Source organism: Calditrichota bacterium, from assembly GCA_016867835.1.
Taxonomy (GTDB): Bacteria; Electryoneota; AABM5-125-24; order Hatepunaeales; family Hatepunaeaceae; genus VGIQ01.
Genome location: VGIQ01000004.1, coordinates 1 through 54,344, shown reverse-complemented (window position 1 = coordinate 54,344; position 54,344 = coordinate 1). Strand labels below are relative to the sequence as shown.

Sequence of the window (54,344 nt, the reverse complement as noted above, 5' to 3'; positions counted from 1 at the left end):
ACCCGACGGCACAATGACTAGTTGTGGTGTCAGGTGTCTTCACCTGACACAGACCATCGGGTGAGGACACCCGACGGCACAATAATCTTGGATATTGGATTTTGGATTTGGGATTTTGGAACGCGCTGGCCACCTGGAATGATGGGAAAGGTCTTGCATTGGACATCGATCATTAGTCGCTTGCATCTGCGCCAGCCCGCATGTTGTCATCGGCATTAGCATTAACATTAGTATGCGTTTTTGCCCGAGGCGCCCGGTCGGGAAACATCTTCGGCTCTCCGGCATACTTTCGCGCTTCGGCTGGCGCCACCAGCCCGGCATTCACCAACAACATTAGCGACTGGTCCATTCCGATCATGCCGAGGTGCGTTCCGGTCTGGATCACGGTGCTGATCTGATAGGTCTTGTTTTCGCGGATCAGGTTGTGCACCGCCGGCGTCGAGATAAGCACCTCGAAGGCCGCCACCCGGCCCGGCTGGTCGCCGCGTGGGAGGAGAATTTGCGATATGACCGCCGATAGTGATTCCGCGAGTTGCATCCGAACCTGATTTTGCCGGTCGGCCGGGAACTCGCCGATCACCCGATCGACCGTTTTGGCTGCCGACATTGTGTGGAGCGTTCCGAAGACGAGGTGGCCGGTCTCCGCTGCAGTGATCGCCATCTGTATTGTGTCGAGGTCGCGCATCTCGCCGATCAGAATCACATCGGGGTCTTCCCTCAGCGCTCCGCGCAGCGCCTCCATAAAGTTCGACGCACTCTTGCCGATCTCGCGCTGGTTGATGAGCGACTGCTTGGGGGGATGGACGAACTCCACCGGGTCTTCGATAGTGATGATGTGCTTCGGCGTCTTGCGGTTGATGAAGTCGATCAGCGCCGCAAGTGTCGTTGACTTTCCCGATCCGGTCGGGCCGGTTACGAGCACCAGCCCTTTCGACCGCATGACCACCTGCTGCATCACCGCCGGGACGCCTAACTTCTCAAGTTCGGGGATTTTCGAGGGAACGATCCGAAAGACCGCCGATGCGCCGAAGATATTGCGGAAGAGGTTGGCCCGGCAGCGGTCGCCGGCCGTCAGATTGATCGAAAAGTCAAGTTCCGACGAGGTGCTGAAGTGCCGTTGCAAATCGCTCGACATGATCCCCGCGAGCAGTGTTTCGATATCGGCCGGCGTGAAGTCTTCCCCGAGTCCATCGGCGTAGTCGCTCATCTTCACCAGATCGCCGTGCAGCCTAATCATTAGCGGTGCTCCGGCGCAGAGGTGAATGTCCGAAGCCCCCAACTCGCAGGCGAAGTCGAGGATGCCAACCAGTGGCGATGCCGGCGAAGTGATCTCACCCGGCAAGTGTGCTTTATCCATCAATGAAAGTGGTGTCTCGTTGCCTAATGACTTTTCCTGACAGTCTTTGCCTCTCCTGGATCGAATATACGCCCTGCGGATATGCCGGCCTCAAGCAGCGACCGGATCGAAGCGCCGGTCAGGATCGGCTTAACAGAATCCTCCTCAATGGTGGATAAGCTGTTTCCGGCAAACATCTTTCGGCAGTTGTCGTCCACCACGAGGATCTCGAAGAGGTCGTCGTAACGGTCCGTTCCGTAGCCATTGCATCCTTCGCAAAGGCCTGAGACCGCCTGTCCGCGTCGCGGCGAGATCGTGCCCCCGCAGGTTCCGCAGGCGAGCGCCACGCGGCGGCCCGTCCAGATGACACGCAGCCGGTCGGCCAGCAGCGCACCGCTCCCGACCGACTCACGCAGCGCCTCCAGTGCCAGATGGGTTTGCAGAAAATCAAGCCCGAGCAGGATCAACCGGTCACCGGCGGTTTCGAAGAGCCGCCGCGCCGACGTAACCGATGCCGTTGGCACAATACCGGTGTCAAACGGCTGCTTTAGAAACCATTCCAGACTCTCACCCTCCGGTCCGGCTTCGAGACGCCGGACCAGTTGATGCTCAAAACGGACCCGTGGCTCGATTGCGAGCATATCGAGTTTGCGCGGCGCCAGGAGGCTCACTATCGCGTAGAGCATCCGTTGGCGCTGAAACTCATCGAATGCATTGACGATCACTATTCCAGTCTGTCGGCGGGGGCGAAAGAGCCCCTCCAATGCCTTGCGATGCGATACGGTCAAGGCTTGAAATTCTACCAAAGTCCTTGCGGGCTGATAAGGATAGAGGTCGAGCGCCAGACTCTCGGCACTGTTTTCCCTTAGGAAAGCGAACTCAATCCGGACCCGGACGGACTCGATACGGGCATTGAGCACTGCGCTCTCACGTGTCCCGTTCATTTCAACCGACAAGCCAGCCATTACCCGGAATCGCGTCCAGATCGGCAGGAATTGCTCCTTCGACCAGGCCTTGCGGATGACCCAGCCGCGCTCGAGCCGGAAGGCGGCTTCAGCGCCATCGCCTGAAGGACGGATCAGGATGCGACGCGCGCCAGTCCGGTAAGCCTCGACCAGCAAGGCATAGACCGTCGCCACGCCGGAGGCGTCATGCGACGCAGTCTCCGAGATCAACTGCCGCTCCTCCGGCTCAGGCAGTAATTCGAGCGCGTATTGAATGCGCGCTGCCGGCCCGACCGCCCGCCGGACGTCGCCGGTCGTTACCGCCGCCAGGAGGTCGAACGACTCGTCGTCAAACGGATCAGCCATCACAATCGTCACCCCGCCCATGGCATCGGGCAGCGGTATCGCCTGCGACGACCGGAGCAAATTCGGCGGATAGCGCTGCAGAAGATCCCGATCGACCATCTCCTGCGTGACCAGCACAAACGGGATCCCCAACTCCCGGCTGACCGCCCAGTTGATGTGATCTTCAAGGCAGATGTCGAGCCCTACAAGTGCGCCGCGCAGCGAAATTCCGCGCTTGCGACTCTCGCGCGTTGCCGCTTGAAGGTCGGTTCGGGCCACGACATTCTGCCGAACAAGGATCTCGCCGAGCCGTTTATCCTCTTCATCCATCTTACGACCGAGGTTTGATTGCCAGGGTTTTCCGGACGATGTCGAGCAGACGTTCGTTGTCGAACGGCTTCTCGACGAACGTAATCGCTCCGAGCGACGCCGCCACGTCCCGATAGTCGCGTCCGCTCTGCGCGGTCAGCATTATGGCCGGCGCGCGGAGGCGCGGCTCATCGCCGTAGAGTTTCATTAGGACGCCGAACCCGTCGAGGCGCGGCATCATGAGATCGAGGATCACCAGATCGGGCATGGTCCGGCGCGCGGCTTCGAGGGCTGCGACGCCGTCCGAAGCGCTTATAACCTCGTAGTTTTCGGACTCCAGGAGATGCGTCAGGATGCTGATCAAGGCGGGATCGTCATCCGCGATGAGGATGCGCTGCTTGTTGGTCACTATCAAATCTTGTAGTCTAAACGGTGTGGTCTTGGGTCAACCTCGATGCCGGAAGAGTGATCCGAACGGTCGTCCCCTTCCCGGGCTGGCTGACGATCCCTATCCGGCCGTCGTGTCGGGCGACGATGCCATGCGCAATCGAGAGTCCCAGTCCCATACCGCTGCCGACGTCGCGGGTGGTGAAGAAGGGCTCAAAGACCAGGCCCAGGTTTTCTTCCGGAATGCCGATCCCGTCGTCGGAGACCTCTATCAGGACGAAATCTCCTTCATGCTTCAGCCCGACTTCGATCCGACCCTTGCCCGTGGCGACTGACTTCGGTCGATCGATCACCGCCTGAATAGCGTTAGTGAGCAGATTGAGCGCGGTCTGCCCGATCTGCCCGCTGTTGCAGAGATAGGTCGGCAATGCGGCATAGGACTCCTTTACCTCCGCGACTGGCTCCCAGCGATGGCGCAGGACATTGACCGTCGAGTGGAGGATCGTTGCCAGATCCGAGAGCTGTTCGTCGCCTCGATCTTGCGCCGTAAAGGTCCAGAGATCCTGCACAATCTGGCGCGCCCGGACGACGCCCTCCCGAACATCGGCAATAAGGGACGGGAGGTCCTCTCGAATGAATTCGAGATCGACTTCACCGTAAGTTAAAGCACCCGCTTCGCGTTCTGCATTGTCCTGCGACACGGCTTGGGCGTCGATCAACTTCAGCATCCCACCGTAAGATTCGTCGAGGATTTCGATATTGCCGGCAATGAAATTGAGCGGGTTGTTGATCTCATGCACCAGGCCGGCGAGCATCTGACCGAGCGATGCCATCTTCTCAGACTGCACCAATTGGCTCTGCGCTTCCTTCAACTTAGCCAGAGCATTGGCAAGAGCCTGGTTGCGCTCGCCCAACTGCTTCATCAGGAGCGCGTTCTGGATGACGATTGCCGCGCGGGCAAGGAACTGCTCGTGAAGATAGCGTCCTTCAGACTCAAACTTGAGCGGTGAGGTCGAAGCCATACCGAAGGCGCCGATAGTCTTTCCGTGAGATGCTATCGGCCAGGCCATTCGATATGCGGGATCGCCGTCGGCAAGGCGCGGCGTCCGTTCGTGAGGAAAGATGCGGATGCTCGACGGCTCGCCCGTCAAGCCTGCTTCGCTGACGAGCCACCGGCTAAGGTCGTCCAACACCGCCGAGCCAGCTTCCAGATCGCTGACAAGATAGTGCGCCGGCGCATCGCCGTCCCTAATGCAGACTCCGCCGACGACAAATTCGAAGACGCGCGAGTAAAGTTGCACCACCTGTTGTATCAAGTCTTCGAAGTCGGCGACCTTTGCCCCGAGTCGTTCCAGTTCCCCGGTAACGGTCATAATAAAGAGGCGCTGGTCAAGCATTCGGTTGACGGTGCGGAGGATCTCGCCTTCGCTCACCCGTCGCGGCGGGATAGGCGAGGTCGCAGTTTGCGCCGAAAGTCGATCTCGAATTGTAACCAACAGGTTGTCGTCTTCGAGGTCCTTGACGACGTAGGCGTCCGCTCCGGCCGAGAGCCCCCGAAAACGGTCGCTCTGCATGTCGCGCGAAGTGAGGATCACCACCGGCACCCGTTTCGCTTCGGGATCTTCCTTCAGCAGGCGGCAGACCTGATACCCGTCCATGCGGGGCATCTCGATGTCGAGCACTACCAGGTCCGGTGGCGCTTCGTAGAACCGCAGGACCGCTTCGACACCGTCCGCCGCGGTCGTAACCCGCCAGCCCTGCTCGCTGAAGAGGAAACCGAGGATGCCGGTCACAGTCGGGCTGTCGTCGGCCACCAGAATGAGCGGCCCATCAGAGGTCATAAGGCAATCATTATTAGAGCCTGGGGAGTTGGCATACAAGCCGTCCGGGCGGGATCATCCCGCCCCGGATAAATCAGTTTACGCCGCTGAAGGCACCTGGCCCGTTGCCGTGAGTGCCGCCAGCAACTTTGGCACATTCAAGAGGAGCAGCATCTCATCGTTCCCGAGCGCTGCAGCACCGGCGATCAATTCTGCACCGCGGGCAATCTCCGGCAATGGGTGGACGATCATCTCGGTCTCGGCGATAATCTTATGCACTGCCAGGGTGCCGCTGTTAAGCCCATCGGTGCAGATCAGATGATAGGCTTCGTGTGCCCGCGCCGGCAGCGGGGTGCCTTCGAGCAGCGCAGCAAGCGATACCGGCGGATGGAGCATAAAGGAGGGCCCCGAAGAATCGGCTTCCTCGAGAGCCGCGATACCATGACGGGTCGTCTCACGGACGAGCGCGGTCGGCAGGCCGAAGTAGCGCAAGTCATCTGGTGCATCGCCCAGTCCGCGCAGCGCTACGATGAGCGCGCGCTGGCTCGAGAGCGAAGTCGGCACCTGGAGGACGATGCGTGTTCCGAGTCCGGGCGAACCGTCTATTGACACATCTCCGCGCAGTTCTTTTATCCGACGCCGCACTGCAGCCAGTCCTACACCCCGTCCTGATACATCCGACGCTACCCGCCGTGAGGTGAAGCGCTCGTCGAAGAGAAGCCCGCGAACATCACCCGGCGAAAGCAGAGCATCGCGCGCAGCGATCCCCAGTTCGATGGCTCGCTTTAGAATCTGGTCGAGGTTGAGTCCGCCGCCATCGTCGGCAATCACCAGCCGCGCCCAACCGGCAATCTCGAAGCCGCCTACAGTCAACTGCCCGCGTCGCGGTTTGCCTGCCTTCTCACGTTCGTCGGGCGGCTCGATCCCGTGGTCGAGGGCGTTGCGGACGATGTGCAGGAGCGGTTCGCGCAGCAATTCGACAATCCTCCCGTCGAGCCGCACCGATTCGCCGGTGAACTCGACTTCGACCTCCTTGCCGAGCGCCCGTGCCAGTTCCCGTGCCTGAAGAGGGATCACCTCCAGCAGTTCGCTAAGCGGCCGCATCCTAAGTTCAACCGCGCCGGAATCTATCTGACGCATCGCACGATCGACATCGGCGATTCTCTCGCGCAGGCCGATGGCAATCCTCGACAATTCGTGCGCCAATCGGTCGGGCTGTAGCACCCCTTCGTCCTCGATCCGTCGGCTGAGCCGTTCGATCTGAGATTGAGACTGACGAAGGCCGTCTAGCGACTCGGAGAGTTCCCGACCGTAAAGTAGAATGTCATCGAGGGCGTCGATATCGACCCGCACGGTGCTCTCATCGACGCGACGGGATGAAGTGGCGATGGGGACCGCTGCCTCCGGCGGACGGCCCGGCCCCTCAGGCGCAATTCCTGTGCTGGTGTCATCCGCGCCAGAGGTGAGCGTCTTCCGTTCAGGACCCGAGTTGCCGGCCAACCGTTCAAACAGGACTAAAGTCCAGTCGGGAAGATCTGGGCTCTCCTCAGCGCGCTCGAAGAGGAGCCGGTCGATGGCACTCCGCGACTCGGCGATCAAATCTATCTCGCCCGGCCCGGCACGTCCTTGCTTTCGCAGCGATATGAGGAACTCTTCGAGGCTGTGGGTCAGGCGATTGACCGCCGTGAAGCCGATCATTCTGGCGCCGCCTTTGATAGCGTGGGTGAGGCGCATCAACTCCCGCATTGCCTCGTCGAATGACTCGCCGCCGTCCGAATGGCGTTCAAGGCTTAGCATCGCCTTGTCGAAATCGGTGAGGTTGTCGCGAGTCTCCTGACGGAATCGTCCGGCAAACCGGCTCAGGTCAACCTTGGCCATACTATGCTCTGCCTGCAACAAGCACTAAAGTCTGACTCCAGCCGTCAGGTTGTGCAGGTTTGACGCGAGGGTGCGCATAGAGGAGGCGATGTCGCTGAGCGACTGCAAGCCGTCGCGCAGCGCTGAGGCTTGCTGGTCGATGTCCTGCAAGGCTGCTACCAGTTGCCCGGACGCGCTGTCATGACGATTGATAGCCCCCGATATTTCTTCCACCAGTGCAGTGGTTCGGCCCGAGCCTTCCCGGATGCGGTGCAACACCGAGACCGTATTGAGCGCGGCATCTGCCCCGAGCCGCACCTTCTCCGACTCAACCTGTGATATCTCGTCCAACTTTTCACTCGAGGTCTGGATGTCGAGGATGCGGGAACGGATCTGGCCGGCAGACTCGGCGACATTCTCAGCCAGGCGGCGGATTTCACGCGCCACCACCTCGAACCGGCGTCCCATTTCGCCGGCGCCGGCAGCTTCGATCGAGGCATTGAAGGCGATGAGTTTAGTCTGGTCGGCGATCTGCTCGATGAACTCCATCACCTCTCCGACCTGATAGGCGCGCCGTTTCAAGTCGTCGATCTGACCGGCGCGATCTCGATTGACCGACGAAATCTCGTCCATTCGGGTCCGGCTTTCGTCGGTGGCAGCGACACCTTGCTCGGAGTCGCGACGGGTTTGGGCGGCTATCTGCACGACATGGGTTGACGACCCGGCGATTTCGCGTGTTGAGAGCGCCAGTTCCGACATCGTCCCGGTGAGTCGTGAGACCTCCTCCGATTGCCGGATTGAGAGCGACGCCTGATGCTCGACCGTGTCGAGGATGCCCTTGGCTCGTCCCTCCATTTCACCTGAGACTCGCTGCAAGGCTCGTGTCAGATCGCGCAGGTTGTCGGTCATGGTGTTGAAGGCTGCGGCCAGGACGGATAGTTCGTCGCCGCCCTGTTCGTCGAGCCGCCGTGTCAAGTCGCGCCCGGCGATGGACTGCGCGGCGTCGATAGCCGATCGGATGCGGCTCAAGAGGACACGCCGAAGCACGAGGCTATAGACGAAGGCTCCGACAACAATGGTCGAGAGACCGCTGGCGAGAATGGCAAATGCCACTTGCAGAGTGGAATGTTCGCCATCGGATGTGCGCAGGACGTAGAGCGTGGAGGTTATCGTAACCGCTACCGAGAGGACGAGGATCCCTACGAACGGGATATAGAGTTTGTCGGTCAGGCCGATCCGCAGCCAACGGCTCACGGGTGTTTCCTCCGGCAAGAATAAGGTTATTGTGCCGTCGGGTGCCACACCCGACGGTAGGCGTCAGGTGTGGACACCTGACACCACATCCAATGATTTCCTGTGCCGTCAGGATGGCGGCGTCACAATGTCCCGTTTATTGTGCCGTTGGGTATCCCCACCCGACGGCAGGTGTCAGGTGTGGACACCTGACACCACATCCAATGATTCTATATTCCTTTTCTTCCCATCATAAGCCCTTGCAACAACTGCGTGGACGACAGGAGCAGCGCGGTCGGGGGATGATCCTCAGCCGGATTCGTCACCAGCCTTCCGGCGGTGCCGGGAGGATGCGGCAGGGATGCCAGTTCACCGCCTGCAAAGGGAAGCGCAGCGATATCGAGCAACTCTTGAAGGTCATCGAAGAGCAACACCCCCCTTAGCCCGCTATCTTCGATCAGGACGGCACGCGCTGAGTCGCCGGGCTGAAAACTGCCCTGTCCCCAGAGGCGCCCGGCGTCTATAGCGGCTTCGATGCCGCCGCGAAAATAGATCAGCCCGGGAAGCCAGGGCGGCGATCCCGGCAGCGCGACGATCCGGCCGACCCGCTGCACCGCAACAACTCCCGCGAGCGGCAGAATGACCGCTTCCCCCGCAATGATCCCTTTCAGACTGGGCTGGCCGTCCTTGTCGAAGACTCTATTTATTGTGCCGGTGGGTGTCCCCACCCGACGGTATGTGTCAGGTGAGGACACCTGACACCACTTTAGTGATTCTCTCCAGTCTAATCAGCCTATATTGCGTCATGAGGTTGAGTCCTTGAGCACATTCAAGCCGGCAACTCTATCTCGACTAATGCCCCTCCGCCCTTTGGATTGACGGCCCGGATCGTCCCGTCGTGCGCTTCGACGATCTTCCGGGCAATGGTCATGCCAAGTCCGGTGCCGTTATGTTTGCCGTGAGTTACGAACGGTTCGAAGATCCGGTCGAGGATCTCCTTCGGGAAGCCGGGTCCGGTGTCAAGGAAGCGCAGGAGGAAATTTCTACTGTCGCGCCCGGCGTGGATCGTCAACCGGCCGCCCTCGTGCATAGCGTCGCGGGCATTGAGCGCCAGGTTAAGGAAGACCCTGCGAAGACGGTTGCGGTCGCCGTCGATGACACCTAACTCATCCCAATCGCGCACCAGGGTCAGAGCGGCGTCGTCGAAGTCGCGCCGCAGGTCTTCGGCAATCTCGGCCAGCAGCGCGCCGAGGTCGAATTCCTCGCGAACCAGTGACATCTCGCCGCGCGAAAAGTCGAGGATCTCCCGGGTCATAAGTGTGAGCCGGTCCACTTCGCGCAGAATGATGTCGCTGAACTCCTTGCGCCGCGCCGGTTCGAGGCGGTCTCCCGCCAGGAGCGACGCGCCGGCTCGAATGTTGGTCATCGGCAGTTTCAAATCGTGGATGATGCTCGACGCCATTCGGCCGATGGTCGAAAGGCGCTCTTGTCGAACCAACTCCTCCTGCGCTGCCTTTAACTCCTCAAGCGATGCCCGCAACTGCACCACCAGATCGCGGTTTTCATTTTCGAGACGGTAATGCTGGAATGCCTTGGCGACCGTCACCCGCAGTTCGTCGGGCGACCAGGGCTTAAGAATGTAACGATAGATTCGCCCCTCGTTGATGCTTTCGATAATGTCGCGGACGTCGGAATAGGCGGTCAGGATGATACGAATGGCATAGGGAGAAATCTTTAAACTCTCGACCAGCATCTGCACGCCGGTCATTCCCGGCATACGCTGGTCGCAGATGATCATGTCGATGGGATAGCGTTTCAGAAACTCGATGCCGGCGGGGCCGTTCTCGGCCAGATGGAGGTCGTATTCGCGGTGAAAGGTGCGCCGCAGCAGATTGAGATTGGCGCGTTCGTCATCGACGGCGAGGATGCTGGGGCGAACGGTAGAAGATGCGGACATAGAGGTTCTGATTCGTGTGCCGTCAGGATGGCGGCGTTACAATGTCCCGTTTATTGTGCCGTCGGGTGTCCCCACCCGACGGTATGTGTCAGGTGAGGACACCTGACACCACATCCAGTGCCTTAATATAGAGGTAATTGTGCCGTCGGGTGTCCCCACCCGACGGTATGTGTCAGGTGAGGACACCTGACACCACATCCAATGACTTAATCCGGCTGAAGTGGCTTAGCCGCCAGGACATAGAGGTTCACCGCCAAAACTGGCAGTGCAGTCGTATCGTTTCTAAAGATGGTGCTGCGCAGGATGCGGCGCAAGAGGCCTTTAGGGAGAACGTCGAGTGGAGCCGTGATATAGCCGCTCGCAAGCGGCTCAAGTCCGCTGCTTCGAGCCAGTTCGAGCGCTCGACGCAGCGTATAGATACGAGCCCGGGCAATCCGCTCGTGCAAGTGGCCTGGCAGGTAAGAGACGAACGGTATACGGTTCCAAGGCAGGAAGTTAAGTCCCGGCACCACCGCTCCGTGCGACTCGAATACCCACCATTTGTTAGGCACCGTGAAAAGAAAGAACCCGCCCGGCTTTAGCGTTCGCGCCACCTCCAGCACAGCAGCACGGTCATCGGGCACATGCTCGAGTACCTCGAACGAGACCGCGCCGTCGAGCGCTTCATTGCGCAGCGGCAAATCCCCCGCGCTGCCGCGGACATAGACGAATGCAGATCGGTCGGGAATCTCTTCGAGATCGCCGATCCGGGCGCTGTCGATACCGACAAGGGTGCGTCCGGGTCCGGACAGGAGTCGAGTCTGAGCCCCGTTGCCGCAGCCCAGATCGAGTAAAACCCGCGATGCTGCCCATTCCGGCACCATCTTATCCAAAAGCCGCCTGCGCCGCTCGAGTATCAACTGTCCCGAACGGGCCGGCCTCCCTGCTTCAAGATGCGCCGGAGTGGTGCTCACATCTTGAAGATAACGCATTGCAAAGGTAAGGGCAAGCCATTTGCCGGAGGGTAATTGCGCATTATATTGGATGACTATGCCAGTGTCAGGTTCCAGACATTGTGCCCATCTCCGGGCAAGCGCCCTTGGCCGCGCCTTGAGGCTCATTCTCACCATCCTTCCAGTGTGGGGTTTGCCCATCCTGATCGGCCTCTCTTCCGGCTGCCGCAAGGACGAGCCGGCGGCCTCGGCAGGTGGCGGTGTGGTCCAGTTGCAAGACTACTTTCCACTCGAGCGATCAGGACGCTGGATTTATGAATGGCACAACGCTCGCGGCGACCAATGGAGCGGATCGATGACCGTAACCGGTGAACGATCCGAAGCGAGCCTTTCCATTGTTACTGTTGCCGACACCACCCGGATGTTCGCGCTTACCGAGGCTTCGCGTTCGGCTTATGTCTGGGACGCCGAAGGCTTGAAGCACCTCTATCGCATATCTGCCGGTGGCGACTGCACGGCGTTTGATCCGCCCCGTCTGGTCTTTCCGGCGCGTCTTGAGACGGGCCGGATTGCCCGCAGTTCGTATCGTTTCCGGGTTTATTCGGCAGGTGGTGAGGAGCGTTTTCAGGCTTCGGTCGAGCAGCAGCAGAAACTCCTCGCCTCTGTGGAGATTGCCGTCCCGGGCGGGAGATTCGAAGCGGCTCCGGGCGTGGAAACGATATGGACCGACACCTATTCCGACGGCAGTTCCCAGACCCGCCGGCGGGCCGTTTGGTATGCCCGGGAAGTTGGGCCGGTGCGGATAGTCTCCGGCATCCCGGCAAACTCACCCCGTCTCGAAGGCGACGCCACCGGACTCCTCGACCGCCGGTGATCGATTATCGTGGTTGGAGACCTTTGGCGGCGGCGCTTCTCCTATCCTTTTCGGGATGGCTTGCCTACACCTACGGCAACGGAACCGGCTTGCCGACCGACATCGCCCGCAGATACCTCGACTACGTAACCCGCGAGGAGTATGACCGCGCACTCGCGCTCGCCGACAGTCTTGTCGAAGCCACTCCGGACCACCCCGGCGGCTGGCTCCTTAGGGCTATCATTTATAACAACCGCAGTATAGATTTCGAGGATTCGAGCGAACGGGCTGCCCTCTTCGCCGCTTGCGACAGCGTAACGACGATTGCTCTACGGCGCATCGCGGCCGGTGATTCGGCCGGCTCCAACTGGTTCTACCTCGGCACCGCCGAGGGCTTTCGATTGTTAGTTGCTTTGCGCGGTGGACGCAACATCGATGCCATACTTGCCGGGTCGCGCGCCGCCACGCACCTCGAGACTGCGCTGGCCCGCGATCCATCCTGCGCCGATGCCTGTGTCGGGCTGGGCAATTACTACTACTTTAAGAGCAAATACAGCGGCATCTTACGCTCACTCGGACTGGTAGCCGACCGCCGTCAAGACGGAATAGCAATGCTCGAACGAGGCGCGCGGGAAGGCGTACTGACCGATCTGGCGGCGCAGTCTTCGCTGGCTTGGATTGCCATCGATAAGGGCGATTATCATAGAGCCGATTCCATCGCCGCGAGCCTCCTCGATCGTTATCCCGAAAACCGCGCCTTCCTCTGGGCGCGCGGTGCAGCCCGGCGCAGGATGGAAGACTGGGACTCAACCCTCGCCATTTATAACCGTATCCTCACTTCGGTTCGCCGTCAGGCGCGTAATAACCACTTGAATGAGGTGAGTTGCCTGAATTCCATCGCTACTGCCTATTCGAAGCAGGGCAAGTGGGCTGATGCGCAACGTGCTGCTTCGGAAGCCCTGGCGTTGCCGCTTTCGAAGTCTGTCCGCGACCGCAAGGCGAAGGATTTGAAGAACCTCCGTTCGATACAAGCCGAGGCGGAGGAGCACTTCGAGTGAATCCAATCCGACCGAATAGCCATAACTACTTCACTGATAAATCATCCGACATTGCCTGCGGTTAGTAGTGATGAAGCGGACATTTATAACCGTGCCGCACTGCTGGCGGCTATAGAATCACTTATACCACCCGCCGTGATTGCCTCAGCCCGGGCGCTAAACTGCGAACTCTACCTCGTCGGAGGATCGCTTCGTGACCTGCTGCTGGGGCGTGGCGCGAGCGACCTTGACCTGGCAGTGGTTGGCGACGCGCTTGAACTGGCTCGAAGGGCCGGCAAATCGCACGGAGCCGGCAAGATCGCGCTCTATGCCAGGTTTCAAACCGCGCTCCTGCAGTTGCCGGAGGGTAAGATTGAGTTCGCCTCGGCGCGCCGCGAAAGTTATCAGGCCGACTCCCGCAAGCCGGCTACCGTCAGCAGTGCTACCATCGAGGAAGACCTCGCCCGCCGCGACTTCACGGTCAACGCGCTCGCTTATGGCCTGACCGGACCGCATCAAGGCGAGTTGATAGACCGCTTCGACGGTCTGGGCGACCTTGAGCGGCGCATTTTACGGACGCCGCTCGAGCCGGAGACGACTTTTCGCGACGACCCTCTAAGGATGCTGCGCGCCATTCGCTTTGCCGCTGAACTCGATTTCGGCATTGCACCCGAGACCCTGACCGGTATCAAGCAGTGCGCCGACCGGATCGGCATCGTCGCGTCGGAAAGGATCGGAGACGAGTTCCTGAAGATGCTTGCCGGGCGCGATCCGGTTCGCGCGATGCAACTTATGATCGAGACCGGATTTATGACGCGCCTTGTCCCCGAAGTGATGAAGATGTCGGGGGTGGAGCAGGTAGGGCGGCATCACCATAAGGACGTCCTCATCCACTCGCTCAAAGTGATGCAGAACGTCGTCAACACATCGCCCGACCCGATCGTCCGTCTGGCCGGGCTTCTGCACGACGTCGGCAAGCCGCGCACCAAGCGCTTCGAACCGCAGATCGGCTGGACCTTTCATGGCCATGAAGTCGTCGGGGCGCGGATAGTCGAACAGATCGCGCGACGGCTCTGCATCGGCAATGACGAAAGTTTGCGTCTGACCAAACTGGTGCGGCTCCATATGAGGCCGGTCAACCTGACCGACGAGGGCGTGACCGACAGCGCTATCCGGCGACTGATGGTCGATGCCGCGGATATCCTCGACGAACAACTGGTCCTTTGCCGTGCGGACATTACCACCGCCAATCCGCGGCTCGTCGAACGGTATCTGACTAACTTCAACGAAATGGCTGACCGGATGGGGGATGTTGCTGCGCGCGACCGGATGCGCAACTTTCAGTCGCCGGTGCGCGGAGAGGAGATCATGGTTCTCTGCGATCTCCCGGCCGGACCGTTGATCGGCGTCTTCAAGGGCCGGATCGAGGATGCCATCCTCGATGGTGTGATCCCCTACGAATATGACGCCGCGAAGGAGTATCTATTGAAGATCAAGGATGAGGTGCTGAGGGATAACGCGGAACGTCTCCTCGAAGAGAAACGGCAGCGCGCCCGGGTGCGGCGGTCGATCACTCGCGACTTCGCCTTCCCGAAACCGGAGAATGGCGGTGAGTGATAAATCGACGCGTTTGGAAGAGCCGGAAACGTCTCCCGACGACACATTGGACGAAGCGGGGCTCGAAAACGCGCGCTCCGGTGCCGTATCGCGACTAATAATGGTCTTGATGGCGCCGCAGCGGTTCTTCACCATAAAGGGTTGGCAGGATGGGTTCTGGGTGCCGCTCCTGGTTGTAGCGGTTGCCCTCGCCGGTCTGAAGTTCGTGCAGTTACCGGAACTGCGCACCCGGATTACGAGCCCCGAGTTTCGCACCGGCCTGGCACAGGAGAGAAACATCACGGAGGATGAAGCAGCCCGGATGACCGAGCGAATGGCTGCGACTGCTCCGGTCTATGTGATCGTTGAAGCCCCCATAATGATCGTCGCCGGTGCCGCCGGTCTGGCGCTGGCGCTATCTCTGATCGGAAGGATCGTCTTCAAGCAGCGGGTGCCCTATCCCGAACTTTTTGGGCTCGCTTCGTGGACCGGGCTTGTTGCAGCGATTCCTCTCGCCCTACACATTCCTCTTCAGTTGCTCAATCCCGAGTGGATTCTCCCGACCAATCCGGCGGCTCTGATGCCCGACGCCTGGCAGGCGAACTACTTTGCGCGCGTGGCAATGGCTGTCGATGCGTTTCTAATATGGCAGGTCTGGCTCATCAGTCTCGGCTCCAGTAGAATCTTCGGGGTCACTCTCCATCGGGCGGTCTCGGCAGTGGGGACGCTTTTCGTCTGCTTTGCCGTCCTTAATGCAATGCTCACGGGACCGAAGGGATGACTGTTTCAAGCCCGGCATTAGCCTTGAACAGGCTCTATTTCGGGGACAACCTCCCGGTATTGCGGCGCGAATTTGCCGACCAGTCGATCGACCTGATCTACCTCGATCCGCCCTTTGGGTCGCAGAAGCAGTATCGCACCAGGGAGAGCGCCTCCGGGACCGCCTACTCTGACATCTGGCGCTGGGAAGACGAGGCGAAAAAGGCTTACAAGGAGATTCAGGTCGGAGGGTCGAAGACCCTCGCCGGGATATTGAAGGCGCTGCGCGAAGTCTATGGCGAGTCGGGGTTGCTCGCCTATGCCGTCATGCTGGCGCCGCGGCTGGTCGAACTCCGACGAATTCTGAAGTTAACCGGTTCGCTCTATTTCCACTGCGATCAGCGCGCCTCCGGAATTGCCAGGCTGTTGCTTGATGGACTCTTGGGGGTCGATGCGCACCTCAGCAGCATAGTTTGGTGCTACGGATTGGGCGGCAGTTCAGCCCGGCACTGGCCGCGCAAGCACGACGAGATCTATTGGTATGCGCGTCAGCCGGGGCAGCACTACTTTTCGCCGCCCTTGATGCCTGCATCGTCGCAGCGAATGAAAGGGCAGGTCAAAAAGATCCCCGACTACTGGCTAATTTCAACGCTCAACAATATGGCTCGGGAGCGAACCGGCTATCCGACGCAGAAGCCGCTCGCGCTCCTCGAGCGCATCGTCACCTCGTCATCGCCGCCGGGTGGCGTCGTCCTGGATCCGTTCTGCGGCAGCGGGACCGCGCTGGTGGCTGCTGTCCGGTCTGGACACGCCTTCGCAGGGATAGACCGGAGCCGTCTGGCGATAGCCACCACCCGGCTTCGGCTCGACTCGATGAGTCCGGCAATTGACTATCTATATAAGGAATATGATTAGGCGACCAGCGACCCTGCGCTTCTTTCTAATCTCCCTGATATTGACGGGGATATTGGCATCACGTCCAGCTATTCCATCCCCGCCACGACAGATGACCCTCGAAGAGTGCCTTATGGCTGCCCAGTCTGGCAATCCCGATCTGGCCAAATCGGCTCTCGAGGATCGCCTCTCCGGGCCGGGAGTCCGGGCTGCGCTGGGGCGCTTTCTGCCGACCCTAACGGTCGGTTACACCGCCGACCAGTCACGCTTCTACAGCCCCACCTATCTCAATCCCGACGGCTCGGTTGCTACCTTTCCCCGTATCGACTCGCTCTACAGCACCTATGTCGATAGCGCCGGTTATGTCCGGATGTCGCCTGAGCCTTATATTCGCGTAGTGCCGGTTCCTGAAGGAAGTCGTCGCAGTTCGGGCATCTTCATCCGCGCCGAGGAGATCCTCTTCGACGGCGGACGGAACTTCAACTCCTATCGGAATAGCCTTTATGCCAACGATTTGCGGGAGGCTCAGCAGCATCGGCTGTTGCACCGGGTGCGTCTTCAGACTACGCGCGACTACTGCACTGCGGTAAATGCATCGCAGCGGCTAATTCTGGCCAGACGGACGGTGGAAATGCGGACTCTCCTCCTCGACTTGGCAAGCACCCGGCTTAGCATCGGATCGGTTACGAGGCGGGATGTGCTGCAAGCCGAGGTCGATCTCGGTCGGGCGCGCAGCGACAGTCTCCAAGCCGGTTACGTCTGGCGGCGGGCGCTCGATGACCTGCGATTGACGCTTGGACTGCCTCTCGATCAAGAGATTCAACTTGCCGGACTGCCCTCGCCGACACCCTTCAGCAGGCCGCTTGAAGACCTGGTCTCGAGTGCCCTTGCCGGCCGCGACGACCGCCGGGCGGCTGAGTTACAAATGAAGATAGAAGGCAACGATCTCCGCTCAGCAAAGGGCGATTATCTGCCCCTGGTCGCACTCAACCTGACTCATAACCGCAGCGAGCAGTCGGGCCTCGACGTCGGGTGGCGGCTCACCCCGCGCAACCGGTTCACCTCGGTTGGACTTACTGCTTCATGGCAGATATTCGACCGCTTCACCCGCGGCCTACGGCTGGAGGAGGCGCGCGTCAGACTGCACCAGACCCGCCTCGACATGAGCGAACATGAACGGCGCATTCACCTTGAGGTAACCGCCGCCTTCGAACGCCTTCAAGCGCTCTACGAGCAGTTTCGAGCGGCCGAAGGCAATGTCCGTCTGGCGCGCGAGACGCTCGCTTTCGAGCAGGAACGTTACCGACTCGGGGCTGCGACACTGATCGATGTCAATCTGGCGCAGGTCAGTTACGAGCGCGCAGAAGGGGAGTTGATAGAAACGACCGGCAACTACCACATTGCCCTGGGCGAACTGGAGTTTGCCGTTGGCGAAGCGCTCCGGAGCGCTCCGTGAGCGAACTGCCGCTCATCCGTCTCACCGGCGTAAACAAGCGCTACCTGATGGGCAGTTCGGAAGTCTATGCCTTGCGCGACATCGACCTCTCCATCGAGCGGGGGGAGTTTGTTGCGATTATGGGTCCTTCCGGTTCAGGCAAGACGACGCTAATGAATATCATCGGGCTGCTCGATCATCCGGACGAGGGCCGATTTGAACTGGCAGGTCGGGACGTGAGCGATGCCGACGACGACGAACGGTCGGACCTTCGCAATCGGACCATTGGATTCATTTTTCAAAACTTCAACCTGCTTCCGCGGGCTACCGCACTGCGCAATGTGCGGATGCCCTTCACCTACCGGCGCGGGGCGTTCGGCGATCCCGATCAGGCGGCGCATGACGCGCTGGCCCGGGTCGGCCTCGAAGGCCGCTCGCACCATTATCCCAACCAACTTTCCGGCGGCGAACGGCAGCGCGTAGCCATCGCGCGGGCGCTTACCGGTGAGCCGGCTTTGCTGCTCGCCGACGAACCGACCGGCAACCTCGACCGCGCAACCGGTGAAGAGGTGATGAGCATCCTGCGTGAACTGTCCCGCTCGGGCCGGACGGTCGCAATGGTTACTCACGACCCCTATCTCGCTTCGACAGCCGACCGGATCGTCTCGATGCTCGACGGTCGGATCGTCTCCGCCTGACCTGCCACTTTCCCTAATCCTACACAGAACAACCTCTTAAGTCGGTTTGATCGCGCTTGAAAGGCGCGCTATTTCATTATTATTTTTGAAAAGTGAAACATTATTACATTTTTCTCTTGACAAACCTATTGTGCGCTTGTATTATGTAGCAAAGTTTCACCGGTAAGCACATTAACCGTAGATCATCACAATGTCCAGTATCATCACCCGCATCCGACTTATGGAGCCCAACCTGAAGGGCGCCGATGCCCGTCTCGCGCTTTACATCCGCGAGCGGCCGTCGGAACTGATCTATCGCTCGGTCGCCGATGTGGCTTCCGAAAGCGGGGTCAGCGAAGCGACCGTGGTCCGCTTCGCCCGCAAGTTGGGTCTGATCGGCTTTCAGGACTTGAAACTGCATTTGGCGCGCGAAGTGATCGCGCCCATCCGCAGCATTCACGAGTCTATCGCACCGGAGGATCCTCCGGCGGTTGTGATGCGCAAGGTCTTCGGCGGGCATATCGCAGCGATGAATGACACGCTGCAGGTGCTCGATCCGCTCAGCATTCAGAAGGCGGTCGCAGCGCTTGGCAAAGCGCGGCACATCTATTTTGTCGGCGTCGGCACTTCGGGACCGAACACCCTCGACGCCTATAATAAGTTCCTGCGCCTCGGACTTTCCTGCTCGGCTCATACCGACAGCCACCTGCAGGCGATGGCGGTCGGACTCTCGTCGCCCGAGGATGTAGTTCTGGCGATCACCCATTCGGGCAACACGCGCGACACGGTCTATACCCTTGAACTGGCGCGCAAGCGCGGTGCTACGACGATCGCGGTGACGAACTTCTCGCGCTCGCCGGTTACGCGCACCGCCGACATCGTCCTCTACACGGCTTCATCGGAGACAAAGTTTCGAGCCGAGGCAGTCGCTTCGCGCGTCGCCCAGGTGGCGATCGTCGATACGCTCTGGACCCTGGTCGCGCTGCGCGATCCGAAGCGGACGACCGAACTGCAGAATCAGGTTGAGCGTGCGGTCATCGAAAAACAATTCTGATGCCCGTGCCCGTCGCTCCGCACCGGAGAATACTGGTCGCGGGCACCGGCAGAGGCTCGCTCGTGACGAATCAGACATTCACCATCAACTGGATAGCGTTATGAAAGGGGGAAGTTCCGCCCTCGGGATAATCGAGACCCGCTCCTACGCCGCAGCCATCGAAGCCGCGGACGCGATGGTCAAAGCCGCGCGGGTTGATATCAGCGGACTCGTGCCGACCGGCGGCGGGTTCATCACCGTCGTCGTGCGTGGCGACGTCGCATCGGTCAAGGCGGCCGTCGAAGCGGCCGGCCAGTCTGCCGAAAAGGTGGGGCCGTTGGTTGCGGCTCACGTCATACCCCGGCCACATGAGGACGTCGAAGCGGCTCTCAGCCGGGGGCAGTTGTCGCTCACCCGGAGCGCCGAAGAGTGATCATCGGCCTGGTCTCCGGCACGGTCGCTGCGTCACACAAGAACCCCGCTTTGACGGGGCTGGTGTTGCTCGCCGTGCAGGAACTCGACCTGGCGCTCGAGCCGACCGGACGACATCTCGTTGCGGCGGACAGCGTCGGCGCCGGGCAGGGAGACCTCGTCCTGATTGCCAATGGTCCCTCCACCCAGACCATCGATGCCACGGCTAACCGGCCGGTCGATGCCGTCGCCGTCGCCATCGTCGATAGGATCGATCTTGAGTAATTTCTTGCATTACAATGGTATGCTTCGATTCATCGAGGCTAATGCCGCAATGAATTGCGGCAAACAAGGCACGGAGCCTGGCAACCCATGACGCCGATTTCCGAATCTTCCGCCCGACGCGAAGTGATCGCGGTCGGCAAACGGATGTATGAGAAGAATTTCGTCGTCGCGACCGACGGCAACCTTTCGGTGCGGCTGGGGCGGGGACGCTTTCTGGTGACCCGCTCCGGCATCTGCAAAGGCGATTTGACCGATCGCGACCTCGTCATATGCGACGAGTTTGGCAACACCATCCGGGGGGGGCGGGTCTCCAGTGAAGTGCTCCTGCATCTGGCTGCCTATCGCCTGAGGCCCGACGTCCTGGCGGCGATTCACGCCCACCCGCCCTATGCAGTCGCTTTCACCCTTGCCGGAGAGTCGCTCGCCGACGCGCTCCTGCCCGAAGTGGTGATGTCGCTCGGCTCAATCCCGACGACGTTATTTGCCGCCCCCGCTTCACCGGAAGGAGCGGACGTGATCAAAGAAGCGATCGGCAAGCATGATGCCGTCATCCTCGACCGGCACGGTTCGCTTACGGTCGGCACGACGCTTTGGGAAGCCTATCACAAGTTGGAACGGCTTGAGTTCGCCGCCCGGGTGACCCACTCGGCGCGTTTGCTCGGGCCGGTGCGACCGCTGTCGCCTCAAGAAATGGCGCAGGTGCAGTCCTCGCTCGAACGTTACCGGTCAGGAGCCGCGAAGCCGGCCAAGCCACGCTTCACGATATCCGGCCGCTATACACCCGCTCTTAAGCCGCGTTCGCCGCTTGAGAGCATCGTTGACGCCGACATCGAACGGTTGGCGCCTTTAGTGCGAAGAATCATCGAGGAGGGGCGCATGTAAAAGTGGCACTATGCGCATCGCCCGATGCGCTATTCAGGGTGCGAGGGGGAGCGGCGATGCCGCTCCCCTTTGCTTTTGCGCCACAAATGGAGTTATTTTGATTAGTTACCAGCGCTGGCAAGGTTTGCCTGCCCGACCACTCTTGAGGAGTCCCATGCCCCTTCGCCGCTTCATCATAGCACTATTCACCACCGCCCTTGCCGGTACCGCAGCATTTGCTGCCGACAAGGCGCCCGACTTCAGCCTAAAGGATGTCGATGGCAAGACCCATAAACTATCGAAACTGCTGAAGGAGGGTCCCATCCTGCTCGACTTCTGGGCGACTTGGTGCAAGCCCTGTCTTGAGGAACTGCCGATGATCGAGAAGATCGAGCAAGCCTACCGCAAGGATGGACTGCGGGTCGTCGCGGTTTCGGTCGATAACACCAAGAGCCGGTCGAAGGTGAAGCCGCTGATCAAGGCCGAAGGGTGGGACAACTTCCTCGTCCTGCTCGACGAGACGATGGAGGTGCGCCGCCTTTTTGGAGGGACGACGATGCCCTTCACCGCATTGATTGCGCCTTCGGGGGAGATCCTTTACAGTCATGTCGGTTATGTCCCGGGTGACGAAAAGAAACTGGAAGCCGCAGTCGCCGCCTATTTCGGCAAGGAGCCTTCAGTAACGGAACCGGCAGGTGAATCGACGCCATCGGCGGCTGACGAGTGAAACGACCCGGCATCCTGGCACTGGCAATTCTGTTAGGCACCACCGGAGAAATTCTGGCCGGAGGCATCTCCGGACAGAACGAACTGCGCTACGCCCGACGCGGCACCGGCGACATACTAAAGCCGGCCGGCAACTGGGGGTATTTTGAGAATGACCTCGAGATCGACGCCACTCACGAAGCCTTTCGGCTTCATTTGCGTCAGAGATTCCTCCACCCCTCGGAGTTCGGCGTCGAGCAATCGGGCTTTCGCGCTATCGATAAAAAATACCTCGAGTATCGCGGCGACTATCTGACCATCCGGGGCGGCGACTTCTACCGCAACTGGGGGCGCGGCCTTATCATGGGAATGACTGAGGTGCGGGAGATCAACTACGACACCGGTCTGCAGGGAGTTCTCGTCGAAGGCGCCTACGAGGACTTCGAGGGCGCGATCTTTCGCGGTGGCGAAATCGACACCAGCGGCGTGGCGCAGGAGTCGGCCGAAGGCTTGAACTTAGGCTACCGGCTGCCCTTTGGGCTCCGGCTGGGGACTTCTATTCTGCACTTCGACGAAGGTCCCCGTCATACGGCCTTCGATCGACGCGGCTACGAGGTCAATTACCCCTTCGACTTTGGACAGGCCTACGTCGTCTATGTCGCGGATAGTTTCGATCCTGTTGGCGGCCGGTTTTCACACGGCTTCTACAGCGCGCTCGAACTCTATGGCACCGGTTGGGGCGCCGTGATCGACTACAAGAACTACCGCCTGCCGCCCTACTTTACGCCGGCGTTGCAGTATCCGCCGCCGGTGCAGCCGGAGGTTACCTTCAACGTCTTCGACCGCTACCCGCATACACCCTACTACGACAACGAAGTCGGCCTTCAGACCGATATTAACCTCGCGCTTCCGTTCGACTGGTCGGTCAAGATCAACTACGACCAAGTGTCGCGGCAGAACGTCCTGACGATGCTGCCGTCCTATCGGGACTATCTCGGACCTTACTGGAGCCTCTGGTCGAAAGCCGAGCGGAGTCTGCCCGGCGGGGACCGGTATGCTGTGCTGGCCGGATATAAGGAACAGACCTCGTTCTGGCATCGCTATGGCGGCGGCGCGCATTATGAGCATCGCTGGATGCATGACATCGCCTTTACTACCGAGTTTCAGCACCTCTGGAATGTGATGCTGCATGAGGTCTTTCAAGGGCAGGATCCGAGCGGCAACTGGCTCTATGGCGACCGGCAGTTCCGGGACGCCCTGGTGTCGTTTTCGGTCTCCAAACCGCGACTCGGCACCATTACATTCTTATGCGAGCGGTCGGGGGATATTTACGACATCAGCGGGGTGCGGCTCAATAGTGAAGCCAACCGGAAGTTCTGGGGCGCGGACGGTTACTGGCCGTCGGCAGAGCTGGCTATTACCGCCGTCGAAAATCACCAGTTGCGGCTCTTTTATGGCTATGAGCGGGGCGGCATCCGCTGTTCGGGAGGTTTGTGCCGAAACGTCAACCCGCTTAAGGGCGTCAAGGTAACGCTGACGTCGCAGTTCTGAGGTATCAAGTATCAAGTGACAAGATTGGATATGTGAATGATGCGAATTACGGGCTATTTGTGAAGCGTCCAACATTACTCCTGGCGCTCATTCTGGCCGTTGGCGCATCGCAAGTTGATGCCGCCGAGGTGCACCGGATCGAGGTGCAGGGCGTCATCAACCCGGTATCGGCGAAGTTCGTCATCGACGCCGTTGACCGTGCCGAACGCGAACGCGCGGATGCGCTCCTAATCGAACTCGACACCCCGGGCGGATTGCTCGAAGCGACCCGTCAGATCGTGCAGCGCTTTCTTGCCGCCGAGGTTCCGGTGATCGTCTATGTGGCGCCCGACGGCGCGCGAGCCGGTTCGGCGGGAGTCTTTATAACCCTCGCTGCGCACATAGCAGCGATGGCGCCGGGGACCAACATCGGTGCTGCGCATCCCGTCTCGATCGGGGGCGGAGGTCTGCCCGGCGGAGGTGCCCCCGACACCTCGAACAGCCGCATCATGAGCGACAAGGCGACCAACGACGCCGCAGCGCTTATCCGGTCTATCGCTCAGACCCGGGGCCGCAACGTCGAATGGGCCGAGAAGGCAGTCCGCGAGAGCGCCGCCATCACCGCCATCGATGCCCTCACCAACGGCGTTATAGACCTTATGGCACCGTCCGTAGATTCGCTTCTCAAGGCCATCGACGGCCGTGAAGTGCAACTGAAGTCGTCTACCAGGACGCTTGTTGTCGACTCGGTGACCATCCGCACCATTGAAATGACCTGGCGCGAGCGGTTCTTCAACCGCATCAGCGATCCCAACATTGCCTATATCTTTATGATGATAGGCATTTACGGCATTCTGTTCGAGTTCTACAACCCCGGAGCTGTGCTGCCGGGAGTTCTCGGTGGGCTGGGGCTACTTCTTGCCTTCTTTGCCTTCCAGGCGCTGCCGGTCAACGCCGTCGGCGTGCTCCTCATCATCTTCGGCATCATATTGCTTTTACTGGAGATCAAGGTGGCCAGTTACGGCGTTCTGACCGTCGGTGGGGCGGTCAGCCTCTTCCTCGGTTCGCTGATGCTCTTCGATCCTGCCGTCCCTGCGATTAGGGTCTCGATCGGGGTGATCATCCCCGCGGTGCTCTTCACGGTGCTCTTCTTCCTCTTTGCCATCGCGCTGGGGATACGCGCCCAGGCGCGCAAAGTCTCGACCGGTCAGGAAGCGCTCGTCGGGGCGACGGCGAAGGTGATTTCGCCCTTTACACCGGAGGGCATGGTGCTCGTCGAAGGAGAATACTGGAAGGCGGTCTGGGAAGGACCGGAAGATCCGGCGGTGATCGAATCGGGTTCCGAAGTGAAGATACGGCGCCTTGAGGGCATGACGCTGGTGGTGGGAAAGAACTAAAACGACAGACACCACAAAGCAACGAAGAAGTGAATAGCAACACTTTATCAATCTTGCTTCTTGACACTTGTTACTTGATACTTGACACTTGATACTTGATACTTGATACTCGGGAAACCCATCCCACCCGCCTGCTTCCACCGCTGATCGTCCTGCCTGCCGTTAAAGCCGCAGTCTTCCTCGCCTTGGGGATCGCCGCAGGCTACTGGATCGACATTGGATTCCCTACCCTCGCCTGCCTTGCTGCATCGTTCCTCATCCTCTCCTGGTTCGCTTCTCGCCTGCCAAGAGGCGCTTCCACCGCAACCGGCTTTGCGCTAATCGGTCTCGTCGCAGCGGGCGCTGCCTCGATCAAAGCCGTTCCGATGGAGCGCAACTTTCGCCCGGTTCGGCTAATTGCACAAGTTGAAGTACTCGATCAGCCGGTTCAGCGTTCAAGAGGCTATTCGTTCCCGGCGCGGATCGTTGACGTTTCATCATCACCGAAAGCGGAAGCGCTATCAGATCGCAAGGTCTGGCTCCACCTGTCCGGCCTGAAAGAGGCTCCGAAGTTAGGCGAGCGTCTCTCAGTAAGCGGAACATTATCATCCCACCCTTCGCGGCGCAATCCAGGCGACTTTGAACTGGCGTCATATCGAACCCGGCATGGCTTTATCGGGCTGATGAATGGGCGTCTTAGGAAGACGTCTTCAGACTCGATTTCCATTAAGGCACCAGATCGCTTGGCTCGCCTGCGCTATGACCTACAGAACGGCATCCATAGACTCTCAAGCGACCTTGGTGAGCCGCATAAAGCGCTCTGGAAGAGCCTCCTGATTGGCTACCGAAGCCATTTGGATCCAGCGTTGACGCGCGACCTGCAGGATACCGGTTTGTCGCATCTTCTCGCTTTGTCGGGCCTCCATGTTGGGTTCATGACGGCGATCTTTTACTTGACCGGAGGGCTGCTGCGGTTGCCACCGGCACGGCGGGGCGCTTTGGCATTGCTCTTCCTATGGATTTATCTCTGGCTTATTCCCGATCGCGGTTCGACGCTGCGCGCCGGACTGATGGCATCCTTTCTTGTCGGTGGGATCATCTTGAAACGATGGACACCTACCTTGAACGCGTTAGGCGCAGCCGGCATGTTCCTCCTGATCCTGCGTCCGGGTGAACTCTTCGACACCGGAACGCAACTCTCGTTTGCTGCAACCGCCGGCATTCTGCTGATTCATAATCGCTGGCTGGGTCTTTCCACGATGTCGCAACGTCCGCGTGGATTCGCTTTATGGGTCTGGTCGGCATTGGGGATATCGCTGGCGGCGAGTCTATTCACGTCACCTCTACTTTCGCATCATTTCGGTGCGGTGCCGGTCGGCGCACCGCTCTATAACCTCGTCGCAGTGCCGCTGCTTGGCTTCGCCTTTACGGGTATGTGGGCGGCGATCTTCGGAAGCCTGATCTACCTGCCACTCGGACGGCTTTTGGCTGAAGGCGCCAATGGAGTGCTGGCACTGTGGCAGTTGCTCTGCGAACTCTTCGCCTCGGGCGCTCCAGTCTGGACTATGCACCTGACGCCGCTGGCAGTTGCTGTAATGATGATTATGATCTTGTGGCCAATTATCGCTAAAGAGCGTGCAATGCAGCGCTGGATAATAACGCTGCTTATGATAACTTCGATTGTCGTTGCGGATCAGTTCTTTGCCGGGTCGTCCAACTTCCGGGTATGGTTCTTCGATGTCGGTCACGGCGACGCTCAACTCTGGCAGACACCGGCAGGGCGTCGAATTCTGGTCGATTGCGGGCCGGAATCGCCGAGCCGGTCGCCGGGACCGGTCGCCTCCTATCTGCGAAGTCGTGCCATCGAGCGCCTCGATCTCCTGGTCTTCAGTCACCTTGACGCCGATCATATCGGCGGAGCGCGAGCAGTGATAAAGCAAGTATCGGTCGCGACGATTCTGATGCCGGAGGCGGTGTCTTCTTCGAAGACCTGGCGGAGGATAGAGAGGTTGGGACGGCGCCGCGGCATAGGCTGGCAGTATGCAGAGCGCGGGATAGATATAGCCGGTCTTGACGACAACTGCGAACTAAAGGTCGTCGCTCCGCCACAGAATATTGCCGGGTGGGACGACAACGACGGATCGCTGGGCCTCCATTTGAGCATCGATACGGGAGAATATGGCAGGCTTCGCCTCATAACCCTTGGCGACATTGAGGCTCGCGGCGAGCGCGCCCTGCTTCAAAGCGGTCTCGATATTGAGGCTGGACTCTTGAAGGTGTCTCATCACGGCTCAGCAACCTCGACATCAGACGAGTTTCTTGCGGCGGTCGCGCCAAGGTTGGCAGTGATCCAACAAGCCGGACGGGACGAAGGCGGGAAGTATTCCGTTAGTCGGAAAGTGCTTGCGCGTCTTAGAGCGAGAGGGGTGGAGGTGCGTCAGACTGCCGAAACCGGTGCATTACTCTTCGAAGCGGCGGGGGGAGAATGGCGGGAAGTTGACTGGAGAAAGCCGACCCTTTGGGGCTGGCTTACGGGACGGGGAACCGGGTGAGCAGTCTGGCAGCCTGTCGTTTCGATTTGTGCCGGATGATGTGTCGTGTCCTAACATGGCTTGAATAAGTCAGTGCGATTATAGTTGCGTCTTGCCCGCGCAAACGGGCATCCTGACAAGTCGCGCTGGTCTGGGTTCCCGCCTTCGCGGGAACGACATTCAAAGGTCATTTATTATTACAAGACAGATTTAGTTTAACCTGACGATGCTACTACTTGGTGCAGTTAGTTCTTGTCTTCTCCCCCCTGCTCCGCGGGGGGGAATAAAAGGGGGGGCAATATGGGGTTGCACTTCTACCCCCCTGTAGTCCCCCCGCTGAGCGGGGGGACGAAACAAGATGATACTGCGCTCATCAATATGAATATAACAACCATTACTCATCTGTTTTATTTGCGAGGGGAACTATGATTCGCCTGGTCATCACCTCACCGTCTCGGATCCTCTGCAACGTGATCCCGACCGACTGCGCCACCTCTTTCAACCAGTCGAATTCGCTTCCCGGGAATTCACGGTAAACGTTTCTTGCCTCAACCTGAAAGCAATCAGCCTGCCTCGCTACCGACAGCTCCACCTTGCCATTTGCCTCCCGGACACATAGGTGAAGGAATTCCGTCAAAAGAAAGAGCAGCAGCGCCGGCTCGACCCCCAATTCCGGCAGGTCAACGGTCGGAACATCCATTACAATTTCGCACTCCGGGTGTGCCTTCTGGACGACATTGAGCGCGGTAGAGATCATATCGCCGGGCTTGTAAGACGGCTGCGCATCAGATCCGTTATGTCTAAAGGCATAGAGTTGGTCGAGGGATGCTTCGATCCGCTCGACGTGCTCCATGATGAGCGCAAGCCGTCGGGCAAGGTCCTCGGGCTCGACTTTGTGCACCCTTAGGAGCAGCAACTGGGCGTTTCCGGCGATGACCGCCAGTTCGTTGCGGAGATCGTGGGCGAAGCCGGTTGCCATTGTCCCCAGTGCAGCCTGACGACCCAGACGTATGTAATGGTCAGTTGTCAGTGGTCGGCACTTCAGTTAAGGTCCTTCGATCATCGCTCAACGTTCTCCTTATCCGGGCAAGGTTCAATACCATCGAGACCTCGTCGCGGCCGATTCCAAGTTGCCTTGCGATATCCCACTCATCGACCCCCTCCCGCCGCAGTTCAAGTATCCGGTCTGAGGGAATGCGATGCACTGTCGCAGCGGGGGGGTCGCGTCGGGTGGCGGGATTAATCGGTGCCGTCCGGCCCGAAGATGAGACGTAGTTTGCCAGGATGCTCGCGGCGACCGGGGGCGGCTGCTCCTGACGGGTGGTCGGTATAGACGAGGTGCGATAGGTGGAATTGGGGATGTGGTCAGAAGATTCGCGGCGGGTAGGCGGACCTTCCGGTTCGACAACCTCGTCCCACGGCGAGCGGCGCTGTCCGAAGGCCAAGAGCAGGATTGCACCGACTCCCGCAAGGAGCAATCCCCAACCCAGAACGAGATGCCCGGTCGGACCCAAATCAAGCAGGCGAGGCGGGATAAAGTCGGCGAGAACGCGTTTGGTGCGGGCGGTCGCTTCGGTCTGGCGAAGAAGCGGGGAGGGATTTACATTTGCAGGCTCCGGCCGGGAGGCAGCGACTTCGACTGTTGGCACCGGCTCGGGACGGATGCGGTGGAAGTAATGCGACCATTCGCGCGTCGCCGCAGCCGGATCGCCCATTGCAAAGTAGATCATCGTCCTCCGGGCATGAGCATCGGCGGCCAGTTCGGTCGTCCCGGCGGAGCGGCCAAAGGTCTCGAGTGCATCGGCCCACCGGCCCAGCCGCTGTTCAATCACCCCGGCGCGATGGGTTAGCCCGACATCGGACGGACTGGAGCCTTGCACCCGGGTGACGTAAGCAAGCGCCTCCTCGAGCCGCCCCGAGCGCTCGGCTTCACCTCCACGTTTGAGGTAGTCCGACCGGTTGAGTTCGAAGGGCAGGGAGCCGACCTGTTCGGCTTCGTCCGACAGGCGCGAGAGGTCGAGGATCAACGCCGGCGGCCCGCCGACGTAGTATTCGCGCAGAAATACCGTCCCGGCGACCTTGAGGCGGATGTAGCCCGACCCGGCATCGACCGAAGCCGATTGCAGGGCGCTGCCGGGCTTGAACCCGGTCAGTTGAGCGGCAGCCTCAGTCGAGACCACGCCATCTTTGAAGGCGATCTCGACCTCACCTGAGACGCGGTCATAGACGAGGTCGAATGCAGCGGCACTGTCACAGTGCAGGACGAGCAGTTCGAAGGCGTCGTGTAAGCCGCGATCGACCTTCAGCAGTGAGGCTGCGGGGAGGGGCTGCGCGGCAAAGAAAATAGGAAACAGGAGAAAGGCAGCCGGCAGCGTTATGCCGGATTCACGCACCACCTTGACGCAGCAGTGAGAGAAAGCCCTTGGCGCGCTCCATCTCCTCGTTCAGACTGGTCTGATAATGCTCCCAGTCAACCTCGCCGGCCTCGGTCTTCTTCAATTTCAGGTAGGAAATCACCTTGGGATGGAGTTGCGGGGGGGCGGCATACTCGAACGGCTCATAGCCGGACTTGTAGGCAAGGAGATTGGCGAGATTGACCACCATCGCAAGGTTTGGCTCGCGGTAGGAGAGCCAAGGGTAGGGATGGTAGTAGATTGCGCTCGTCTGATGTTGCGGCAGGTTCCATTGCTCTGCGAGCCAGCCGCCGACGTCGGCGTGGCTGAAGCCGAGTTGCTCAAGTTCGATCTGGTAGATCTCTTCCTTGCGCCCGGACGCCTCAGCAACCACCTTGCGATAGTCGTCGGTCAGGAAGCGGCAAAGGATCAGTTTACCCAGGTCGTGAAGCAGTCCGGCGACGAAGATTTCTCCGGCAATGCTGACCCGGACATGGCGTGTCAGGATCTTGCAGCCCGCAGCTACTGCGACCGAGTGAACCCAAAAACGGTGCAGATCGAAGACGTCGCCATATTCCTTTTCGTCGAAGGCTTCGACTACCGAAGCCGAGAGGCCGAGGTCTTTAACCGATTCGAATCCGAGGACGACGATGGCCAGGTTGATGGTGCCGATCTTTTGCGGGAAGCCGTAGAAAGCGGAGTTGGCAAGTTTCAGGATCTTGGCGGTAAGTGCTTGATCGCGGCCGATGAACTCGGAAAGTGCAGCGGCGGTTGTCTTCGGGTCATCGACCATATGGATGACCTTCATCATCACCGCCGGAAGAGTTGGTATGTTGTTGACGCGCTGGGTGATCTGGCGCATCCGTTCGAGACGCGCCTTATCGTCCACGGGCACTACCTTTGGAATGATGGACCTCGACCTTCGCGCATTGCCGGGACTCTAATGCGCGCCTAAATCTGGATATCGACATGTTTCCCCAACGATTGGTTTCCGGATGGGGAGGCGTCAAGCGACAAGGACGTATCGGGTTCACCATCCGAATCCGCTTCCTCGTCTTCCTCAGCCTCCGGCGTATTATCCGGTGCACTCCGGCGACGCTCCTCGCGCTGACGGGGTGTTTGATGGGTGACCAACGGGGGATGGATTATCACCGGTGCGGGGGTAAGTCCGTCCATCTCTCATTTCTCCAGCAGATTGCGCAGTCTTCCTCGCAACGTCGAAAGGATGCGGGAATGGATTTGCGAGACGCGCGATTCGCTGACGCCGAGGACGAGGCCGATCTCCCGAAGGGTCAGTTCTTCATAGTAATATAAGGCGATAACTGCCCGGTCAACCTCCGGAAGTTCATCAATGAGGCGAAGTGCGCAATTTTGAGCGTCCTTTTCCTCGAGGCGGGCGTGGGGATCGGCTTCGTCGTCGGGGATGAGGTCATTTAGGGACCCGGTTTCGCCTTCTTCGCCGGCGATCGGTGCGTCGAGCGACACGACAGGAAAGTCTCCTGCCGACTCCATGAATCGGGTATAGTCTTCGCCTTCCAGTCCGAGTTCCTCGGCGACCTCCCGGTCATCGGGCGGTCTTCCCAAGTCGGCGGTCAGTTTCTCGGTTGCCGCGTCGAGCATTTTCACCTTGCGGCGGGTTGAACGCGGCAAATAATCGATTTCGCGCAGACCGTCGAGGATCGCTCCCCGGATGCGCGGCAGGGCGAAGGTCTCGAATTTAAAACCACGCCCCGGTTCGAAGGCGTCGATGCAATTCAAAAGGCCCATAAGGCCGGCGCTGACGACGTCGTCGTAGGCAACCGAACCGGGCAGCCCGACCTTCATCCTTCCGGCGACCTGTTTTACCAGCGGGATGTAATGGACGAGCAAGCGCTCGCGCAGCAGCCCGTCGCGCTGCACGATATAGGTCTCCCAGAGGCGGGTTACATCGCCGTCCGGCTCGACCGGGGGGCGATAGAGTTGCGACGCCAGCGCGCTCACCCCCGAACTCCGAGGTCAAAAGCAGCCAGAGGGTTGTCGAGCGTTGGGGGGGGCGTCGGTGGCGCTTCAGCGGGCGAGGGCGCGGGTTGTTCAACCCCGGACTTTGACGACGCGCGATCGTCAACCAGGCGTATCAGGATGCCGCGTATCAGGAGCCCGGTCGTCGAGAGGGCGAGATAGACGACCGCAGCGGCAAATAGCGCGTCGAGCGGACCGGCATCACGCCAGAGGCGTCCCAGAAAGACGACGACGGCAAGCATCGCAGCAACCTGACGGCTTAGCACGCTGAAATTAGTTATAGTGGATCTTTCCATATGACTCTAACTGTATCTGACTTATGCCGTCTTCTTGGGCGGATGGACTCCTGCCCTCCATTTTTATTGCGTCCTGCCACCGAAGACTCTGGACCAGAGCGACTCCCGTTCCGGGGTTCCGCCGGTCCACGGCATCCGCAGCAGTTTGCGCACCATCATCCGCACGGCTATGGCGGCCGGTGAATTAGGAAAGAGGACTGAAAACGGACGCTGGGCAGCCACCGCTATACGCACCTGAGGGTCGTTCGGTATGAAACCGAGGAACTCAAGCGGAAACTGAAGGAAGTTCTGCACCACCAGACTGAGCCGGTCGAAGAGGTCTTCGGCTTCGGTCTGACTGCGCACCATATTGACCAGGATGTGAATGCGTGCGTTTGGGTTGCGCTGCGAGATCACCTTGATCATCGCATAGGCATCGGCGGTCGCGGTCGGCTCGGCATGGGTAACGATCACGGTGTCGTCGGCAGCAGCGGCATAGGATACGATCTCCGGCGAAAGTCCGGCTCCGGTGTCGATCAGGATCACGTCGAACGAGCGGTCGAGCGTGCGAAAGCCTTCCGAAAGGCGCTGTTCGATTTCGGCGTCGTGATCGAGCAGTTCGAGGTCGCCCGAGGCTCCGGGGAGGATTTTCAATCCGCCGGGGCCGTCGATCAGGACGTCGTTCAGACCGGCTCGCCCGCGAAAGACGTCGCCCAAGTTGTGCTTGGGATTGACGCCGATCAGCAGATCGAGGTTGGCGAGGTTGGCATCGGCATCGACGAGCAACACCCGACGGTCGAGCGCGGCGAGCGCAATCGCTGCATTTAGCGCAAAATTCGACTTTCCGACGCCGCCCTTTCCGCTGGTCACCGTGAGACGTAGAGCACTGCGCGAAGCCCGTTCGACGGCTCGCGACTCGGCTGCGCGGCTACGCAGGGCGGCTGCCTGGTCGGCATTCACGCATCGGCTCCAGGGTTGCCGATCCAAGGCGAAAAGCGGCTTTTCAGAAGTTGTTCCATCGACTCGGGGTGCAGAACCACCTCGGCAATTCGGCGCGGATCGGCCATCAGGATGTCGTCGTCGGGGACATTTTGCCCGCAGGTGATAAAGGTCACCGGCAATTCAGTCTGCGCACCGACATTGACGATGGCTCCCGGCGCGCGGGTCTCGGCGAGTTTGGTGAAGATGATCCCGGTCGGTTTGAGCAGGGCATAACGTCCGATGATCGCCAGTTGATCCTCAAGGCGGGTTGAGACGGCCAGACAAAGGAGCACTTCATCGACGCCTCCGGCTTCGAGAAAAGTCGCCAGTTCTTCGATCCGGTCGGGGTCGGCGGTCGAGCGACCGGCGGTATCGATGAAGATGGCGTCGCGGTGCTTATGCCGTCCGATGGCGCTCTTCATAGCTCCGGGTTGATAAGCCGTCTCCATAGGCAGGCCGGCAATCGAAGCAAAGGTCTTCAGTTGCTCGAGCGCGGCGACGCGGTAGGTGTCCGCCGAAACGAGCGCGGTGTCACACTTCCCCCAGAACCGGTAACTGGTTACCAACTTGGCAAGGGTCGTTGTCTTGCCGACACCGGTAGGCCCGACGATGGCAACGATGCGCGCCCTGCCGGGTGATTTCAGCGGCGGACGGCGCAGTTTGATCATCCCGGCAACGGCGTCGCGCAGTTCCCGCTCGACGAATTCCGACTTCTCCAGCGTCTCACCCGGATAGAGTTGACAAAGGTGCGATGCGATCCCCCCTGCAATCGAACGTTCGAGCCCCGACCGGCTCAAGTTCAGCAGCGCGCGATCGAGCGTCGGCGGGAGTGATGGCGCGCGTTCCAGACGAATCTGTTCAGCCAGCATGCGGATATGCTCCTTCAGTTCGGAAATGTCTTCCTTCAGTTCCATCGCTCCGTTCGCGGCGGAGCGCTGGGTCAACAGTTGACGGGCCTTATCTATGGCCTCGTCGCGGGGAGCCGACTCCATCAGACCCGGGACCGGCGCCCGGTCGGGTGAAGCGGCGGTAACTTCTATCATCTGGCGGGTCCGGAAGGGGAGCCACCCATCCTTGCGGACCGACCGCGTCCGAAGGATCACGGCTTCGTCGCCGAACTCTTTTTTCACGGCGGCGAGCGCTTCGCTCACTGAGGCGGCTTCAAACCTGCGGACGTTCATTCGGGCGACACCATTCCGGTCGATTCGACCGGCGTATTGACGAGTAATTCACCGTAAGAGATTACCGCCACGTGCGGCATCACCGGCTCAAGAAGGCGGTGGAAGGCGGCCCGGACCGTCGGTGAGCAGACCACAATGGGACGCCGGCCCTGGCTCGTCATTTCTTCGGTCAACCGGATCAACTGCCGGTAGATGCTATTGATCAGCATCGGCGAGAGAGCCAGTCCGCCGAGTCCGCGATTTTGTGACCGCTGCAATTCCTCGGCGATCTGGCTCTCGAGCGTCGGGTCGAGGGTAATGGCGTAGATCTTGCCATCCTCATCGGAAAACCGCTCGGTGATGGTCGGCGCGAGGGCGTAGCGGACATATTCGGTCAGCAAATCGGCGTCCTTGGTATGCGGAGCCCAGTCGGAGAGGGTCTCGAGGATGATCGCGAGGTCGCGGATCGGCACCCCTTCCTTCAATAGTTTCTGCAGTATTTTGTGCACCGTCCCGAGCGTAAGCAAGTTCGGAATCAACTCCTCGACAACTGACGGGGAGGTTGCTTTCAGGTTGTCGAGCAGTTTCTTGGCTTCCTCGCGGGAGAGAATCTTGTGAGCATTCCGCTTCAGAATCTCGACGATGTGAGTAGCCAGGACGGCCGCCGGCTCGACGACGGTCCAGCCATAATTTTCGGCGCTTTCGCGCTCCGCCTCGGCGATCCAGAGGGCGGGCAGGCCGAAGGTAGGTTCACGGGTGGCGATGCCCTTGACCTTGCCGGCGGCGCCGCCGGGATTTAGAGCGAGAAGATTGCCGACGCGAAGTTCGCCGCGGGCGACTTCGTTGCCGCGCACCTTCAGCAGGTAGTCGCTTGCTTTCAGTTGCAGGTTGTCGCGAATGCGGATCGGCGGAATGACAATGCCGGTCTCGAGGGCTTGCTGCTTACGGATGACGCCGATGCGATTGACCAGATCGCCATCCTGCTCTTTATCGACAAGCGGGATCAAGCCGTAGCCGATCTCGAGTTCGAGGGGATCGACGTGGAGGAAGTCGGTGATTTTTTCTTCGGGACGGCTCGTCTTGGGGGCTTCGGCAGCATGGCGTTCGGCGAGCAGGGCACCGCGCTTCGTCATCACCGCCAGGTAGCCGGTCGATCCGGCCAGAATCAGGAACGGCACCGTCGGCAGTCCCGGCATCAGGGCGAAGAAGCCGAGCACCCCCGAGGCGATGGCAATGGCTCGCGGCTGGCTCAGCAACTGCCCGGTGATGTCCCGGCCCAGGTTCGATTCTGAAGCCGCGCGGCTGACGAGGACGCCGGCGGCTGTCGAGACGATAAGCGCCGGAACTTGCGTGACCAGTCCGTCGCCGATGGTGAGGAGGGTATACTTCTGCACCGCCTCGATGAGCGGCATGCCCTTTTGGACGACGCCGATGATTAGTCCGCCGACGATGTTGACCAGTGTAATCAGAAGCCCGGCGACGGCATCTCCCCGAACGAACTTGGCTGCGCCGTCCATAGCGCCGTAAAAATCGGCTTCGCGGGCGATCTTATCGCGCCGTTCGCGGGCTTCTTTTTCGTCGATGATGCCGTTGTTCAGGTCGGCATCGATGGCCATTTGCTTGCCCGGCATCGCATCGAGGGTAAAGCGCGCGGCAACTTCGGCGATGCGTCCCGAGCCTTTGGTAATGACGACGAAATTGATCACCACCAGTATCAGGAAGATGATCAACCCGACGACATAATTACCCTTCACCACGAATCCGCCGAAGGCTTCGATCACATGACCGGCAAATCCATCCGCCAGGATGAGCCGTGTCGAGGCAACGTTCAGCCCTAATCGCAGAAGCGTCAGAACCAGAAGCAGCCCCGGGAAGACCGAGAACTCGAGCGGCTCGGTGGCATACATTGCCATCAACAGAACCAGCAGCGCGACGGCAATGCCAAATGCCAGCAGCACATCGAGCAGCGGCGTCGGGATCGGGAAGATCATCAGGATCAGGATCCCGACGACAGCAACCGCGATAATGACGTCGCTGCGCTCGGTCAGCCGTTCGATGAACGGATTATGCAGATGGTGCGGTTTCATAAGTGGAAGCAAGCGACTTTGCAGGCAAAATTTGCCTGTTGGGAGTCGTCCAGCGGATAGAAAGGCAAGGGGTGTGCCAGATGAGTCGTTGAGTCGTTAAGTCGCTGGGTGGGAGCAGGTAGGAAGGCTTATGGGCGGTGGTTGGCGGCGTATATTCTTGAAGAGAATCTGTCCCCAAAGGTCTAATGTCATTACATCATCAGGTCGAAGCAGCGCTGGCGGCGATACGCCCGGCGCTCAGGTCCGACGGCGGCGACGTCGAACTGCTCGACGTCCGGGACCGTAAGGTCTTTGTCCGCCTTCAAGGGCATTGCCAGGGCTGCCCGTCTTCGACGGTCACCCTTAAACGCGGCATTGTAGCCGCTATACGCAAAGAAGCGCCCGACATCACCGAAGTCGTGGAGGTGCTTCCCGATGGCTCCGAGCGAGCCAACCCGACCGCTCCGGACGATCCCTGGGCCGGTCAGGCGCGACTGGAGGGCGTCAAGTTGATCGTTGCGGTCGCTTCCGGCAAAGGCGGCGTCGGCAAGTCGACCGTTGCCGTCAACCTCGCGCTGGCACTAAGCCGGATGGGCTTGGGTGTGGGGCTGCTCGACGCCGACATTTACGGACCTTCGGCTCCAACGATGCTCGGTGTGCACGGCGTTCCGCCCTCGCCCAATCAGCGTATCCGGCCGGCGGAAGCCTTTGGCCTGAAGGTGATATCGATCGGTTTCTTTATTCCCTCAGACGCGCCGATGATCTGGCGCGGGCCGATGGTGATGAAGGCTATCGATCAGTTTCTGCACGATGTCGATTGGGGGACTCTGGACTGTCTGGTGGTCGATCTGCCGCCCGGCACCGGCGACGCGCAGTTGACGCTGGCGCAGCAGGTGCCGGTCGATGGCGCGGTGATTGTGACCACGCCGTCCGATGTGGCGCTGATCGACGCGAGGCGCGGATTGCAGATGTTTCGCAAGGTCAACATCCCGGTCTTGGGGATATTGGAAAATATGTCCTACTTCGTTTGCCCGCATTGCGGTGAGCGGACGGACGTCTTTTCGGCGGGCGGCGGCGCCGAGACGGCAGCGACGCTGGGGGTTGACTTTCTTGGGGAGATACCGCTCGATCCAGTCTTCCGGAAGACCGGGGATGAGGGACGTCCGGTGGTGGAAGCCGCCCCCGGATCGGCTCAGGCGAAGGTCTTCAGCGACCTCGCAGAAGGGGTCTGGGAGCGGATTACCGGGCTGGTGCCGCAGTGGAATCTTTCGGCCTGCCATCACTTTACGCCGAGGGTGGGGGGTAAGGTCCAGATTGCTTTGTCACTGCGTTCCTCATAGTGATGACCGCTGATATCGGTGTTGATGAGAATAAGCAGAGTTAGGCCGCGGTCACCGAAGGGCAGTTGACCGCGAAACTCCGCCTAATGCAAAGCGCCCCGCCGGAAGGTCATTCCAGCGGGGCGATCGCATTGATTAGGGTTCCCCCTACTACTTCGTCAAGGTAATGACCTGCGTGGCACGGATGCGTTCACCTGCCCGCAGCACCACCACATAGTTCCCCGCCGGGGACGTTCCTGCCGTCCAGACCGCCCGGTGCCACCCGGCCGGTCGAACCCCCTCGAGCAGCGTCGCTACCCTTCTTCCCTGCATGTCGTAGAGCGCAAGGTGGAAGAGAGCCGCCTCAGGCAGCGCAACTTGCAAGTTCACACTCGCATTGAACGGGTTCGGGAAGGCGCTGCCGATGGCATAAACCTGCGGCATGTCCGGACCTGTAGCGATGCTGCCGCCCTGATTGCCGACCCGCAAGGTTGCGCTCGAGACGGCATTCAGGTTGGGATCGTAGGTCAGTCCCTCCTTGACGACGTCGAGCACGGTCAGGACGATATCGCCACTGGCGTCCCGGATCTGGGGCGTTACAAACGACACCTGCCCGTTGCCATCCGTCGTGCCGTTGACGTTGGCCGAATAGATGCCGCTCCAGCGCGCCGAGACGACTGCTCCCGGCACCGGGTTGTCGTTCTCGGACTGAATGGTAACAATGCCCGTTACCGTCGTATTGCGCTTCACAACTCTTGACGATAGCGCAATCCCTGCCACAGCCATATACTGATCTGCCGGTGCCTCACCGACGGTGTAAGTGAGCGCGAGATGATCGACCGAGAGGCGGTCAAGCCCGGTGCGGCCTTGCGTTCGGTCGGTGTCGCGCACCCGGAGGTAGAAACTGCCCGTTGCGGAGCCGTTGATGGCAACCACCTGGGGTGTGTTGTCATCTGCAACCTTGGTCACGGTCAGCAGTTCGGTATAGTTCTGCCCGTCGAACGACCCGGCGAAGACAAAGTGGTCGTTCTCGTTGTTGCTGTTATGGAACGCTTCGACTGCCAGACTGAGGTCATAGCCGGTCAAACTGAAGGTCCAGATGTGCTCGAGGTAACTATACCGCCGAGCAGGCTGGCCGCCCGAGACGACTTCGGTCAGGACCTCATAGCCGTTGTCGCTTGCTGAGACCTCGGCAAGACTCCCCTGCCGGGTGCCGATGATCGTCTGCTCGGATGATGGCGCAATCGTTAACACTTGCTCTCCGGGGCCCTGGAAGTAGCGCTCCAAGGCGTCGAAGATCGGATGAAAGAACTGCACCTCGTTTGTGAAGTCAGCAAAGGTAGGAACCGCATCCGCGCCGCCATAGAACGAGATAATGTTCTCGGTGATGACGTTGGGGAACTCGTCGAGTTCGAAGTGGAGCCAGTTTTCCGGGTCGCTCTGGGCGTTGTGTCCGGCATGGGAGTAGAGCATCTGTTGATTGGAGCCGAATCCGGGCTGCTCGATGTAGTTCGAGATGACGATGTTGTTGTCGTTGTTCCAGCGGTATCCGCCGCCGTAATAGACGCCGTAGTAATCATCGACCCGGACGGCAGCATGATTGCCGGCGCCGATCGAATTAGCCGGGACCGGGTAGAGCGGCGTCAAACTGACCAGATCGAAGTGCGTCCCGGCATCCATCAGCGGCGCATTGGGATAGTAGTCGTCGGCGGCGGAGATTTCTCCACAGCGGCTGTTGGGATGTCCGTCGCTGTCGTAACTATGCACCTGAATCGTCAACTCCTGATCGAGCAGATCGACCGCCGCCTGGTGCATCACATTGAACCAGGTGCGCCCGTTGCGGGTCGGATCGGAAAGCGACTTGGAATTGGTGTAGGGAGTCACTCCCGTCCAGGCAACCTCGCGGCCGGCGCCATTGACCATCAGGACTCCGGCGCCAAGGGTGTGAAAGGCGTCGAGCGCCAGCGCCGGCGAGACGTAGTCGTCACATGGATGCGGCGCTTCGATAATGATCTGCGCCCGGGGGGCGTCGAGACGAACGGCAAACAGTCCCCAGCCGAGGTCGAAACTGCCCTGAACATCGTCTGCGGCCGTCTCCGTGCCGTTGTCGTCGAAATAGTTGTTATTCAGGACTTCACGCAGGATCAGGTAGGTCGCATCGCCATCCGTGAGACGCACCAACTGATACCTCGTGCCGAGTCCGGCGTTGCGCAGCAGATACCGCACTCCTGCTTCATCGCCGGTCACGAGCCGCCGGGATGCCTCCTTCAACACCTTTAGCACGACATCACCGCCGATTTCGGAATTGATCACCTCGAAACGGCCAAAGCCGTTCGTCTGCCGGTCGAGTTGCGCCGGTCCATGGTCGTTGTAGCCGGCTTGGGCAATCCCTTCCGAAATGTGGCTCACCCAGTTATCGTAAGCCGTCGCTCCAGCAGTGCTGCCCATATAGAAGTTGTCGAATGAAGCGCTCTCCTGCACCAGCGACGGCACTGCGGGCGCCTGATCGAGCCAGGCTCGGGCAGCGGTAAAGATTGGGCGGTAGTAGTGAACCACGGCTTGAAAGTTGCGCCAGGTCGGGACGCCCGAGCCGGGCCCGGTGTAGCCGTAGAACTCCGCAATGGACATCCCGGTCGCTGCAGCCACGTCGGGGAACTCGTCGAGTTCCATATGGAGCCAGTTCTCGAGATCATAGGTGAAGTGATGCCCTACATGCGACGCTACCATCTGGCAGTTTGACGCGGTCCCGGGCAGATCGACGTTGTTGGGAATGGTCGTCTGGCCGCGCCACTTGTAGTTGCCGGGATAGTAGGCGGTGTAGTAGGATCCGATTCCGACCGCTGCGAAGGGCCAGGCTTCACTCTGCGGAACCGCCGGGTCGGGCGTCAAACTGATCAGGTCATTGTGGTCCCAACTCATCATCGGCAGGTTCGGATCTGCCCGGTTCTCGCGCTCCCATGAGAGTTGCACCGAGTTGACGCCGACGTGCGCCGGGGTGCCGTTCGAGTTGTAGGCGTTGTAACTATGCACCTGAATCGACCACGTCCCGGGGCGGGCGCTGAGCATCGCCAGATTCCACTCCTGCAGCGCGGTGCGTCCGTTTCGCGACGGATCCGAGAGCGATGAGTCAGAATCGTAAGTCTGCCCCGACCAGGCAGCGTTGCGCGAGACGCCGCTCACCATCAACGTTCCGGCGTCGAGGGTCAGAAAAGCATCGAGTGCAACGTGCGGAGAGATGAAGTCGGTCGATGGATGGACGACCTGAACCGCGACCGCCGGGTGGAGAGCGTTCACCTTCACTACCAGCAGCCCCCAGCCGAGATCGAAACTGCCGCGCACGTCATCGGTCGCATCGTCCGGGGTGCCGTTGTCATCGAAGTAGTTGTCATTAAGCACTTCGCGCAGCATCAGGTAGGCGCTGTTCCCGTCGGTCAGACGAATCACCTCGAAGTAGTTGGCAAACCACGCGCTCGCGCGAATGGCGTCGGCTCCTTCAGGGTCATTAGCCAGCAACGCCGCGGCTATGGCGTTTAGGTCGGCGAGGACTTGCTGCGGGCTGGGGAGGTCGTCGATGAGGCGAAACGTCCCGAAGCCGTTGGTCTCGCGGTCGAGTTCGGGGGGGCAAAATTGAGCGGCCAGCCGACCTGATCGGCTTCGACGGTGTGGCTGATCCAGTTGTCGTAGGCGCCCTGATATACACCCTCGCCGGAGAAGAACTCAAGCAGCGAGCCTTCCTCGGTAACAACTGCAGAATAAAGCGTTAGCGGCAACAGGCAGGAAAGGATTGCCGCGATCCGGGCGGCACGAGCCGCCGGCTTGAAGGCAGGCATACGTACTCCCTCTATATGGACTCGATCGTTAATGATCGTGGAATCCGGATCCGAAAGCGCCTAAAGTTAAGGAAAGCCGGAGCACAAGTCAAGCCTTTGGCGTTCTTCATTCGAAAATTCATTGTGCTGTCGGGTGACCCCACCCGACGGCGGGTGTCAGGTGAAGACACCTGACACCACAAACTATCGCCCTATCCGCCGTTACGCGAATCGCCCGCATCCGTTCGGCGGATCGGAATCCGCCGCTACGCGAATCGCCCGATCCTTTCGGCGGATTCATTGTGCTGTCGGGTGTCCCCACCCGACGGCGGGTGTCAGGTGAAGACACCTGACACCACAAACTATCGCCCTATCCGCCGCTACGCGAATCGCCCGCATCCGTTCGGCGGATCGGAATCCGCCGCTACGCGTATCGCCTTCATCATTTCGGCGGATTCATTGTGCCGTCGGGTGTCCCCACCCGACGGCGGGTGTCAGGTGAAGACACCTGACACCACAAACTATCGCCCTATCCGCCGCTACGCGAATCGCCTTCATCCGTTCGGCGGATCGGAATCCGCCGCTACGCGTATCGCCTTCATCATTTCGGCGGATTCATTGTGCCGTCGGGTGTCCCCACCCGACGGCGGGTGTCAGGTGAAGACACCTGACACCACAAACTATCGCCCTATCCGCCGCTACGCGAATCGCCTTCATCCGTTCGGCGGATCGGAATCCGCCGCTACGCGACGGGAAATGGGGATTCTTCAAGCCCTCCTTTTTTCGCGCGGAAAAGGCCGCAGCCCTTGACAGACCCTAAAGGTTCGACTTATATTGCCTTTTGGTGCTGCATCCCCCGGCAAAGAGGGCCTTACGATGCCGCGCCACCCTGGTCTGTCCGTTATACTGGAAAGCGTATGAACAAAACCGATCTCGTCAAAACGATCGCGACCAAGTCGGGCGCGACACAGAAGACCGCCGAAGCGATGCTGAAGGCGTTCACCGACACGATCATGCGCGCGGTTGCCAAGGGAGACAAAGTGTCGATGGTCGGCTTCGGGAGTTTCGGGGTCCTGAAGCGCAAGGCGCGACCGGGTCGCAACCCGGCCACCGGCGCCAAAATCAAAATACCGGCGAAGAAGGTGCCGAAGTTCGTCCCGGGCAAGGAGTTCCGCTCCAGCGTCCGGTAACCGGCCGAACCCTCGTATTGCCGGCCAGGGAATCCGTCACGCGCGGATTCCCTGCTTTTTGGGAAGTGGGAAAGTATGCAAGTGGGAAAGTGAGAAAGTTCGGACTGGATTGTCCGCTTGCTGCGTCCCTGTTCAAGTCCCGCCTGCGCCTTTGCTGGAGGCAGGCTCGGCGCGGGAATGAAGACGTTTGGTCATTCCCGTGAAGACGGGGATCCATCCTTGATTTGGCTTGCTTGGATTCCCGCCTGCGCGGGAATGACGACTGCGTCTAATATGTAGGGGACGCCCTCGTCCCCCCGAATTGGGCTGGCGGTCGAGGGCATCCGCCAGCCACGAAAGGACATCATATGCGTTGCGGAATCGTCGGCAAGCCGCTCTCCGGCAAATCGACGCTCTTCTCCCTCCTGACCGGATCACCGCTGCCGGATCCGGTTCAGAGCCGTCGTGAAGTGCAGCACGGCATAGCGCAACTTCCGGATCCGCGGCGGGACGAACTGGCCCGCGTCTCCAGGTCGCGCAAGATCGTCCCGGCGACTGTCGAGTATCTCGACATCCCAGGCGCGGCGCACACCGGCGACCGGACCGAGCCTTATCCTCCCGCACTGCTCGGCGAACTGCGGGCGGTTTCGATGCTGGCGCTGGTGCTGCGCGACTTCGCTGCGGCGGGAGTGCCGCATCCGTCGGGGAGTATCGATCCGGCGCGGGACCTGCTGGAGACCGAACTGGAGTTCATTCTGGCCGATCTGGCAACCGCCGAAAAGCGCCTCGAGCGACTCGCGAGAATGCACGACGAAGCGTCCCGGCGGGAAGCGGACTTGTTGGAACGTTGCCGCGATGGACTTGCGGCGGAAAGACCGTTAAGGGAACTCGCTTTCGACGCGACCGACGATAAAGCTCTGCGAGGCTATGCCTTCCTGAGCCTCAAGCCGCTTCTGGTGGTGCTCAATCTGGGTGAGGAGGGTGCAGCAGGGGCTGGCGCGCGGCTTCAGCAGTTACAAGCCGCTTTCCCCGGTCTGGTCCGTCAGGTCGGCTGGGTCTCGGCGGCAGGCGAAATCGAAGCCGAGATCGCGCAACTCGACCCGGAGGAGCGCGCTCCCTTCATGGCTGACCTTGGCTACGACCTGCCGGCGCTCGACCGGATCATTCGCGCCACCTTCGACCTGATGGGCATGATCACCTTCTTCACCACCGGCGACAAGGACACCACCGCGTGGGCGATACCGTCCGGGTCGAACGCCGTAACCGCCGCCGGAGCCATTCACGACGACATTGCAAGGGGGTTTATTCGCGCCGAGGTCTGCCGTTGGGACGATCTGGTCGCTGCCGGTGGGAGCCACGCCCGCTTGAAGGAGCAAGCCAAACTGCACCTTGAAGGGAAGGACTACATCGTAAAGGATGGCGATGTCATCAATGTCCGGTTTGGCATCTGAGCGACAGGGGACTGGCAGCGACGGAGGGCTAGTGGCGACAGGGGACTGGCAGCGACGGAGGGCTAGTGGCGTCAGGGGACTGGCAACAACAGGAAACTGGTGACTCCCCGATTTATCGGGGATCTGTTCTTTCCTGGGACTGGTAGCGACAGAGGACTGGCAGCCCTTTTATTTGGTGAAGGAAGTGACGGGAGTGACAGAAGTGACGGATTGCGGGATACTGCCCGCGACATTCCGCCCGTCCGGATTGGGCAGGCGGACGCCTCGTCCGCCTGCCACGAGGCAAGGAAATTGAAGGATATCTCAGGGCGGACAGGAATGTCCGCCCTCCAAGGCAACTCTTTTAGCCGGGCAGACGCCCCCGTCCACCCTCCGGGAATGCAACGGCAGGTTGAACTGCCTTCGCCTCGCTCCTACTGAACGTAGCGCTTCTTGAACTCTTCCGACGCCTTCTGACGCCGTGCTTTCTCCTCCGGCGGCATCTTCCCTATAGACCACTGGTGGTCGGGCATCGCAAGGATCTCCTTCACCTTCGCTTCGACCTTATCCGCTGCCGCGATCTTCCCCGCTTCCCGGGCTTTATGCGCCAGTTCTTTGGCTTGCGGTATCAGTTCGGTGTAGAACCGGTGCGCAATTTCGAAGAAGCCGTGCCACTGGGTATAGTCGGGAGCGAACATCGAAGCCCCCATTCGCGCTCGACGACCCTCGTGGTGCCAGAGGAAATACCAGGTCCATTCGATTTCGTCGTCGAACGGGATATCGCTGGTGATCAGCCCGGCATCGGTTATCGCAGCCATCAGGTCGCGGCCGGGAAGGGCGAACTTGGTGTTGTAGAGTTCGACGACGTTGTCGAACTGGTGGTAGAACGAGTTGACGTAGTCCGGTGTATGGCAGACGCTGCAGACTTTCTTCATATCGGCGCGCCGTTCCTGCCACGGTTTGACTTTCTTGCCGGCTTTGATGTAAGGCGCATCGACCTTCTCCGAAATAGCCGGCCGGAGCGTCCAACTGATGCGCGAGCCGACGTCGTGGGTCAGCGGCAGGTCGGGTGTCGCCGACATGTGGCAAGTGGCGCAGGTCGGAGCCGCGGTGTAGTCTTCGCCAAGCACCCACTTTGAATTGTTCAGATTCATCCGATCGATGTTGGCATAGTAGGCGATGCCATGTTTCGACTCCTCGTAAATCTCCTTCTGAGGGTGGTCGGGGCCGAGGTGGCAGCGGCCGCAGTTTTCCGGTTGGCGGGCTTGGGCGACCGAGAACTCGTGCCGGGTATGGCAAGCCGTGCAGGAGCCTTTCGTGCCGTCGGGATTGATCCGGCCCATTCCGGTGTTAGGCCAGGTGTCAGGGTGGAGTTTGCCGTTGCCGACGACCTTCACCTCCGAGCCGTGGCACTGCTTGCAGCCTAAGACCGCCGCAGCCGGCCCTTCGACGACCTCGCCCAGAACGTTGTCGAGCGAGCCGAGGATTTCGGCGGCACGGGAGTGATGGCTGGCAGAGAACTCTGCCACCTCCTGCTGATGACACTTGGCGCAGTCGGCCGGGGAGACGATGATAGAAATCATCCAGCCGTTGTGGTCGAAAGCGTCGGCGTCGTTCTTGTCGGCCTTATGGCATTCGTAGCAACCGACGTTGGCGCCGTAGTGCTTCGACGCGCCCCATTGCTGGTAAATACCGGGGTTCTCACTGCGGTGACATTCGATGCAGGCTTGGCTGTCGCCGGATAGAACCGGCAGGTAGCCGCCGCTGCCGGCTTTGGCGGGCGTCTCCTTCTGGTCGGCGCCGATCAGGAAGAGCGCGGCGAGAATGACGAAAAGATAGAGAAAACGGTGCATAGATGATCCCCTTTATTATCAACAAGATGAGTCTAAGGAAGAAGTTATTTATGGGTGCAGTATCATTTGTTTTGTCCCCCCGCTCAGCGGGGGGACTATAGGGGGGTAGAAGTGCAATCCCATATTGCCCCTCCTTTTATCTCCCCCCGCGAAGCAGGGGGGAGAAGACAAGAACTAACGGCACCAAGTAGTAATGCTAATGTTCGACTTCGACGACGCCCGGCGTCACCCAGAGCAATTCCAACAAGGCTCTCGGATCTTCTCCGGTCATCGCCGTTATGGTCAGTTTGGTGCCGTTCGGAACGCGCTCAGCGCGGACGGCGTCGATTTGCACTCCCTGCCGCTGGAGGGCTGTTTGGATCCGTTCCCGGACCTCGCCGGTGTCTTCGCGGAGTACGATTTTCAAGAGCAACGACTTGCGATGGGCGCGGCTTAACCGCTCTTCCACGCCGTAGAGCAGAGTCAACGCCATCAGGACGACGCCGGTTACCATGAGCGCCAGCAGGGGATATCCCGCACCGATGACGATCCCTATGGCAGCGGTCACCCAGATCGCTGCTGCGGTTGTGATTCCACCGACCTCTCCGCGCCGGTGGATAATGACGCCGGCTCCGAGGAAGCCGATAGCGGTCGCGATCTGCGCCGCAATGCGGGAGGGATCGGGGGTGCCGCCTTCGCCGCGACTGATGCCGAGCAGTTCGCCGGACATCATGTAGAGCGCTGCGCCGAAGCAGACCAGTATGTAGTCCCGCAGCCCCGCCGCCTTACGGCGCATTCCACGCTCAAGCCCGATCAATCCTCCACAGACGATCGCTGTCAAAAGGCCGCCGATGATCCCCGGCAGGAGCGCTCCGATACGGGTTAGATCTTCCATAATGATAATGTCAATGCTAATGCAATGTCAATGCTAATGCCAATATCAGTGCCGATACTTCCTATAATGTCATGCTGATTGCAGTGAAGCATCTCGTCCGGAGGAGACCCTTCACTTCGTTCAGGGTGAAAATTAGTAACCATACCTCAAGTGGAACCAAACATCCTCCTCGCGACTGCTTTCAGGCCGCGCCAGGAGCGGACAAGATTATGGCCTGCTACCGCCAGGTGATAATATATGCCCAAATCGCCTCGTCCGTAGAGTTCCACCGCATCGGGAAGGTCGTGCTCGAGCAACATCACATCGTAAGCCTTGAGGTACCTGCTGCGGCTATGCCGGGCGCGGAGTGGATCCAGCGCCACCAAGCCCCTACTGGTAACGAGGTAGTTATTCGGATGCGGATCGCGATGGATCCAATCTGCCCTGTGCATACGCTTGATAAACTCGACAATCGCAGGCGCATCATCCATGGTTGCCGGGCGACCCTCGATGAAAGGATAAGCCAAACATACACCGGTGCACATGCGGCCTCTGCGTTTAAGAATATGGAACATCGGCACCGGGGTGGCAATACCCAACTTACTCAAGGCGAAGGCATTACGATGAGCAATTTCTCCCAGTGATGAGGAAAAGATCGATGTGAACTGGAACCACCACCAGGTTTCCTGCAAGATAAACCGTTTGACGACTAACTTGCGCCCCTCAATTTCTACCAGCCCAACCAGACTTCTGTGATCCGATTTCAGCACCACTTTGGGATGCAGGAACTCAGATCGTCGCAAGTCATAAAGAGTCCATTCTGCGGGTCCTCCTGCCGAAGGTAGAAAAATGAAGTACCACTCCGCATCGCTTCCGATACGCTCGGCAGGGGCGACGTTATTCACCCATCACCTTCATAATCAGGCGCTTGGGGCGCCTGCCGTCGAACTCGGCATAGTAGATTTGCTGCCAAGGTCCAAGGTCAAGGTCGCCCTTCGTTATGGGGACGACAACCTGATGGTGAACAAGGAGGCTTTTCAGGTGTGCGTCGCCGTTGGTTTCGCCGGTCCGGTGATGGCGATAATCAGCAAAGGGCGCAAGGCGTTCCAACCAGTCGTCGATATCGGCAATGAGACCATCTTCAGCATCGTTGACATAGACACCAGCCGTGATGTGCATCGCCGAGACGAGGATCATACCTTCGGCGATACCGGACTCCTTAACGACCTTCCGCACCTCTGCAGTGATGTTGATGTAATCGCGCTTGCGCGTGGTGTTGAAGGTCTTGTAGCGGGTTAGAGACTTCATATCAAAAAGATGCGGATTATATCCAATACTCCCCCCACGAAGCGGGGGGACGCAACAAGGTAATACTGCGGCTCGTGATATAATTAATAGGGGCGCCATATAGTAGTATCAGTAGGACGGACATTCTTGTCCGTCCATAGGACAGGCAGGAATGTCTGTCCCACTGATAAATACCACTATTATTGCACCCATTAACAGTCGTGATGCCCACCGTCTACCCGTTCCGAATCACATCGATGAACCGGTCGTTGTCCGAAAAGTCATCCATCAACGCATCCGGCTGACAGGTCTCGAGTTCAGCTCGCGCGTACATCCCGGTTGCGACGGCGAGGATTTTCGACCCGAGCGCGCGTCCGGCTGCAACATCGTTGGGAGTATCGCCGATCACCCAGACATCCTTAAGCGGAAAGGGAATCCCGAAGTGCCGGCAGCCCCGTTCATAGGCGATTCGGATGAGGTCGGCGCGGACGCCGCTGTCGCTGCCGAAGCCGCCGGTTGGAAAGTAGTGGTCGATGCCATGCCGCTTCAGTTTGAGGCGCGCCCCCGGCTCGATGTTGCCGGTTCCCAGAACCATATTCATTCCCGACTCGCGCACCAGGCGGAGGAGCAAATCCTTCACCCCGGGCTGGAGGCGCGGACGGGGAGAAGCGAAGAGAATCTCCTCCAGTAATGTAACATATCGTCCGGTGAAACGGGTGAAGTGATCCTCAAAGTCCTCGACCGCGAGGCGGTTATTGACCAGAATCTCACTAAAAATGTTGACGTCGGTCTGGCCATAGGCCGTGATGCCGCGGGTGGCGTTATCGATAGCATAGATCTCACGGGCTGCACGTTCAAGCGCGACGCGGGTTAGACCGGCGGAGTCGGTAAGCGTCCCATCGACGTCGAAGATCAACAGTTTTTGGGAGTGATTTGGTTCTATTCCGTCCTCTTGATGCTGAAGTTGGTGCTGCTTTCCGTCCGATCAAGGTAGTCGATTTCAAGTGCTTCGATTCGTGAGTGTCCGTTGCCGCGGCGGATGATGTCGATGAAGCGGTTGATAAAGGCTTCCTCGCCGGTCGCTACGACCCGGACTTCGCCGTTGAAGAGGTTCTGCACATAGCCGGTCAGGCCGAAGTCATCGGCAGCATCCTTGACGAAAGCGCGAAACCCGACTCCCTGCACCCGACCGGAAGCGACCATGCGGATGGTCTTTAGCATACGTCGGCAAGTGAAGACGGGATTTCGCCGCACACCGCCGTCGAAGCGGCTACGGCCGGGCTGCAGAGATAGACCTCCGCGTCGCCACTCCCCATCCGGCCCTTGAAATTGCGGTTGGTTGTGGCAAGACACTTTTCGCCTGGGGCAAGTAGTCCCTGATGGGCTCCCAGGCAAGGTCCGCAGCCGGGATTGAGAATGACCGCACCGGCTTCGACGAGGGCTTCGATGACACCGCGCCTAAGGGCTTCAAGATAGACCTCTCGCGAACCGGGGACGATCAGGAGCCGGATGTGCCGGGAGAGGGTTTTTCCTCCAATGATCCGAGCCGCGATCTCGAGGTCGTCGATGCGCCCGTTGGTGCAGGAGCCGATGACGATCTGGTCGGGCCTAAGACCGGCGGCATCTCGCAGCGGCACCACGCGGTCCGGATGATGCGGTAGTGCCACCTGCGGATCGAGGCGGCTCAAATCGACCTCGACGACCCGTTCATAGTTGGTGCCTCGATCCGCATAGACAGCGTTCAATTCGCTTTTTGTCCGCCGGGCAAGATAGGCTGCCGTTTGCTGGTCAAAGGGGACGATGGCAAACTTGGCACCCATCTCCATTGCCATGTTGCAGAGCGTGAACCGACCTGAGACGTCCAATGAAGTAATGGCTTCGCCATAGTATTCGACCGACCGGTAGTCGGCGCCGCGCGCAGTCAAAAGCCCGAGCAGATGCAGCGCCAGGTCTTTGGCACCTACCATAGGGCCGAAGATGCCTTTCGTTTCTACCCGTATGGTCGTCGGCACTCTTAGCCAGAGTTCTCCGGTGGCCCAGACGGCGGCCATTTCAGTTGCGCCGATGCCGGTCGAAGCCGCGGCGAGGCAGCCGTAGGAGGTCGTATGGCTGTCGGTGCCGAGGATCAACTCGCCGGGCAGAGCGTGGGCGCGTTCGATCATCACCTGATGACAAATGCCTTCGCGAATGTCGTAGAACGCCTCGATACCCTGCTCGGAAACGAACTCGCGAATCGCTTTGTGCGCCGCAGCGGTGCGCTCGGACTCGGCGGGGACGCGGTGGTCGAGCGGTATTACTATACGCGCCGGATCGAAGACGCGCTCGACGCCGATTTCGCGAAAGTGTCGGATCACCAGTGCGGCGTTGTCGTGCGACATCAGCCGGTCGGGCCGGGCGGTTACGAGTTGTCCGGGCTCGACCTCAGCCTGCCCAGAGTGAGCGGCGAGGATCCTTTCGGCGATGGTGTGGGGCACTATGATCTTCGAGTGGCGTCGCCTGCACTGAGTCGCGATTGTGCGATATCGATTGCAGCCGGGTTCAGGTCGATGCCGATCCACCTTCGACCGAGCCGCGCGGCGACGGCGATAGTCGTTCCACTGCCACAGAAGGGGTCGAGCACCAGATCACCCTCCATTGACGATGCGGCGATAATGCGCGCGAGCAATGCCTCCGGTTTTTGAGTCGGCCAACCGGTTCGTTCCTTTGACGTGCGACCTACCATCGGAATCTCCCAGACATCCCGCATGCGGACCAGGGTGTGCCAGCCGATCTCGTCCTGCGACTCGGCTACGCCCCTAAAGCGATAGGGCTTTAGATCGCGGTTATAGGACTTTTCGACCTGCACTTGAAAGAAGCACCTCTCTGCGTCGCGAGCGTAATAGAGTATCGTGTCATGTTTGCGGGCAAAGCGCCGCGCTGTGGATCCGCCGCTCCGGTAGGCCCAGACGATTTCGTTTCGAAACTGGAGCGGTCCGAAGATCGCGTCGGCGAGCAGTCGCAAGTAGGCTCCCGCCGTCGGATCGCAGTGGAGATACAAACTGCCCGTCGGTTTCAATATCCGGTGGCATTCGACCAGCCGCATCGCGATGAAAGTCAGGTAGCGACCGTGCGACCGACTTATCCGGCGGGAGACCCAATCGATCAGTTCCCCTATCGCGAGAGGCATAGCGGCGGACTCCCCGTCCTCTGCAGCGCTCGAATCCGGTTTGTTCCAGCGGTCATCGAAGGCGCTGCCAAAGCGTCTCCCGCTCATGAAGGGCGGGTCGAGATAGATCAGATCGACAAACGACGGCTCCATCCGGCGCAGGAGTGGTAGATTGTCTCCGGCGACCAGACAGTCAGGCAGAAGTGCAGACAATGCCGGGATTCGAGCAAGTGCGCCGGTTGCAGCCGCGGCATGTGGGGTTGAAACGGTCGCCATAACCTATCTGCAATATACCCTCTGGTGTTCACTTGAGTCAACAGGGAAGCGACACCGCCCTTTTGCAGCCTGCACGTCGCCACAATAACACCTTGCGGAATGGTGAAGAAGAGCCTAAATTGTGCAGGATAACATCACATAGGATTCCTCACCACTCTAATGCTCCGTTCCCAGTATTTCGCGCCGACGCTGAAGGAAACGCCCTCCGACGCCGTGGCTACGTCGCACAAGTTGTTGCTGCGCGCCGGGCTGGTCCGGCCGCTTTCGGCCGGCATATGGACATTTTTGCCGCTCGGCTGGCGCGCGGCCCGAAAGGCCGAGCAGATCGTCCGCGAGGAAATGGAGCGGATCGGAGGGCAGGAGTTCCACTTTCCCGCGCTTAATCCGATCGACATCTGGAATGAAACCGGTCGCGCGACCGATTTCGGCGAAGAACTCTTCCGCCTTACCGACCGTAAAGGCCGCATCAACTGCCTTGCGCCGACGCACGAGGAGGTCGTTTGCGCCACCGCCCGGGGTGAAATTCGCTCGTGGCGCGACCTGCCGCAGATTTGGTTTCAGATTCAGACCAAGTTCCGGGACGAACCCCGCCCCCGCGGCGGTATGCTCCGGATGCGCCAGTTCATCATGAAGGATTCCTATAGCCTCGACCGCGACGAAGAGGGCCTCGACCGCAGTTACGACCTGCACCGGCAGGCTTATGAGCGCATATTTCAACGCGCCGGACTCGACTACTTCATTGTCGGAGCATCGTCAGGGCTTATGGGAGGAGCCCAGTCGCAGGAGTTTATGGTAGAATCTGACGCCGGCGAGGATACCATTGCGCGTTGTCCATCGTGCGGCTATGCGGCAAATATCGAGGTGGCTTCATCGGTAGTTGAAAAGCCCGATCAAGGGGAGGCAGGAACCCTCAACGAAGTTGCCACACCGGGACAGCGCACCGTCGATGAAGTCTCAGCATATTTGCAGGTTCACCCTTCTCGGATGGTCAAGACGCTCATCTTTGCCACCGGCAGCGGGCCGCTTATGGCGCTCGTAGCCGGCGACGACGAAATCTCGGAAGCGAAATTGATGAAGGCTGCTGGAGGACTGGTCCGGCCGGCTCATCCCGATGAAGTCCGGGAATGGCTCGGCGTCGAAGTCGGCTATATCGGTCCGCATGGAAACCGGACCATGCCGGTCTATGCCGACCTCAGGCTTGAGGATGCCGTCGGGATGATCACCGGCGCCAACCGTGCCGATCACCACGTATCCGGCCTCGATCTGGCGCGCGACGCCCGTCCGGACGAATATGTCGATCTACGCGTAGTGCGCGAAGGCGAAGGCTGCCCGGTCTGCGGTCAGGGCTTAAGGCTTATTCGCGCCATTGAACTCGGGCACATTTTCAAACTCGGCACGAAGTATTCCTCGGCCATGGGGGCGGTCTATCTCGACGAAAGCGGGGGCGAGCGGCCGATTGTGATGGGCAGTTACGGCATCGGAATCGAACGCATACTTGCAGCGGCGGTCGAAGGCCAGGCCGATGGCGATGGCATTCGTTGGAACAGCGCGCTTACGCCAGTCGATGCGGTAATAATTCCACTCGGAAGCGGCGAAGACGATGTCACGCGGGTAGCCGGGGATATAGAGATGCTGCTTGAAGAAGAGGGTCTTGCGGTGCTGCTTGACGACCGTGACGCCCGCGCCGGCGTCAAGATGAAGGATGCCGATTTGATGGGCGCTCCGGCTCAGGTAATCGTCTCTCCGCGCAACCTCGCATCCGGCACCGTTGAATTAAAAAACCGCTGGACCGGTGCACGGAACTTCGTCGATCCATCGTCGATAGCCATTGCAGTCGAGGAGATTCTTGAAGAGTGCCGCCCGATGCTGAGGGACGAAGCAGACTAATGATAATGCCAATGCTAATGTCAATCGGGTGAGCGACATTGTGATACAATGTGTCATAGGCTGGCACTGTTAGTCGGCCATCGCCAATCACCCTCCTACAGTTCGCTTTAACATTAACATCACTATGGACGATTCAGACCGACCCCCCCGTCACGACCTCGAAGGTGAGGCAGTCCCGGAGACGACCGAGATTCCCTGGGAGACGATGCTTGCCTATGTGCCGGTTTTCTGCCTCTACACATGGTCGCAGAGCCGTGAAAAGCCGGAACTTAGGGAACATGCGCGGCAAGGGATGATCCTCTTTGCAGTTGAGGTCGTCCTCTTCTTGGTTACCGTGCCGACCTTTTACAAGATTCTCTGGCTGGCGGTGTTGGTGATGGCGGTTTTGGGGATATGGGCGGCGTTTAATGGCCGTCCGTTCAGATTGCCGCTGTTGGGTGATTTGGCTGACCGGCTTTCGGGCGACCCTGCGGGCGGGGAAGATAGGGAAGTGTAGTAGTCCGCTTAAGGCCTGTTAAACATTATCAATGTTCGGGACCAGGACTTTAAAATCCAGCTCCCTGCATACGAGAGCAACTACTTGACCAATAGCACTTTTTTCGTGATAGACTGGCCGGGGGTGCCAAAGCGCAGGAAGTAGATCCCCGAAGTCATTTTGAACGAAGTGAAGAATCTGAACTGATGGGTGCCGGGGGATAGAGGGCCATCGTGGAGGCGAAGGACTTCCCGGCCGTCGAGCGCGTAGAGGCTGAGCCGGACCGGCAAGAGACCCCCCACTTGCGCACTTGGAGGGCGGACATTCTTGTCCGCCCTTAGGGCAGGCAGGAATGCCCGCCCTCCAAGATCAATCGTCACCGTCGCCTGATCGTTGAAGGGATTCGGAGCAATCGTAAGCGAGAGTGGCGCGTCATCCCTTCTTCCCCCCCCGTCATCCCCGCTTTTCCCCTCGTCATCCCCGCTTTCCCCCTCGTCATCTCCGCGCAGGCGGGGATCCAGTCCAGCACTTAGAGAATGGACATTGACAACCCAAACCTGCACGTCCTCCTCCCACTCATCCTCGCTCACCCGCTCTCGCGCATACCCGCTCACGACATACCTGCCGGTGTCTTGGAACGACATGGACAAAGTGGACTGAGTGGACAGGGTGTCGGCTTCGTTCAGCGTCCACCAGAACTCGATGGAGTCGTTGTTGGCATTAAAGGGAATTAGTTCGAAGGTCGCTTCCTGACGCGGCTCGAGGAATAATTCGGGGAGATTAGGCTCGAAGGCTCGAATGACGCCGCGCACCTGAATATTCCACTGAATAGAATCTGCGGGAATGGGATCGACGTTCGGGTCGA

Annotated in this window: 48 protein-coding genes; 20 read left to right on the top strand and 28 right to left on the bottom strand. The window is 59.8% G+C overall.

What is annotated here, in order from left to right; genetic code table 11:
• Positions 1–172: 172 nt before the first annotated feature.
• The 9 genes from FJY67_01120 to FJY67_01080 all read right to left on the bottom strand — a co-directional run bounded on the left by FJY67_01120 (position 173) and on the right by FJY67_01080 (position 11,321).
• Entirely contained in the window at positions 173–1,357 is a 1,185-nt protein-coding gene (locus FJY67_01120; GenBank protein ID MBM3328060.1) for a type IV pilus twitching motility protein PilT, read from the bottom strand.
• A gap of 23 nt (positions 1,358–1,380) precedes the next feature.
• Entirely contained in the window at positions 1,381–2,955 is a 1,575-nt protein-coding gene (locus tag FJY67_01115) for a hypothetical protein (protein ID MBM3328059.1), read from the bottom strand.
• A 1-nt stretch (position 2,956) separates the two neighbouring features.
• Entirely contained in the window at positions 2,957–3,349 is a 393-nt protein-coding gene (locus tag FJY67_01110; protein MBM3328058.1) for a response regulator, read from the bottom strand.
• Between the two features lie 10 nt (positions 3,350–3,359).
• Positions 3,360–5,162 (bottom strand): response regulator, encoded by a 1,803-nt coding sequence (locus FJY67_01105; GenBank protein MBM3328057.1) that lies wholly within the window; start codon positions 5,160–5,162, stop codon positions 3,360–3,362.
• 78 nt (positions 5,163–5,240) lie between these two features.
• Positions 5,241–7,019 (bottom strand): hypothetical protein, encoded by a 1,779-nt coding sequence (locus FJY67_01100; GenBank protein ID MBM3328056.1) that lies wholly within the window; start codon positions 7,017–7,019, stop codon positions 5,241–5,243.
• 24 nt (positions 7,020–7,043) lie between these two features.
• Positions 7,044–8,300, bottom strand: coding sequence for a methyl-accepting chemotaxis protein (locus tag FJY67_01095; protein ID MBM3328055.1), 1,257 nt, complete (start codon positions 8,298–8,300; stop codon positions 7,044–7,046).
• Positions 8,301–8,461: 161 nt separating this feature from the next.
• Positions 8,462–8,986 carry a hypothetical protein gene (locus tag FJY67_01090; protein MBM3328054.1) on the bottom strand — a complete coding sequence of 175 codons (525 nt, stop codon included), beginning with the start codon at positions 8,984–8,986 and terminating at the stop codon, positions 8,462–8,464.
• A gap of 74 nt (positions 8,987–9,060) precedes the next feature.
• On the bottom strand, positions 9,061–10,188 hold the full coding sequence (locus tag FJY67_01085; GenBank protein ID MBM3328053.1) for a hybrid sensor histidine kinase/response regulator: 1,128 nt from the start codon (positions 10,186–10,188) through the stop codon (positions 9,061–9,063).
• Positions 10,189–10,394: 206 nt separating this feature from the next.
• The gene (locus tag FJY67_01080) at positions 10,395–11,321 is read right to left on the bottom strand and encodes a class I SAM-dependent methyltransferase (GenBank protein ID MBM3328052.1); all 927 of its coding nucleotides are present in this window, start codon (positions 11,319–11,321) and stop codon (positions 10,395–10,397) included.
• Positions 11,322–11,840: 519 nt separating this feature from the next.
• Here FJY67_01080 and FJY67_01075 point away from each other — a divergent pair.
• The 14 genes from FJY67_01075 (at position 11,841) to FJY67_01010 (ending at position 27,124) form a co-directional block, all read left to right on the top strand.
• Entirely contained in the window at positions 11,841–13,031 is a 1,191-nt protein-coding gene (locus FJY67_01075) for a tetratricopeptide repeat protein (GenBank protein ID MBM3328051.1), read from the top strand.
• A gap of 51 nt (positions 13,032–13,082) precedes the next feature.
• Positions 13,083–14,627 (top strand): HD domain-containing protein, encoded by a 1,545-nt coding sequence (locus FJY67_01070; protein ID MBM3328050.1) that lies wholly within the window; start codon positions 13,083–13,085, stop codon positions 14,625–14,627.
• Complete coding sequence (locus FJY67_01065; GenBank protein MBM3328049.1) at positions 14,614–15,387, top strand: hypothetical protein; 774 nt, start codon at positions 14,614–14,616, stop codon at positions 15,385–15,387. The genes FJY67_01070 and FJY67_01065 overlap by 14 nt, the downstream gene beginning before the upstream one ends.
• On the top strand, positions 15,384–16,280 hold the full coding sequence (locus FJY67_01060; GenBank protein ID MBM3328048.1) for a site-specific DNA-methyltransferase: 897 nt from the start codon (positions 15,384–15,386) through the stop codon (positions 16,278–16,280). The genes FJY67_01065 and FJY67_01060 overlap by 4 nt, the downstream gene beginning before the upstream one ends.
• Entirely contained in the window at positions 16,273–17,715 is a 1,443-nt protein-coding gene (locus tag FJY67_01055; GenBank protein ID MBM3328047.1) for a TolC family protein, read from the top strand. Before FJY67_01060 ends, FJY67_01055 begins: the two co-directional genes overlap by 8 nt.
• Before the next feature lie 47 nt (positions 17,716–17,762).
• Positions 17,763–18,392, top strand: coding sequence for an ABC transporter ATP-binding protein (locus FJY67_01050; protein ID MBM3328046.1), 630 nt, complete (start codon positions 17,763–17,765; stop codon positions 18,390–18,392).
• Positions 18,393–18,582: 190 nt separating this feature from the next.
• The gene (locus FJY67_01045) at positions 18,583–19,425 is read left to right on the top strand and encodes a MurR/RpiR family transcriptional regulator (protein MBM3328045.1); all 843 of its coding nucleotides are present in this window, start codon (positions 18,583–18,585) and stop codon (positions 19,423–19,425) included.
• A 100-nt stretch (positions 19,426–19,525) separates the two neighbouring features.
• On the top strand, positions 19,526–19,837 hold the full coding sequence (locus FJY67_01040; GenBank protein MBM3328044.1) for a BMC domain-containing protein: 312 nt from the start codon (positions 19,526–19,528) through the stop codon (positions 19,835–19,837).
• Positions 19,834–20,100 (top strand): ethanolamine utilization protein EutN, encoded by a 267-nt coding sequence (locus tag FJY67_01035; protein MBM3328043.1) that lies wholly within the window; start codon positions 19,834–19,836, stop codon positions 20,098–20,100. The genes FJY67_01040 and FJY67_01035 overlap by 4 nt, the downstream gene beginning before the upstream one ends.
• An 87-nt stretch (positions 20,101–20,187) precedes the next feature.
• On the top strand, positions 20,188–20,982 hold the full coding sequence (locus FJY67_01030; protein MBM3328042.1) for a class II aldolase/adducin family protein: 795 nt from the start codon (positions 20,188–20,190) through the stop codon (positions 20,980–20,982).
• Between the two features lie 10 nt (positions 20,983–20,992).
• Positions 20,993–21,688, top strand: coding sequence for a TlpA family protein disulfide reductase (locus FJY67_01025; protein MBM3328041.1), 696 nt, complete (start codon positions 20,993–20,995; stop codon positions 21,686–21,688).
• The gene (locus FJY67_01020) at positions 21,685–23,217 is read left to right on the top strand and encodes a hypothetical protein (protein MBM3328040.1); all 1,533 of its coding nucleotides are present in this window, start codon (positions 21,685–21,687) and stop codon (positions 23,215–23,217) included. The genes FJY67_01025 and FJY67_01020 overlap by 4 nt, the downstream gene beginning before the upstream one ends.
• A 32-nt stretch (positions 23,218–23,249) precedes the next feature.
• Entirely contained in the window at positions 23,250–24,593 is a 1,344-nt protein-coding gene (locus tag FJY67_01015; protein MBM3328039.1) for a nodulation protein NfeD, read from the top strand.
• Positions 24,594–24,688: 95 nt separating this feature from the next.
• The gene (locus FJY67_01010) at positions 24,689–27,124 is read left to right on the top strand and encodes a DNA internalization-related competence protein ComEC/Rec2 (protein MBM3328038.1); all 2,436 of its coding nucleotides are present in this window, start codon (positions 24,689–24,691) and stop codon (positions 27,122–27,124) included.
• 373 nt (positions 27,125–27,497) lie between these two features.
• On the opposite strand, the gene FJY67_01005 is transcribed toward FJY67_01010, so the two are convergent.
• From FJY67_01005 to flhA, 9 genes are all read right to left on the bottom strand, one after another.
• Positions 27,498–28,082 (bottom strand): hypothetical protein, encoded by a 585-nt coding sequence (locus FJY67_01005; protein MBM3328037.1) that lies wholly within the window; start codon positions 28,080–28,082, stop codon positions 27,498–27,500.
• 40 nt (positions 28,083–28,122) lie between these two features.
• On the bottom strand, positions 28,123–29,499 hold the full coding sequence (locus FJY67_01000) for a hypothetical protein (GenBank protein ID MBM3328036.1): 1,377 nt from the start codon (positions 29,497–29,499) through the stop codon (positions 28,123–28,125).
• Positions 29,489–30,385, bottom strand: a complete 897-nt coding sequence (locus FJY67_00995; GenBank protein MBM3328035.1) for an HDOD domain-containing protein — start codon at positions 30,383–30,385, stop codon at positions 29,489–29,491. The genes FJY67_01000 and FJY67_00995 overlap by 11 nt, the downstream gene beginning before the upstream one ends.
• Positions 30,386–30,447: 62 nt before the next feature.
• Positions 30,448–30,672 (bottom strand): hypothetical protein, encoded by a 225-nt coding sequence (locus FJY67_00990; protein MBM3328034.1) that lies wholly within the window; start codon positions 30,670–30,672, stop codon positions 30,448–30,450.
• A gap of 3 nt (positions 30,673–30,675) precedes the next feature.
• The gene (locus tag FJY67_00985; protein ID MBM3328033.1) at positions 30,676–31,476 is read right to left on the bottom strand and encodes a FliA/WhiG family RNA polymerase sigma factor; all 801 of its coding nucleotides are present in this window, start codon (positions 31,474–31,476) and stop codon (positions 30,676–30,678) included.
• Entirely contained in the window at positions 31,473–31,790 is a 318-nt protein-coding gene (locus tag FJY67_00980) for a hypothetical protein (GenBank protein ID MBM3328032.1), read from the bottom strand. Before FJY67_00980 ends, FJY67_00985 begins: the two co-directional genes overlap by 4 nt.
• A 63-nt stretch (positions 31,791–31,853) precedes the next feature.
• Positions 31,854–32,891: a MinD/ParA family protein gene (locus FJY67_00975; GenBank protein MBM3328031.1), complete on the bottom strand. Its 1,038-nt coding sequence runs from the start codon at positions 32,889–32,891 to the stop codon at positions 31,854–31,856.
• Positions 32,726–33,931 carry a flagellar biosynthesis protein FlhF gene (gene flhF / locus FJY67_00970; GenBank protein ID MBM3328030.1) on the bottom strand — a complete coding sequence of 402 codons (1,206 nt, stop codon included), beginning with the start codon at positions 33,929–33,931 and terminating at the stop codon, positions 32,726–32,728. The genes FJY67_00975 and flhF overlap by 166 nt, the downstream gene beginning before the upstream one ends.
• Positions 33,928–35,997, bottom strand: a complete 2,070-nt coding sequence (gene flhA / locus FJY67_00965) for a flagellar biosynthesis protein FlhA (GenBank protein MBM3328029.1) — start codon at positions 35,995–35,997, stop codon at positions 33,928–33,930. Before flhA ends, flhF begins: the two co-directional genes overlap by 4 nt.
• A gap of 353 nt (positions 35,998–36,350) precedes the next feature.
• Here flhA and FJY67_00960 point away from each other — a divergent pair, with 353 nt between their 5' ends.
• The gene (locus tag FJY67_00960) at positions 36,351–37,316 is read left to right on the top strand and encodes an Mrp/NBP35 family ATP-binding protein (protein ID MBM3328028.1); all 966 of its coding nucleotides are present in this window, start codon (positions 36,351–36,353) and stop codon (positions 37,314–37,316) included.
• Positions 37,317–37,466: 150 nt separating this feature from the next.
• Here FJY67_00960 and FJY67_00955 read toward each other — a convergent pair whose 3' ends face one another.
• Both FJY67_00955 and FJY67_00950 read right to left on the bottom strand, forming a co-directional pair.
• Positions 37,467–40,808 (bottom strand): T9SS type A sorting domain-containing protein, encoded by a 3,342-nt coding sequence (locus FJY67_00955; GenBank protein ID MBM3328027.1) that lies wholly within the window; start codon positions 40,806–40,808, stop codon positions 37,467–37,469.
• Positions 40,809–40,825: 17 nt separating this feature from the next.
• Positions 40,826–41,125, bottom strand: coding sequence for a hypothetical protein (locus tag FJY67_00950; protein ID MBM3328026.1), 300 nt, complete (start codon positions 41,123–41,125; stop codon positions 40,826–40,828).
• Positions 41,126–41,416: 291 nt separating this feature from the next.
• On the opposite strand from FJY67_00950, the gene FJY67_00945 reads away from it, so the two are divergent.
• The 3 genes from FJY67_00945 to ychF all read left to right on the top strand — a co-directional run bounded on the left by FJY67_00945 (position 41,417) and on the right by ychF (position 43,724).
• Positions 41,417–41,914: a hypothetical protein gene (locus FJY67_00945; GenBank protein MBM3328025.1), complete on the top strand. Its 498-nt coding sequence runs from the start codon at positions 41,417–41,419 to the stop codon at positions 41,912–41,914.
• Between the two features lie 107 nt (positions 41,915–42,021).
• Positions 42,022–42,294: an HU family DNA-binding protein gene (locus tag FJY67_00940; protein ID MBM3328024.1), complete on the top strand. Its 273-nt coding sequence runs from the start codon at positions 42,022–42,024 to the stop codon at positions 42,292–42,294.
• A 347-nt stretch (positions 42,295–42,641) separates the two neighbouring features.
• Positions 42,642–43,724, top strand: coding sequence for a redox-regulated ATPase YchF (ychF, locus tag FJY67_00935; GenBank protein ID MBM3328023.1), 1,083 nt, complete (start codon positions 42,642–42,644; stop codon positions 43,722–43,724).
• A 413-nt stretch (positions 43,725–44,137) separates the two neighbouring features.
• Here the strand turns inward: ychF and FJY67_00930 are convergent, their stop codons facing one another.
• The 8 genes from FJY67_00930 to FJY67_00895 form a co-directional block, all read right to left on the bottom strand.
• Positions 44,138–45,556, bottom strand: coding sequence for a hydroxylamine oxidoreductase (locus tag FJY67_00930; protein ID MBM3328022.1), 1,419 nt, complete (start codon positions 45,554–45,556; stop codon positions 44,138–44,140).
• A gap of 196 nt (positions 45,557–45,752) precedes the next feature.
• Positions 45,753–46,430: an MgtC/SapB family protein gene (locus FJY67_00925; GenBank protein MBM3328021.1), complete on the bottom strand. Its 678-nt coding sequence runs from the start codon at positions 46,428–46,430 to the stop codon at positions 45,753–45,755.
• A gap of 146 nt (positions 46,431–46,576) precedes the next feature.
• Entirely contained in the window at positions 46,577–47,314 is a 738-nt protein-coding gene (locus tag FJY67_00920) for a hypothetical protein (GenBank protein ID MBM3328020.1), read from the bottom strand.
• Positions 47,307–47,717, bottom strand: a complete 411-nt coding sequence (locus FJY67_00915) for a YjbQ family protein (GenBank protein ID MBM3328019.1) — start codon at positions 47,715–47,717, stop codon at positions 47,307–47,309. Before FJY67_00915 ends, FJY67_00920 begins: the two co-directional genes overlap by 8 nt.
• A gap of 214 nt (positions 47,718–47,931) precedes the next feature.
• Positions 47,932–48,639: an HAD family hydrolase gene (locus FJY67_00910; protein ID MBM3328018.1), complete on the bottom strand. Its 708-nt coding sequence runs from the start codon at positions 48,637–48,639 to the stop codon at positions 47,932–47,934.
• On the bottom strand, positions 48,636–48,917 hold the full coding sequence (locus tag FJY67_00905; GenBank protein MBM3328017.1) for an acylphosphatase: 282 nt from the start codon (positions 48,915–48,917) through the stop codon (positions 48,636–48,638). Before FJY67_00905 ends, FJY67_00910 begins: the two co-directional genes overlap by 4 nt.
• Entirely contained in the window at positions 48,911–50,170 is a 1,260-nt protein-coding gene (locus FJY67_00900; protein ID MBM3328016.1) for a 3-isopropylmalate dehydratase large subunit, read from the bottom strand. Before FJY67_00900 ends, FJY67_00905 begins: the two co-directional genes overlap by 7 nt.
• Positions 50,170–51,117 carry a site-specific DNA-methyltransferase gene (locus FJY67_00895; GenBank protein ID MBM3328015.1) on the bottom strand — a complete coding sequence of 316 codons (948 nt, stop codon included), beginning with the start codon at positions 51,115–51,117 and terminating at the stop codon, positions 50,170–50,172. Before FJY67_00895 ends, FJY67_00900 begins: the two co-directional genes overlap by 1 nt.
• Before the next feature lie 159 nt (positions 51,118–51,276).
• On the opposite strand from FJY67_00895, the gene FJY67_00890 reads away from it, so the two are divergent.
• A complete protein-coding gene (locus FJY67_00890) occupies positions 51,277–53,004 on the top strand; it encodes a proline--tRNA ligase (protein MBM3328014.1) in 1,728 nt (575 codons plus the stop codon).
• A 124-nt stretch (positions 53,005–53,128) separates the two neighbouring features.
• A complete protein-coding gene (locus FJY67_00885) occupies positions 53,129–53,500 on the top strand; it encodes a hypothetical protein (protein MBM3328013.1) in 372 nt (123 codons plus the stop codon).
• The last annotated feature ends 844 nt before the right edge of the window (positions 53,501–54,344 follow it).

Bases quoted from the DNA above. Each gene is read 5' to 3' on its own strand.
- FJY67_01120 (MBM3328060.1), bottom strand. From the start codon at position 1,357: ATGGATAAAGCACACTTGCCGGGTGAGATCACTTCGCCGGCATCGCCA.
- FJY67_01115 (MBM3328059.1), bottom strand. From the start codon at position 2,955: ATGGATGAAGAGGATAAACGGCTCGGCGAGATCCTTGTTCGGCAGAAT.
- FJY67_01105 (MBM3328057.1), bottom strand. From the start codon at position 5,162: ATGACCTCTGATGGGCCGCTCATTCTGGTGGCCGACGACAGCCCGACT.
- FJY67_01100 (MBM3328056.1), bottom strand. From the start codon at position 7,019: ATGGCCAAGGTTGACCTGAGCCGGTTTGCCGGACGATTCCGTCAGGAG.
- FJY67_01085 (MBM3328053.1), bottom strand. From the start codon at position 10,188: ATGTCCGCATCTTCTACCGTTCGCCCCAGCATCCTCGCCGTCGATGAC.
- FJY67_01080 (MBM3328052.1), bottom strand. From the start codon at position 11,321: ATGGGCAAACCCCACACTGGAAGGATGGTGAGAATGAGCCTCAAGGCG.
- FJY67_01075 (MBM3328051.1), top strand. From the start codon at position 11,841: ATGGACCGACACCTATTCCGACGGCAGTTCCCAGACCCGCCGGCGGGC.
- FJY67_01065 (MBM3328049.1), top strand. From the start codon at position 14,614: ATGGCGGTGAGTGATAAATCGACGCGTTTGGAAGAGCCGGAAACGTCT.
- FJY67_01060 (MBM3328048.1), top strand. From the start codon at position 15,384: ATGACTGTTTCAAGCCCGGCATTAGCCTTGAACAGGCTCTATTTCGGG.
- FJY67_01055 (MBM3328047.1), top strand. From the start codon at position 16,273: ATGATTAGGCGACCAGCGACCCTGCGCTTCTTTCTAATCTCCCTGATA.
- FJY67_01050 (MBM3328046.1), top strand. From the start codon at position 17,763: ATGGGCAGTTCGGAAGTCTATGCCTTGCGCGACATCGACCTCTCCATC.
- FJY67_01045 (MBM3328045.1), top strand. From the start codon at position 18,583: ATGTCCAGTATCATCACCCGCATCCGACTTATGGAGCCCAACCTGAAG.
- FJY67_01040 (MBM3328044.1), top strand. From the start codon at position 19,526: ATGAAAGGGGGAAGTTCCGCCCTCGGGATAATCGAGACCCGCTCCTAC.
- FJY67_01030 (MBM3328042.1), top strand. From the start codon at position 20,188: ATGACGCCGATTTCCGAATCTTCCGCCCGACGCGAAGTGATCGCGGTC.
- FJY67_01025 (MBM3328041.1), top strand. From the start codon at position 20,993: ATGCGCATCGCCCGATGCGCTATTCAGGGTGCGAGGGGGAGCGGCGAT.
- FJY67_01005 (MBM3328037.1), bottom strand. From the start codon at position 28,082: ATGGCAACCGGCTTCGCCCACGATCTCCGCAACGAACTGGCGGTCATC.
- FJY67_00990 (MBM3328034.1), bottom strand. From the start codon at position 30,672: ATGGACGGACTTACCCCCGCACCGGTGATAATCCATCCCCCGTTGGTC.
- FJY67_00980 (MBM3328032.1), bottom strand. From the start codon at position 31,790: ATGGAAAGATCCACTATAACTAATTTCAGCGTGCTAAGCCGTCAGGTT.
- flhF (MBM3328030.1), bottom strand. From the start codon at position 33,931: ATGAACGTCCGCAGGTTTGAAGCCGCCTCAGTGAGCGAAGCGCTCGCC.
- flhA (MBM3328029.1), bottom strand. From the start codon at position 35,997: ATGAAACCGCACCATCTGCATAATCCGTTCATCGAACGGCTGACCGAG.
- FJY67_00950 (MBM3328026.1), bottom strand. From the start codon at position 41,125: ATGCCTGCCTTCAAGCCGGCGGCTCGTGCCGCCCGGATCGCGGCAATC.
- FJY67_00940 (MBM3328024.1), top strand. From the start codon at position 42,022: ATGAACAAAACCGATCTCGTCAAAACGATCGCGACCAAGTCGGGCGCG.
- ychF (MBM3328023.1), top strand. From the start codon at position 42,642: ATGCGTTGCGGAATCGTCGGCAAGCCGCTCTCCGGCAAATCGACGCTC.
- FJY67_00930 (MBM3328022.1), bottom strand. From the start codon at position 45,556: ATGCACCGTTTTCTCTATCTTTTCGTCATTCTCGCCGCGCTCTTCCTG.
- FJY67_00925 (MBM3328021.1), bottom strand. From the start codon at position 46,430: ATGGAAGATCTAACCCGTATCGGAGCGCTCCTGCCGGGGATCATCGGC.
- FJY67_00915 (MBM3328019.1), bottom strand. From the start codon at position 47,717: ATGAAGTCTCTAACCCGCTACAAGACCTTCAACACCACGCGCAAGCGC.
- FJY67_00905 (MBM3328017.1), bottom strand. From the start codon at position 48,917: ATGCTAAAGACCATCCGCATGGTCGCTTCCGGTCGGGTGCAGGGAGTC.
- FJY67_00895 (MBM3328015.1), bottom strand. From the start codon at position 51,117: ATGGCGACCGTTTCAACCCCACATGCCGCGGCTGCAACCGGCGCACTT.
- FJY67_00890 (MBM3328014.1), top strand. From the start codon at position 51,277: ATGCTCCGTTCCCAGTATTTCGCGCCGACGCTGAAGGAAACGCCCTCC.
- FJY67_00885 (MBM3328013.1), top strand. From the start codon at position 53,129: ATGGACGATTCAGACCGACCCCCCCGTCACGACCTCGAAGGTGAGGCA.